This window comes from uncultured Pseudacidovorax sp., from assembly GCF_913773995.1.
Lineage (GTDB): Bacteria > Pseudomonadota > Gammaproteobacteria > Burkholderiales > Burkholderiaceae_C > Xenophilus.
On sequence record NZ_CAJYES010000153.1, the window covers coordinates 1 to 55,140 of the forward strand.

Sequence of the window (55,140 nt, forward strand, 5' to 3'; positions counted from 1 at the left end):
CGCCCTGTCGGCACGCGTCGCACCAATGAAAAAGGCCGGGGCGCTGGCAGCACCACGGCCTCGGGATTGTGCCCAGCCTGCACGGCCGGCGGGGTGGAACCCTCCACCCGCCGCACGCCGTGCGGGGGCTTGCGGCCGATCAGGCGCGCGCCGCCTGGGCCAGCGCCTCGCCGCGCAGGCGCATGTATTCGCCTTCGGGCACCGGGGCCGCTTCGGGCTTGCCCAGGTCGTTCATCGCCAGGCGATACGTCTCGCGGGCCGTGTAGCAGGCCACGGCCGAGATCACGGTGATGCCGAAGGCCAGCGCGCCCACCGTCACCCAGATGTTGGTGGAGCCGGGGGGCGCCACGGCCGCGAAGACGGCCGGCAGCATGGCGGTGATGGCGGTGCCCACGTTCTGCGAGATGGCCATGGCCGACACGCGGGTGCGGGTGGGGAACAGCTCCGGATAGAAGCTGGGGAACACGGCGTTGTAGCCCTGGTAAACGATGCCCCACATCAGCAGCGACATGCAGATGGCCAGCGGCACGCTGCCGATGCTGATGGCATACAGGTAGCCGAAGGCCAGCAGGCCGGCCAGCACCGAGCCCACGATCATGGGCGGGCGGCGGCCGATCTTGTCGGACAGGTTGCCGACCAGCGGGATCACCAGCACGGCCAGGATGTTGCCCAGCACGGGGATCCACAGGTACACGTCCTTGTGGAAGCCGATGCCGTAGGCCGGCTGCACCGCATAGGCGGCGCCGAAGATGGTGGCCACGACCGGGATCACGTTCATCAGCGACATCAGCACGACGCGCAGCATGTCGGGCGCGTGGTTCTTGAAGGCCTCGGTCACGGGCGAGCGCGGCTTGGCGGCGCCTTCCTGGGTGAAGGCGGGTGTCTCATCGACCTCGCGGCGGATGATCCAGCCGATGATGATGACGATGAAGCTCAGGATGAAGGGCACGCGCCAGCCCCAGCTGTTGAACTGGTCGGTGGGCATGTAGTGCGCCAGCGGCAGGAAGACGGCGGCGGCCAGGATCTGGCCGGCCTGCACGCCCTGCAGCGTGAAGCTGGCGAAGAAGCCGCGGCGGCCGAAGGGCGCATGCTCCAGGATCATGGAGCTGGCCCCCGAGATCTCACCGGCGACGGCGAAGCCCTGCACCAGGCGGCACAGCACCAGCAGCGCGGGCGCCCACAGGCCGATCTGGTCGTAGGTGGGCAGCAGGCCCACGGCGATGGTCGAGAAGCCCATCAGGAACATGCACAGCACCAGCACCTGCTTGCGCCCGCGGGTGTCGCCCATGTGGCCCAGCACGAAGGCGCCGATGGGGCGCGCGACGTATCCCACGCCGTAGGTGGCCAGCGAGGCGATGATGGCGATGGCCGGGTCGCCCTTGGGGAAGAAGATCTGGGGAAAGATCAGCGAGGCGGCCGTGGCGTAGATGAAGAAGTCGTAGTACTCCAGCGCCGAGCCGATCCAGCCGCTGGCGGCGGCCTTCTTGGACTGGCGCCGGCCTTCGGGCTCGTGCGCGTGGGAAGAGGTGGACATGGTGCGAGGTCTCCGCGTTGGTGTGTGTGACGTGTGGTTGTGGAACGGGGATGAGGGTAGGCGGATGCGGCTGACTCAGGCCTGCGCCTGGGCCGCCATGCGCGCCGGGCTGTTGGCGGCGCCGTAGCCGTCATAGAAGCCGATGCGCTGCACCACCTCGAAGAACAGGCCTTCGTCCGCGGCGCGGGTGTAGATGTGCAGGAAGTCGCCGTCGGCCGAGCGGTCGAACAGCACGCCGGCGTCGCGCATGCGGGCCAGCAGCGCCGGCTCGATGTCGAAGCGCGTGGGCAGGTCGTCGTAGTAGTTGGGCGAGATGGGCAGGAAGGCCACGCCCTGGGCACGCAGTGTGGCGACCGATTCGAAGATGTCGTCGCTGGCGAAGGCGATGTGGTGCACCCCGCCATCGCCGCGGCGGCCCACCGTACGGGCCGTGAGCGTGCGGCGGCTGAGCGACGCGTTGAGCACCAGGCGCACGCTGCGGGCCCGATCGGCCGCGGCGCGACTGCGCACCAGGCCGAAGGGGTCGGCCAGCTCCAGGCTTTCGGCCAGCGAAAGGCCCAGCACGGCACGGGTGAACAGCGTCCAGGTGTCGTACTGCTCCAGGCTCAGGCCCAGGGCCACGTGGTCCACGCAACGCAGGCCGGCATCGGCGGGCGCATCGTCGTCCACCTCGGGCAGGAAGTCGGCGGCGAACAGGCCATCGGGGCCCAGGCGCTCGTCGACGAAATGCATCAGGTTGCCGCCGGGCGAGACGATGGCCGGCACCTCCACCTCGCCCGGACCCAGCGGGCTGCGGTGGCGCTGCGAGCGCAGGGCGATGGCCCGGTCCTGCGCGGCCTGGGGCTGCGGCGTGCGCAGGCCCAGGGCGCAGACCGAGGGGCCATGCAGCTCGAAGCGGCTGCGCGCGAAGGAGGCCGGCTCGGCATTGACGATCACCGCGATCTCGCCCTGTCGGTACAGCGTGGCGGCCTTGGAGCGGTGGCGACCGGCGCGACGGAAGCCCAGCTGGTGCAACTGCGTGTCCAGCTGCGGCGCGCTGGCCTCGTCGGCCGCGAATTCGATGAAGGCGAAGCCGGCGAAGTCGGGCGCGGCCGGCGGCTCGGCCAACTCGCGCACTTGGAGCACCTCCATCGCACGCGAATCGGGCCGCGCCGCGGCCGCGCGCGCGGCCAGGCGCGGACGCACCTGGCTCTCGAGGTACTGCAGCGAGCGCATGGCGTCCACCGCCGTGCGGCGGTTGGGCGTCTCGCGGAACATGTCGTTGAAGATCTCGAGCGACAGCGGGCCGCTGTAGCCCGCCAGCAGCACCTGCTCGTAGAAACCCACCACGTCGAAGTCGCCCTGACCCGGAAAGACACGGTGGTGCCGCGCCCACTGCAGCACGTCCATCGACAGCAGCGGCGCGTCGGCCATCTGCAGAAAGAAGATCTTGTCGCCCGGGATGTCGGCGATGCCGGCCGGGTCGTCGCGCAGCGAGAGCGTGTGGAAGCTGTCCAGGATCAGGCCCAGCGCCGGATGGTTGGCGCGGCGCACGATGTCCCAGGCCTGGCGGTACAGCGAGGTGTGGCGGCCCCAGGCGAGCGCCTCGAAGCCCACGCGCAGGCCCCGGCGCGCGGCGCGCTCGGCCAGCACATGCAACTGCTCGGCGGCGAGCTCGGGCTCGTCGACCGACAGCGGCGAGGTGTTGGAGCAGCACAGCATCAGCGGCGCGCCCATGGCCTGCATGAGGTCGAACTTGCGCTCCGCGCGGTCCAGGCTGCGGGCGAACACGCCGGGCGGCATGGCCTCGAAATCGCGGAAGGGCTGGAACAGGTCGATGGTCAGGCCCAGGTCCGCGGCCATGCGCCCCAGGGCGGCGGCCATGCCGGGAAAGTGCGTGAAGTCGGGCTCGAACAGCTCCACGCCGTCGAAGCCCGCCGCGGCCACGGCCTCCAGCTTCTGGCGCAGCGTGCCGCTGAGGGAGACGGTGGCGATGGAACGGCGCATGGCGGCAGAGCTTGGGACGAAGAGGTCGAGGGTCGGCCGAAAGTGGCCGAAACGGCCGCGACTTTAAGAAGACGCGGCCTGCGCCTACAACGTTGCCCGTGCCCAGCCGTTCGCTGAACGCACCTGCGCGTTCGATGATCGCACGCGTCCGGGGTTAACCCTGAACCCGGGCGACCGGTGCAAGCTGCGCGCGATGCACTTGCACCGCCTCGCGCACCAGGGGATGCAGGGCGGGCGCGCCCGCATCCAGCGCCGCCAGGAAGTCAGCCCGCATGCGCGGCGCCCAGAACTTCTTCAGGTGCTCGGCGATGCCCGCCAGCGCCTCGTCGCGGTCGGGCTGGGCGGCGAAGAAGTCGCCGATGCGGTTGGCCATGCGCACCAGGTTGTCAGCGTCCATCGGTGGCGGCCTCCAGGTGGGCGATCTGCTCGGCGTTGAAGCGCGCGTAGTCGCGCTGCCAGGCCGAGCGCTGCTGCGGCTGCGTGACCGGCGCCACCTGCACCGCCGTCACCTTGTATTCGGGGCAGTTGGTGGCCCAGTCGGAACTGTCGGTGGTGATGACGTTGGCGCCCGACTCCGGGAAGTGGAAGGTGGTGTAGACCACACCGGGCTGGATGCGCTCGGTGACGGTGGCGCGCAGCACGGTCTCGCCGGCGCGGCTGGTGATGCCCACCCAGTCGCCGTCGTGGATGTCGCGCTCTTCGGCATCGTGCGGATGGATCTCCAGCCGGTCCTCGCTGTGCCACTGGTTGTTGGGCGTGCGCCGCGTCTGCGCGCCGACGTTGTACTGCGACAGGATGCGCCCGGTGGTCAAGAGCAGCGGGAAGCGCGGCGTGACCTTCTCGTCCGTGGCCACGTACTGCGTGACGATGAAGCGGCCCTTGCCGCGCACGAACTTGTCGATGTGCATGATCGGCGTGCCGATCTCGGGCGTGCTGTCGTTGCATGGCCACTGCAGGCTGCCGTGCTGGTCGAGCTTGTCGTAGCTGACGCCCGCGAAGGAGGGCGTCAGCGCCGCGATCTCGGCCATGATCTCGCGCGGATGCATGTAGTGCATCGGGTAGCCCAGCGCGTTGGCCAGCAGCTGCGTCACCTCCCAGTCGGCGTAGGTCGCCAGCGGCGGCATGACCTTGCGCACGCGCGAGATGCGGCGCTCGGCGTTCGTGAAGGTGCCGTCCTTCTCCAGGAAGGAGGAGCCGGGCAGGAACACATGGGCGTACTTGGCCGTCTCGTTGAGGAAGATGTCCTGCACAACGATGCATTCCATGGCCGAGAGCGCCGCGGCCACATGCTGCGTGTTGGGGTCGGACTGCACGATGTCCTCGCCCTCGCAGTACAGGCCCTTGAAGCTGCCGCCCAGCGCGGCGTCGAACATGTTGGGAATGCGCAGACCAGGCTCGGGGCTGAGCTCCACACCCCAGGCGGCCTCGAACTGGCTGCGGGTGGTGGTGTCGCTGATGTGGCGGTAGCCCGGCAGCTCGTGCGGAAAGCTGCCCATGTCGCAGCTGCCCTGCACGTTGTTCTGACCGCGCAGCGGATTCACGCCCACGCCCTCGCGGCCGACCATGCCGCAGGCCATGGCCAGGTTGGCGATGCCCATCACCATGGTCGAGCCCTGCGCGTGCTCGGTCACGCCCAGGCCGTAGTAGATAGCACTGTTGACGGTCTCGCCGGTCTTCACGCCCTCGGCATTGCCGGTGGCGTAGAGCCGCGCGGCGCCGCGCACCACGGCCGCGGGCACGCCGGTGACGGCCTCCATGGCCTCGGGCGAGTTGTCCGGGCGCGCGACGAAATCTTTCCACGCCCGGAAGGACTTCTCGTCGCAGCGCTCGGCGATGTAGTCGTCGGCCAGCAGGCCCTCGGTGACGATCACATGCGCCAGCGCGCTGATCACCGCCACATTGGTGCCGGGCTTGAGCGCCAGATGGAAGTCCGCCTGCAGGTGCGGGCCGCGGACCATCTCGGTCTCGCGCGGGTCGATGACGATCAGGCGCGCGCCCTGGCGGATGCGCTTCTTCATGCGCGAGGCGAACACCGGATGGGCCGCCGCCGGGTTGGCGCCGATCACCAGAATGACGTCGCTCTTCTCGACCGACTTGAAGGTCTGCGTGCCGGCCGAGGTGCCGAAGGTCTGGCCCAGGCCGTAGCCGGTGGGCGAATGGCACACGCGCGCACAGGTGTCGACGTTGTTGTTGCCGAAGGCCGCGCGGATGAGTTTCTGCACCAGGTAGGTCTCTTCGTTGGTGCAGCGGCTGGAGGTGATGCCGCCGATGGAGTCCTGCCCGTGCTGGGCCTGGATGCGGCGGAACTCCGAGGCCGCATGGGCGATGGCCTCTTCCCAGCTCACCTCGCGCCAAGGATCGGTGATCCTGGCGCGGATCATGGGCGTCGTGATGCGATCCTGGTGCGTGGCGTAGCCCCAGGCGAAGCGGCCCTTGACGCAGCTGTGACCCTCGTTGGCCTTGCCATCCTTCCACGGCACCATGCGCACGACCTGCGTGCCCTTCATTTCTGCTTTGAAGGCACAACCGACGCCGCAGTAGGCACAGGTGGTGATCACGCTGTGCTCGGGCTGGCCGAGCTCGATGACCGACTTCTCCTGCAGCGTGGCGGTGGGGCAGGCCTCGACGCAGGCGCCGCAGCTCACGCATTCGCTCTCCATGAAGGGCTGGTCCTGCCCCGGCGAGACGCGCGAGTCGAAGCCGCGGCCGCTGATGGTGAGAGCGAAGGTGCCCTGCGTCTCCTCGCAAGCCCGCACGCAGCGGTTGCAGACGATGCACTTGGACGGGTCGTAGCTGAAATAGGGGTTGGACTCGTCCTTGGCCGCCTTCAGATGGTTGGCGCCGTCGAAGCCATAGCGCACGTTGCGCAGGCCCGTGACGCCCGCCATGTCCTGCAGCTCGCAGTTGCCGTTGGCCGAGCAGGTCAGGCAGTCCAGGGGATGGTCGGAGATGTAGAGCTCCATCACGCCCTTGCGCAGCTTCTGCAGCCTGGGGCTTTGGGTGCGCACCTTCATGCCCGCCTCGGCCGGCGTGGTGCACGAGGCCGGGAAGCCCTTGCGCCCCTCGATCTCGACCAGGCACAGCCGGCAGGAGCCGAAGGGCTCCAGGCTGTCGGTGGCGCACAGCTTGGGCACGCGCACACCGGCATCGACGGCGGCGCGCATCAGCGAGGTGCCCTGCGGCACGGTGACGGACTGGCCGTCGATCTCCAGCGTGACTTCCTGCGTGGACTCGCGCAGCGGCGTACCGTAGTCGGTGGTCTTGAGGTGGTCGAGCATCGGGGCTCCTTGCGGGTCTCGTTCGTTCTTCAGTGCAGGGCGCGTCAGGCGACGGCGCCAGCAGTGGCCTGCGCGGCGTCGGCCGGTTGCAGCCCGAAGTCTTCGGGGTAATGGTCGAGCGCGGACAGCACCGGGTACGGCGTCATGCCGCCCATGGCGCAGAGCGAACCGGCGAGCATGGTGTCGCACAGGTCGCGCAGCAACTCGACCTGCTCGGCCTTGGCGGTGCCCGCGCGCGCCGTGATGCGGTCGATCACCTCGACGCCGCGCGTCGAGCCAATGCGGCAGGGCGTGCACTTGCCGCAGGATTCGATCGCACAGAATTCCATGGCATAGCGCGCCAGGCGCGAAAGGTCGGCCGTGTCGTCATGCACCACGATGCCGCCGTGGCCCACCACCGCGCCCATGGCGGCATAGGCCTCGTAGTCGAGCGGCACGTCCCAGCTGGATTCGGGCACATAGGCGCCCAGCGGGCCGCCCACCTGCACCGCCTTCACCGGTCGGCCCGAGGCGGTGCCGCCGGCCCAGTCGATGAGCAGCTCGCGCAGCGTGACGCCGAAGGCCAGCTCCACCAGCCCGCCGCGACGCACATTGCCCGCGACCTGGATCGGCAGCGTGCCGTGCGAGCGGCCCACGCCGTAGTCGCGGTAGAAGGCCGCGCCGCGCGCCAGGATGATGGGCACCGAGGCGAAGGTGATGACGTTGTTGATCACCGTCGGCTGGCCGAACAGGCCCGACAGCGCCGGGATCGGCGGCTTGGCGCGCACGATGCCGCGCTTGCCTTCCAGGCTTTCGAGCAGGGCCGTCTCCTCGCCGCAGACATAGGCGCCCGCGGCCATGCGCACCTCGATGTCGAAGGCGCGGCCGCTGCCCAGCACGTCGGGCCCGAGGATGCCGGCGGTGCGGGCGATGTCCACCGCCTCGCGCAGCGTGCGCACGGCGAAGGGGTATTCGGAGCGCACGTAGATGTAGCCGCGCGTGGCGCCCGTGCTGATGCCGGCGATGGCCATGCCCTCGACCAGCACGAAGGGGTCGCCCTCCATGATCATGCGGTCGGAGAAGGTGCCGGAGTCGCCCTCGTCGGCATTGCAGACCACATACTTGTGGCCGGCCGCGGCCGAGGCCACCGTCTTCCACTTGATGCCGGCCGGAAAGGCCGCGCCGCCGCGTCCGCGCAGGCCCGAATCGGTCACCTGCTGCACCACCTCGGTGGCCGGCATGGCGAGCGCGCGGCGTAGGCCCAGCAGGCCGCCGTGGGCCTCGTAGTCGGCCAGCGACAGCGGGTCGGTGATTCCGACGCGGGCGAAGGTCAGGCGCTGCTGGCGCTTGAGCCAGGGCAGCTCGTCGACCGCGCCCAGCGAGAGCGCATGCGTGTTTGCGCCGCCGTGCAACCAGCCGGCGTCGAACAGGGCCGGCACGTCTTCGGGCGCCACGGGCCCGTAGCCCATGCGGCCCTGCGGCGTCTGCACCTCGACCAGGGTTTCGAGCCAGAGCATGCCGCGCGAGCCGTTGCGCACGATACGCACCGGCTGGCCGCGGGCAGCCGCCTCGCGTTCGATGGCGGCGGCCACCTCGTCGGCGCCGACGGCCAGGGCGGCGCTGTCGCCCGGCACGTAGACGGTGGTGGGGTTCATGCCGTCACCTCCGTCGCCATGCAGGCACCGATCACGCGGTCCAGCCGCTCGGGCGAGAGCCGCGCATGCGGCCGGCCATCGAGCATGGCGGCCGGCGACTGGGCGCACAGGCCCAGGCAGTAGACGGGCTGCAGCGTCAGCGAACCGTCGGGCCGCGTGCCGCCGGCCTCTGGCAGGCCCAGGCCCTCGCAGGCGTGCCGCCAGAGTGCGTCGGCACCCATGGACTGGCAGGCCTCGGCGCGGCACACCTCCAGCACATGGCGACCGGCGGGTTCGCTGCGGAAGTGGTGGTAGTAGCTGACGACGCCGTGCACCTCGGCGCGCGACAGGTTGAAGCCGAGCGCGATCTCGCCCACGACCTCGGGCGGCACGCAGCCCAGGGCGTCCTGCACGTCGTGCAGCGCGGGCAGCAGGCCGCCGCGCTGCAGGGCATGGCGCGCGACGATCTCGCGGACGGTGGCCAGGCGCGGATCGGCGGCTTCGGCGGGGGCGCGGCCCAACTGGCGCAGGCGGTCGCGCAGTTCGTCGGGGGTGGCGAGCACGCGTTCGCTGCGAACGCGTGCGGGGCCGCTGGGCGGTGTCGGGGTCTGGGCCATCGTGGGGCGGTCACCGGTCGCTTGGGTGCCGCGCCAAGGGCGGGTGGGCGGCAGCCGGGCGGTGACAGTGGAGTTGTCTCGGGCCGAGTGTCCGTGCGGGGGGTGCCGGTCGCAAATTGCTTCGCGACATGGGGTGATTCAAGGAATGAATGGGCCGGGGGTGTGAGGTGAATGGCGTCGGTGACTGGTGGTTGGTGCCGTCGTGGTCGGACGCGCGAGAGGCAGGTGCTAACCCGGCAGAGGACGCCGGACGCGCGAAGGCAGGGGTGCTAACCCGGCAGAGGACGCCGGCATGCGCGCTCCCGGTGCACGCTCGCGCTGACCGGCTTGTTGCACAGGGCGGGTGCTCGCTCTCCACCGACGCGCCTGCCGCACTGCACGGCGCCGCGAATGGCACCTCCGCACGCACACCGTCATCCTCCGCCTCGACGCTGCGCGCGAGCCCTCCCCTGTTCAGGTCGTGGGGTCTTGAGGCCCATCAGAGCCGTGGAATCGTTAAGTTCAGGGGGCCGCGGGATCTCGGGGTGCTAGCCCTTGTCCTGGCCCTGGTACCGGGTTCCTCACATTCTGGGACGAGGCGGGTCAGTCAACCCAAGACCGTTCGGGCTGAGCCTGTCGAAGCCTCGCCCCTGAAGCTTGCGCTGAGGCGGAACAGGATGGCCGAGCCGTTGCGCCGCGCGCCGCTCTGCCCTTCGACGAGCTCAGGGCGAACGGGGTGAGGCCCCGGGCGGCCGAACCGGCAGTGCAGCCGCACAGTCCAGGCGGAGGGTGCCGGTGTGCGTGCGGAGGTGCCATTCGCGGCGCCGTGCAGTGCGGCAGGCACGTCGGTGGAGAGCGAGCACCCGTCTGATGAGGCAAGCCGGTCAGCGCGAGCGTGCACCGGGAGCGCGCATGCCGGCGCCCTCTGCCGGGTTAGCGTCCCTGCGTCTCGCCCGCCCCGTCGCCCCGTCGCCCCGTCGCCCCGTCGCCCTGTCGACCCGTCGACCCTTCAATCCGTCGGCCCTTCAATCCGTCACCCGTTGACCAGCCAACCAGCGACCAGCGCAATGGGCAATGGAAAAACCGAAAGCCACAGAACGCAGGCAAGGCGACCAAGGAGCGCCACGTTCCACCCCCTCAGCGCCCGATGTTGAACAGCCAAAGAAAGAAGCGCCCCACCATCACCAGCAGCTCCCACAGCGCCCGCAGCGCGTCCAGCAATCCGGCTTCAGGCGGCACCACGGCGACTCCCTTCGACAGGACGCATGGCCATCACGCCGCCAGCGCTCCGCCATGCGCCCGCAGTTCGCCCAGCCACTCGGGCGACTGCAGCAGCACCAGCGCCGCCTCCAGCGCCCGCGAAGGCCGCACCGCCGCCGGCGCCATGAAGCCCAGCGGCGTACGCACCGTCGGCCCCACGAGCGGCTGCGCCACCAGGCCAGGCTGGCCGCGCACGGTGTCGACCATCGCGCCCGGCAGCACCGCGCACACATCGCCGGTCTGCACCGCCAGCACCAGCGTGAGCACCGAATTGGTCTCGACTGCCGGCGCCACCCCCGCCGCACCCGCCTCGGTGAAGGCGGCGTCGATGATGGCGCGGTTGTGCATCTCGGGCGTGAGCAGGCACAGCGGCAGCGCCGCCGCCTCGGCCCAGCCGATGGGCTCACCCATCTGCAGCACCGCGGGCGTCGGGCTTTCGGGGGATGTGCGCAACAGGAAGTAGTGCTCCTCGATCTGCGGCCAGGTCTGCAGCGCCTTGGCCGCCGGGCCCTGCCGGCCGGTGTAGCCCAGGGCCAGGTCGATGGCCAGGTGGTCCAGCCCGGTCTCCAGTTCCAGCGAGCTCATCGACAGCACCGTCGGCACGATGCCCGGATGCCGCACGCGCAGTCGCGCTGCAAAGCGGCTGAGCAGCGGGATGGCCGTGGGCACGGCCGCCATGCGCAGACGCCCGCGTGGCTGGCCGGCCTCGCTGCGCAACTGCTGCTGCAGGCGCTCGTGCTCGTGCAGCATGCGGTGGGCGCTGGCCAGCACCTGCTCGCCCTCGGGCGTCAGGCCCGCATAGGCCCGGCCCCGACGCACGATGGCCACACCGAATTCGGCCTCCAGCGCCCGCATGGCGTTGGACAGCGCCGGCTGCGTGATGTGGCAGGCCGCCGCGGCCCGGCCGAAATGCCGGTGCTCGGCCAGGGCGGCAAGGTAGCGCAGGGAGGCGAGGAGGTTCATGCGTCGTCGGGGCGGCAAGGCAGATGAGGCCGTCCCGATGATCGCCCGGCTTCCTTGCAAATGGATCGGCCGGCGATCAATTTGCAAGGACGGGGGGCGGCGCGAAGCCGGTCGCCCCGCAGACGATCAGGTGTTCTTGCTCACCGTGATCGTCGGGAACTTGGACGAGAAGTCCTTGGCCTTGCCCGCGATGCCCATCGCCACCTGGCGGGCGACGGCCTTGTACAGACCGGCGATCTCGCCGTCGGGATCGGCCACCACGGTGGGCTTGCCGCCGTCGGCCTGCTCGCGGATGGTCATCGCCAGCGGCAGCGCGCCAAGGTAGGCCATGTTGCGCTCGGCCGCCATCTTCTTGCCGCCCTCGTGGCCGAAGATGTGCTCCACATGGCCGCAGTTCGTGCACACGTGCACCGCCATGTTCTCCACGATGCCCAGGATGGGCACGCCCACCTTCTCGAACATGGTGATGCCCTTGCGGGCGTCGAGCAGGGCGATGTCCTGCGGCGTGGTCACGATCACCGCGCCGGTGATGGGCACGCGCTGGCTCAGGCTGAGCTGGATGTCGCCGGTGCCGGGGGGCATGTCGACCACGAGGTAGTCGATGTCCTTCCAGTTGGTCTGGCGCAGCAGCTGGTCCAGCGCCTGGGTGGCCATGGGGCCGCGCCAGATCATGGCCTGGTCGGGGTCGACCAGGAAGCCGATGGACATCAGCTGCACGCCGTGGCCTTCCAGCGGGTCCATGGTCTTGTCGTCGGGGCTGGTGGGCCGGCCGCTCACGCCCATCATCATGGGCTGGCTGGGGCCGTAGATGTCGGCGTCGAGCAGGCCGACGCGCGCGCCCTCGGCCGCCAGCGCCAGGGCCAGGTTGGCCGCGGTGGTGCTCTTGCCCACGCCGCCCTTGCCCGAGGCCACGGCCACGATGTTCTTCACGCCCGGCAGCAACTGCACGCCGCGCTGCACGGCATGGGCGGTGATCTCGGTCAGCACGTTGACCGACACGTTCTCGACGCCGGGCACGGTGCGGGCCGCAGCGACCAGCGCCTTGCGCAGCGCCGGATGCTGGCTTCGGGCCGGATAGCCCAGCACCAGGTCGAAGGCGACGTCGCCGCCGTCGATCTGCAGGTTGCGCACGGCCTTGGCCGCCACGAAGGACTGGCCGGTGTTCGGGTCCTGGACGCTCTTGAGCGCGTCGAGCAGGCCCTCGGGGGTCACGGTCATTGGATTTGGCTCCTCAATTGGGCGGCGAGTCTACGGGGCGGGGCCGGCCGCTGCCGCGGAAGGGGCAAGCCGCGTCAGCCGGCCGGCGCGGCGGGCCCCGCCGAGGCAAAGGCCTCCGGCTCGGCCCTGCGGCGCCGGCGCCGGTCGCCCTGCGCCGCCCAGTGCACGGCCAGGCCCAGCGCCAGGGCCATGTAGCCCAGGCCGCCCGGCACCCACATCACCAGGCCGGCGATCTGCTGGTCCGTCAGCGGATCCAGGCCCCAGGCCCGCGCGCCGGGCGCCTGCAGGGCGTAGAGCGGCTCGCCGGCGAAGGTGAGCAGCGCGCCCAGCAGCCCGGTGTGCGCCAGCGTGGCCAGCACGGCCAGCAGCACGGCGCCACGACGGTCGGCCGGCGCATGCACGGCGCGGTGGAAGAAGGCGAAAGACGCGACCGCCAGCGCCGCCGTCGCAACCCAGTGCACCGCGGCGCCGGTCAGCGTGGCGGCATAGACGACCGGCAGATGCCACAGCCACAGCAGCCCGCCGTGCAGGCACGCGGTCAACGGCAATGCGATGCGCGAACCGCGACGAGGGGGCGCCCAACCGACGGCCAGCAGCGCACAGCCCGCCACCAGCACCATCAGCTGCACCATGTGTGCGCCGGCCAGGGTGGCGGCGAGTCGGCACAGGGGCGAGACCAGCGCCAGTGCCAGTAGAGCCAGCCCCGCGAGCCGCCAGCCGCGGGCGGGGCCCTCCGGCAGGCCCGACTTCACCGACGGCCGGCAGGCATGGAAGGCCAGCGCCAGGAGCGGCAGCAGCATGGCAGGCGCCAGGCTCCAGGCGGACCACCAGCCCTGCGGCAGCGCGGGCATGGCGCCGAGGGTGCACAGGCGGATCAGGTCGAGCGACATGGCGGGGACTCCTCGGGGTTGGTCAGAGACACGGCGGCAGCCGCAGGAGTGGCAAGGCCACGAAGACGGTGGATGCGGCCGCCAGACCATGCAGCAGCGCCGCCATGAAGGCGATGAAGCGCCGCCGCTCCCGGCGCTGGGCGAAGGCGCTCTCGGGAACCTCGCCGAGGGGCGGATCGTCGGCATCGGCCTGGCCCACCGCGTCTGCCGGACGCGCCGGGTGACGCGGGCCGGCCGGGTCCAGTCCACGCAGGGTGCGGGCATGGCGCAGGCAGCGGCGCGCGGCCAGCAGCAGCAGGACGAGGGTGGCCAGCGTGCCGCCAATCAGGGCGCCGTTGACCCCGTTCCCGGGCCCGGCCGCATCGGCCGCCCAACCCGCCGCGCAAGCCACCGACACGCCGCCGTACACGCCCACGAACCAGAGCGACCACAACATGAAGCCCAGCGCCAGCTGCCAGGGGCTGTCGGGCGACAGCCAGCGCCACGTCCGCGTTGCCCCCGTAGGGCCGCCCTCCTCCTCGCTTCCCCCGCGGGAGAAGGGCCAGGGAAGCGGGGGCGACGACGCTCGTGCAGCGCGACTGTCCGCAGGCGGCCGGGCCTTCGCCGCATGCCCGTCCCGCACCGGCGCATCGTTTCGCCCGCCCTTCATGCCCACCCCCGCGGCACCAGCGCAAAGGCCAGCCAGGCGACCGCACAGGCTCCTGCCGTGTAGTGGCAGAAGGTCGCCACCACGCCAGGCTCGTAGGGCCGTCGCAGGCCGACATGGCCCGCCCGCACCCGCGCCGCCTGCATCAGCGCCAGCACCCCCGCGAGCAGCGTGTGGAAGCCCAGGTAGAGCAGCGTGACGGCGACGATGGCGTCGTGCGCCTGCAGACGCGGGCGCAGGTCGAGCGTGGCGCCCAGCAGCGCCAGGCCGGCCGCCGCGCCCAGCGCCAGCCCGCCCGCCAACGCCAGGCGCAGAGCCAGCCCGCCGCCCTCGCCCCGCCGCAGCCGACCGACCGCATTGCGCATCGACACGCTCGCTGCCACCGCCAGCCCGGTCACGACCAGCAGCGGCCACAGGCCCATCACCGGCCGCGCCGGGGCCTGCCAGCCCGGCGCCACCGTCCACAGGTAGAACCAGCCGAAGAGCAGCGAACTGAAGAACGCCCCATCGGCCAGCAGCGTGAACTTCATGCCCCACAGCCCCGGCCCGTCGAAGCCATGGGTGTGCGGGCGCAGCACCACGCCGTGGACGTCGGTGACGGCGTCTTGCTCTTCATGCGGCGCGCCATAGCCGCGGTGGTCGCCATTGACCCAGGACCAGCGCAGCAGCACCAGCGCTGCCCCCGTCGCTGCGATGGCCGCGGGCCAGTACAGCTTGAGCAGCAGCATCACGCACAGCAGTGCGATCAGCAGCGCCGCCTGGAAGGGCAGCCAGCTGTTGCCCGGCAGCACGATCAGCTCGGTGGGCCGTGCGGCCACGGGGCTGCTGCCCAGCGTCTCGCGGGCCGCCACGCCGCGGGCCAGCGCATGGCGGCCGGCGGCGATCTCGGCGGGCAGGCCCAGCCGCGTCCACAGCGGATGCCGCGTGTGCACGGCCGGCTGGCTGGCGAAGTTGTAGGCCTCGGCGGGCATCGCCGTGGCCCATTCCAGCGTGTCGGCCTTCCAGGGGTTGACCTCGGCGCGGCGGCCCAGGCGCCAGTGCAGCACCAGGTCCAGCAGCACCGTGACCACGCCGAAGGCCATGACGAAGCCGAACACCGAGGAGACGAGGTTGGGCCATTCCCAGCCCAGCCCCGGCTCGTAGGTGTACACGCGCCGCGGCATGCCGAGCAGGCCCGTCCAGTGCATCACCAGGAAGGTACCGTTGAAGCCGATGACGGTGAGCCAGAAGCCCGCCCGCGACAGCCGCTTCGACGGCATGCGCCCGCTCATGTGCGGCAGCCAGTAGTAGAGCCCCGCCAGCAGCGGGAACAGCATGCCGCCCACCAGCACATAGTGGAAGTGCGCCACCACGAAATGCGTGTCGTGCACCTGCCAGTTGAAGGGCACAAGCGCCAGCATCACGCCCGTCAGCCCCCCGGCCACGAACACCACCAGGAAGGCCGCGATCCACAGCATGGGCACCTCCCAGCGCGGCCGGCCGGTCCACAGCGTGGCGAGCCAGGCGAAGATCTGCACCGCCGTCGGAATGCCCACCAGCATGCTGGCCGCAGAGAAGAAGGCCTGCGCAAGGGCCGGAATGCCCAGCGTGAACATGTGGTGCACCCACAGGCCGAAGCTCAGGAAGCCGATGCCGATCAGCGAAGCCACCACCCAGCGGTAGCCCACCAGCGGCCGGCCCGCGAACACCGGCACCATGGTGGAGATGAGCCCTGTGGCGGGCAGGAAGATGATGTAGACCTCCGGGTGGCCGAAGAGCCAGAAGAGGTGCGCCCACAGGAGCGGATCGCCTCCGCGCGTCGGGTCGAAGAAGGCCCAACCGGCGACGCGCTCCAGCTCCAGCAGCAGAGAGCCAAGGATCAGCGGCGGAAAGCCGATCACGATCATCAGGGAGGTGACCAGCATCGCCCACGCGAACACCGGCATGCGCTGCAGCGCCATGCCGGCCGAACGGGTGCGCAGCACCGACACCGCCAGCTCGATGGCCGCCGCCATGGTGGAGATCTCCACGAAGGTGATGCCGATGAGCCAGAAGTCCGAGTTGATGCCCGGCGAATAGGTGTTGCTGGACAACGGCGTGTACATGAACCAGCCCGCGTCGGGCGCCAGCTCGAAGGCCAGGCTGCTGGTGAAGATCACGCCACCGAACAGGTAGCACCAGTAGCCGAAGGACGACAGGCGCGGGAAGACCAGGTCGCGTGCGCCGATCATCTTGGGCAGCAGGTAGGCCGCGATGCCCTGCAGCATGGGCACGGCGAACAGGAACATCATCAGCGTGCCGTGCATGGTGAAGGCCTGGGCATAGGCCTCGGCGCCCATGAAGTCGTGCTGCGGCAGCGCCAGTTGCGCCCGGATGAGCATGGCCAGCACGCCGGCGATCAGAAAGAAGGCGCCGCCGGTGAGCATGAAGCGCTGCGCGATGGTGCTGTGGTTGACCGCCGCCAGCACGCGCCAGCCGGTCGGGTTGCGCCAGGTCTCGTGCAGGGCGCGGTGCAGGGCGTCGTCGGCCTGCTGGTTGGTGGCCTCGCTGGTGGGCTGTTCGCGCTCGGTCACGGGCGGGCCTCCGGCGGGGACGCGGATGCTGCTGCGGCGGCGGCCGGCAGCGTGCCGGCGGCGGCCTGGGCCGGCGCATTCAGCCAGACTTCGAACTCTTCGGCCGGCATCGCCTGCACCACCATCGGCATGTGGGCATGGCCGGCGCCGCAGAACTCGGCGCAGACGCCGCGGTAGGTGCCGGGCCGGTCCGCCTGCAGCCGCACGACCAGCGTGCGGCCCGGCACGGCGTCGAGCTTGCCGCCCAGGCGCGGCACCCAGAAGCCGTGGATCACGTCGGCGCTGCGGGTGTGCACGTCCACCGCGCGGCCGGCGGGCAGGCGCAGCTCGTTGCGCAGGCGCTGGCCGGTGTCGGGGTAATGCACCTCCCACCACCACTGGTGGCCGGTGACCTCCACCCGCAGCGGGGCGGCGGCGGCGCCCGGCCAGGGCAGCTGGTGGAAGCCGGCCGGCGAGCCGAAGACCAGCAGCGCCGTGATGGCGACGCCCGGCAGCAGCAGCCCGCCGCCGACGAGGCAGCGGCGCGCGATGCGGCGCTGGCGCGCGCTGTCCTCGGCCCGGCGCGCCTCCTGGCCGGAGCGGTGTTCGCCCCCTTTTTCGACACCCGCCCATTCGCCCTTGCCACCGCAGCGGTCACGACCGGCGCGCATGGCCAGCGCACCCAGCACCACCATCAGCAGCCAGACCGCCACCGCCATGCCGAACATCCACCACCACACCTGCGCGATGGCGCCGGCCGAGGGCCCGGCTGGGTCAAGGACCGACAGCGGCCCCCGGCATCCGCCGAGGAGCGGCAGCAGGCCCAGCCCCACAATGGCCGGATGAGCGCCGCACCTCCGAGCCCGGGCCAAGTGATGCCCGAACCCATCCGCAGCCGCGCGGCCATTGCGGGCCATCCGCTGCATCCCATGCTGATCCACTTTCCGGTGGCGGCGCTGATCGGCCTGGTGGGCACCGACGGCGCCTGGTGGTGGACGCAGGACCCCTTCTGGGCGCGCGCCGGCCTGTGGCTGGCGGGCGTGGGCGCGGCCGGCGGCTGGATCGCCAGCGTGGCCGGGCTGATCGACCTGCTGACGGTCAGGCGCATCCGCCGGCTGGTCACGGCCTGGGGCCACGCCATCGTCGCCGTGATGATGCTGTCGCTGGCCACGCTCAACTGGGCGGTGCGCTGGCGCGCGGAAGACCCGGCCCAGTGGCTGTGGCCCTGGGGCGCGGGCATCACGCTGTTCACGGCGTGCTTCATCGCGCTGGCCGCCTACCTGGGCGGGCGGCTGGTGTACGAGAAGGGCGTGGCGGTCGACATGACCTGAGCCAGCACCGCCTGCCCCGGAGTGGGTCGGATGAGGACGCGCCTTCGCCAGTACGTGGCAGGCACCACTCATGGCAGTGCCCCGTCCAGCCCGGGCTTGCGCAACACCAGCCAGGCGATGGCCAGCAGCAGCGGCAGCAGCAGCGCACCGATGAGCAGCGCGGCGCGCCGCGCAGACTGCCCGCGCTCCACGCGCAGGATGAGCAGGCCGAAGCTGGCATGTCCCAGGGCCAGCAGTCCGACCAGCACCAGCTTGGCCAGCAACCACAGCCCGAGCGTGCCCTGCACGACAAAGATGAGCGTGCCCGATCCGATGGCCAGCAGCGCGGCCGGCGTGGCCACCCAGATGAACAGGGCGCGCAGGATCTCGTCCTGCGGATCGCCCAGGGCTGCCGGTCGGCGCCGGGCGTCGCCGGAAGCGGCTGCGGTCGCCAGCGGCAGATAGAGCAACGAGCCGCACCACAGGATGACGGCGCCGATGTGCAGCACCTTCAGCCAGGGCATGCCGCCCCCGCGTCAGAAGGCAGGCGCGACGCGCGTGGCAGGCGGAACCAGTGACGCAGGCACGGCATGCCCAGCGGAGCCGGCGGGCGGATTCGATACCGCGCGCTCAACGCACATCCACCGGGGCGTCGCGCCCCTTGGCGGCGGGATGAGGTGCGCCACTGGCGTCGCCCTTCTCGCATACCTTCTCGCCGTCGTGGCTGCCAGGCTCGTGCGGCGGCGGCAGGTCCGCGTCCTGGGACTGCGCGGGCCGGCGGCGCCGGCTGCCCGGCTTCAGGCGGCCTTCTTCCTCCATCTTGCGCGCCTGTTCCCGGCTGCCGGTGGTGGCCGCGCGCGTGCGCGGCGTGTTCGTGGACATCGCCAGACCCCTTGCTCGAAACGGGCCGGCACCGCGGATGGCGCCAGCGGGTTCGGGTCAGGTCGCGTGTCCTGTAGTTGTGTGTTGCGGCGACGGCACCCCGGGCTCTCCCCCTGCGTGCCATCGTAGGAAGCCCGGCGCGCGCCCGCTGTCGGACAACAGAGCTATGAGGTCGAGCGCGCCAGGTACTGCTGCGCAAAGTCCACGAACCAGTCGATAGCCGCGGGCTGCGCGAGCGCATCCCGCTTGACCACCTTCTCCACCGGCTGGCCCAGCAGCAGCTTCTTGACGGGCAGCTCCAGCTTCTTGCCGGTGATGGTGCGCGGCACCAGCGCCACCGGCACGATCTCGTCCGGCACATGGCGGGCCGAGAGCCCGGTGCGCAGCGCCTGCCGGATGCGCTGGCGCAGCGGCTCGTCCAGCTCGATGCCGGGCCGCAGTTGGACGAACAAGGCCATCCACGAGGGGCGGCCCAGGTATTCGAGGTCCACCACCAGGCTGTCGGCCACCTCATCCAGCTGCTCCACCACGCGGTAGAACTCGGCCGTGCCCATGCGCACGCCCTGGCGGTTGATGGTGGCGTCAGAGCGGCCGTAGATGACGCCGCCCACCGCCCCCGGCCGGGGCACCAGCCGCAGCCAGTCGCCATGCCGCCAGACGGGGCGCCCGGCCGCGTCCTGGAAGGTGTCGAAGTAGCTCTCGCGGTAGCGGCTGCCGTCTTCGTCGCCCCAGAAGAACAGCGGCATCGAGGGCAGCGGGTTGACGCAGACCAGCTCGCCGACCTCGTCCATCACCGGGCGGCCGTCGTCGCTCCAGGCCTCGACGCGGGCGCCGAGGACGCGGCACTGCATCTCGCCCAGGTACACCGGCAGCGTGGGCAGGCCCACCAGGAAGCCGCCGGCCAGGTCGGTGCCGCCGGAGACCACGTTGAGCCACAGGTCAGGCCGGATCGACGCGTAGATCCAGGCGCATGCCTCGGGCGACAGCGGCGAGCCGGTGGAACCGATGGTGTGAAGCGCGCCTAGGTCGGCGATGTCGCGCGGCACGATGCCGGCCTTCATACAGCTCTGGTGGATGGCGGCACCGGCGCCGAAGAAGTTGACGCGCGTGCGACCGGCGAGCTTCCACAGGTGGCCCCAGTCGTGTTCGGGCCCGGCGCCCGTCACGCTGCCGTCGTAGAGCACGACGGTGGCGCCGCCCAGCAGGCTCATGATGTGGGCGTTCCACACCATCCACGAGGTGTTGACGGCCCACAGCACCCGGTCGCCGGGATGCAGGTCGTTGTGCAGCACCATGTTGACCATGCCGTTGGCCAGCACGCCGCCATGGCCATGCACGATGGGCTTGGGCAGGCCGGTGGTGCCGGAGGAATAGAGGATCCACAGCGGATGGTCGGCCGGCAGCGGCTGAGGCGCCACGACGGACGGTGCGGCCAGGGCCTCGGCCCAGGGCACCCAGCGCCGGGCCCGTACCTGGGGCGGCGGCTCGGCGTCGGCCGCGAGGTGGGGCACCCACAGCACGGCCTGCACGCTGGGCAGGCCGGCCAGGATCTCGTCCAGCGGCGCGCGGCGGTCGAAGGGCTTGCCGGCGAAGCGGTAGCCGTCGACCGCGATCAGCACCTTGGGCGCGACCTGGCGGAAGCGGTCGCCGACGCTCACCGGGCCCATGTCGGGCGCGCACAGCGTCCAGATGGCGCCCAGGCTGGCGGCGGCCAGGAAGGCCACGACGGTCTGCGGGATGTTGGGCAGGTAGCCCGCCACGCGGTCGCCGGGTTCCACGCCCAGGGCGCGCAGCGTGGCGGCCACGGCGCCGACCTGGCGCCGCAGCTCGGCCCAGTCCATCTCGCCGGTACCCCCGGCCTCGCTCTCGTAGACGATGGCCGGTGTCGCCAGCCCCTCGTGGCGCAGCACCTGCTGCACGAAGTTCACCCGCGCGCCCGGAAACCAGCGCGCGCCGGGCATGGGCGCGTCCTCCCGCATGCGCGCGGGCGGCGGGTCGAAGGGCAGCGCGAAGAAGTCGAGCACCGCACGCCAGAAGCCCTCGGTGTCCTGAACCGACCACTGCCACATCGCCTCGTAGCCGTCGAAGTGAAGGCTGCGCTCGCGCTGTAGCCATTGCGCGAAGGCCGTGATCAGGGCACGGTCGCGGCGAGCGTCATCGGGCGTCCAGAGGGGGGTGGGCGGATGTTCGGAGGGGGTCATGGGCGGTCGGTTGAAGGGGGCGGCGTATCGCTCGCCGGCAGAGTTTCAGGAGTCGGCCGTGAAGCCGATGCGCGGCACCTGCACGCGCCAGAAGTCGGTGTCGGCCTTGAGTTTCGCCGCCAGTTCCTTGGGACCGACGAACTGCGCGCTCATGCCGAATTCGGCCAGGCCCTGCGCATAGTCCGGCTGCGCGACGGCGGCGCGGGCGGCCGTCGCCAGCCGGTCGATGACGGCCTGCGGCGTGCGGGCCGGCACGAAGAGCCCGAACCATTCGGTGTTGTCGAGCGCATAGCCCTGCTCCGCATAGGTGGGCAGCTCCGGCGCGAAGGGGCTGCGTGCGCTGCCGCTGACGGCCAGCAGGCGCAGCCGGCCCGAGCGCAGTTGGGGCAGGTAGCTGCCCAGCACGGTGGAATAGCCCGCCACCTGCCCGCCCATCAGGTCCTGCAGGCCGGGGCCGTCGCCGCGGTAGGGCACATGGGTCAGCTCCACCCCGGCAATCTTGCCCAGCAGGCTGCCCAGCAGGTGCGGCGTGGAGCCCGCGGCGGGCGAGCCGAAGGCCGCCTGTGCCGGATGCGCCTTGGCCCAGGCGATGAAGTCGGGCAGCGTCCGGACGCTGGCCGGCACCGCGGGCCCGACGGCGAAGGCGAAAGGGAAAGTGCACACCATCGCCACCGGCACCACGTCCTGCGGTGCATAGGGCAGCTTGCGGTAGGTGAAGGGATAGATGCTGAAGGGCGCTGGCGGCGACAGCAGCACCGTGCCGCCGTCGGCCGCGGCCTCCTTGACGGCGCCGACCGCGATCTGCGTGCCGGCGCCCGGTCGGTTGTCCACCAGCATCGTCGGCGCGTAGGCGCCGCGCAGCTTCTCGGCCAGGCGGCGGGCCACGTTGTCGGTGCTGCCGCCGGGCGGAAAGCCGACGACGATGCGCACCACCTCGGGCGTCTGCGCCGAGGCCGGGCGCGGCCACAGGGGCAGGGCGGCGGTGGCACCCAGGGTGCCCAGCAAGCGGGCGGTGAACTGGCGGCGGTCGGTCATGGCAAGGTCTCCTTCAGGCCCGGTCTGGTCGCTGCCGGGCTCGGTGCGCACTGTGCCGCGGGCGGCGATGGAGGCCTGTCGGTTTGCTGCGCCGGCTGTCGGCGCCTTGCGCCACCGCGGGAAAGCCCTGAGAAAGACCGCGGGCCGTTCAGCCGCCGCGCCGCAGGGCCGTCGGCGATTGGCCCCAGTGGCGCCGGAAGGCCTGCGAGAAATGCGGCGCCGAGCGGTGGCCGGTGCGGGCCGCGATCTCGGCGATGTCGAGCGAGGTCTCGCGCACCAGCTCGCCGGCCCGCGACATGCGCTGCGCGTTGAGCCAGGCATGGGGCGTCATGCCGTACGAGGCCTTGAAGGCGCGCGCGAAGTGGAAGCTGCTGAGGCCCACCAGGCGCGCCATGCGCTCGACCGTCCAGTGGGCATCGAGCGCTTCGCGCACCGCCTCCTCCAGCTGCTGCATCTGCCGTCGCAGCAGCCAGGCGCCGCCGCGCAGCGCCCGGTGCGGGCCGGCATAGTGGCTGAGCAGGTGCAGCGCCAGGGCCTGCGCCACATGCTCGCCGAAGCCCCTGTGAAGCGCCGCCTGGCTGTCCAGCGCACCGAGCAGCATGCGGGCGAAGCCGTCGAGCACCGGGTCGTCGCGGCCGAAGCAGCTGTGCAGGCTGACCTCGGCCTGCGCGCTGCGGTGCAGCCAGCTCGGGGCGACGTCGATGTGCAGGTTGTCGCGCGGCCGGGCGCTGCGCCAGAAGCTGGGCAGGCCCGCGGGCACTACCACGGCCTGCCCCGGCTGCCAACGGGTGCGGCCCACGCTTGCGCCGTGGCGCTGCAGAAGGTCGGTGGGAATGGCGCAACGCACGAGGATGGTGTGCTCGGCCGTGGGCGGCACGTAGAGGTCGCCCTCGGGGCCGACCTGGTGCCACAGCATCAGACCCGGCCAGGGCAGGCCCTGGCTGGAGCGGCGCACGGAATGGCCAGGCAGGGCCTGCCAGGGCTCGCGGGCGGGCGAGGCGCCTTCCAGCGCGCGCCAGCGGCGCAGGTCGAAGCCGCCCGGGGTGTTCGCGGTCGGATCGGATTCGAGGTTCATGGCGGCGGTCCGGGCATGGCGGTGCGCGCGATGCTACTGCCGCGGCCCGCCCCGTCCCGCGCCGTCGTCAGCCGCCCTTGCGGGCCGCCAGCATCTCGCCCATGCGCTGGTGGATCAGGTTCACCGCCTTGAGCGGCCGCAGCATGACCTTGAACTGTGTGATGCGGCCATCGGCGTTCCAGCTGATGATGTCCACGCCGTTGACCTCGATGCCATCGAGCGTGACGGCGAACTCGAGCACGGCATGGTCGGCCGCGATGGTTTCGCGCACGTAGCGGAAGCTGTCGTTGAAGAAGACCTGGAAGGCCGCCGTGAGGTAGGCGCTGACGATGGGCCGGCCCACCTGCGGCGTGTGCACCACGGGCGAATGGAAGACGGCGTCCTCGGCCAGCAGCGCCCACAGGCCGGCGCTGTCGTGGGTCTGCACCAGGCGGTGCCATTGGGCCAGGGCGGCGGGGTGCGTCATGGGGTGTCTCCGGTGGGCGCGGGTGGCCTGTTTCTTGGGGAGACGGAAGGTAGCGCAGCCGGCCCCGCGAGGGCCGTCCGCTGGGTGACAGCGAGCCCATGGCCCGACGGGCCCGGGGGATCGCGCGGCCGTCGCGGGCCCTTCTCCCTACCCCTCGAGGGCAGAGGGACTCATCCGGACATGGCCGGACGGCGCGGGATTTCAGGCGACGTCGATGCCAAGGTCTGCGCAGACCTTGGCCAGCGTGGCCTTGAGGGTGGCGACTTCGGCCTCCAGCCGGTCCACCCGCAGGCGCAGGGCGGCCGTCTCACCGGCGTCGGCCCCGGTCGCCGTCGCAGCGGCACCCGCCACCGGCACCGCCATCAGCTCCGCCGCCACCGGCCCGGACAGCAGGTGCGCCCAGCGGCTCTCGCGCGCGCCGGGCAGGCGCGGCAGCTTGACCACCAGCGCGCCGGCCGGCCGCTCGGCCATCTCGTCCAGGAAGCCTTCGACCGAGGAGATGTCGGCGAAGTTGTGCATGCGGTCGCTGGCGATGCGCAGCTCGCCCGCCGTCTGCGGGCCGCGCAGCATCAGCACGGCCAGCAGGATCACCGACTGCGAGGGCAACCGCAGCACGCGGTCGGTGTTGTGGCCGTAGCGCATGGCACGGCCGCCGCTGCTCTCGTCCACCAGACTGCGGCGGCGCAGGCTTTCCAGCGCGTCCTGCACCTCGGCCTCGGCCAGTTCCATCACCGGATGACGGCTGGTCTTCTGGTTGCAGCCGGCCAGCAGGCTGTTGACGGTGAGCGGGTAGCTGTCGGGCACGGTGCGCTGCTTCTCGATCAGCACGCCGAGCACCCGGGCCTCGGAAGGCGAGAGGATGGGCAGGTTCTGCTCGGTCGTCATGCACCCCCCTTGATCCGCGCGACCAGCGCCTTGGTGAAGGCGATGGTGTTGGCGCCGCCGCCCAGGTCGCCGGTGCGCACGTTGTCGACATTGAGCGTCTGGTCGATGGCGGTGCGCAGACGGTCGGCCAGGTCGACGCGCTTGACGTGGTCCAGCATCTGGGCCGCGGCCAGCATCAGCGCGATGGGGTTGGCGATGCCCTTGCCCGCGATGTCGGGCGCCGAGCCGTGCACCGCCTCGAAGATGGCCGCATCGGCGCCGATGTTGGCGCCGGGCGCCATGCCCAGGCCGCCCACCAGCCCGGCCACCAGGTCGGACAGGATGTCGCCGAACAGGTTGGTGGTGACGATCATGTCGAACTGCCAGGGGTTGAGCACCAGCTTCATGGCGCAGGCGTCCACGATCATGGTCTCGAACTGGAATTGGCCCTGGTATTCGGCGGCGTAAAGCTGTTCGGCCGTCTCCAGGAAGATGCCCGTCAGCGCCTTCATGATGTTGGCCTTGTGCACCACCGTCACCTTCTTGCGGCCCTGGGCCACCGCAGCCTCGAAGGCATAGCGAAGGATGTGCTTGCAACCCTGGCGGGTGTTGATGCCGGTGGCCATGGCCACGGCGTGCGGGTCGTCCTCGATGCGGATGTAGTGCTCGTGGCCGATGTACAGGCCTTCGAGGTTCTCGCGCACCACCAGCAGGTCGATGTTGTCGAAGCGCCCGCCCGGAATGATGGTGCGCGCCGGCCGCACGTTGGCGAAGAGCTGGAAGGCCTCGCGCAGCCGCACGTTGGAACTGCGGTAGCCACCGCCCGACGGTGTCTCCAGCGGGCCCTTGAGTGCCAGGCGCGTGCGGCGGATGCTCTCGAGCGTCGCCTCGGGCAGCGGGTCGCCCGAGGTCTTGACGCCGCCCAGGCCGGCGATCTGCGGGTCCCACTCGAAGGGCGAGCCCAGGGCGTCGAGCGCGGCCAGGGTGGCTTCCATGATCTCGGGGCCGATGCCGTCGCCGGAGATCAGGGTGGCGGGGATGCGGGGGGTGGTCACGGGGCTTCCTCCTTCGGGGTCTGCGGGCAAAGCCGCAAGCATACGGCTGCGACGCGGGCCCAAACCTAAAATGCCCGACCCTGCCAGAGCGCGGCGCCCTGCCGCGACACGACCGGCCCATCCGCGAGACCGACATCCATGCCCGCAGCGCGCAAGCTCTTCGTCACCACCGCCCTTCCCTACGCCAACGGCAAGTTCCACATCGGCCACATCATGGAATACATCCAGGCCGACATCTGGGTGCGCTTCCAGCGGATGAACGGTGCCGAGGTCAACTTCGTCTGCGCGGACGACGCCCACGGCGCCGCCATCACCATCGCGGCCGACAAGGCGGGCATCACGCCCCAGGCCTTCGTGGCCGAGATCGCGGCCGGCCGCAAGCCCTACCTCGACGGCTTCCACATCGCCTTCGACAACTGGCATTCCACCGACGCGCCCGAGAACCACGAACTCGCGCAGCAGATCTACCGCGACCTGAAGGCCGCCGGCCTGATCGAGACGCGCCCGGTCGAGCAGTTCTACGACCCCGAGAAGGGCATGTTCCTGGCCGACCGCTTCATCAAGGGCGAGTGCCCGAACTGCCACGCCAAGGACCAGTACGGCGACAACTGCGAGGTGTGCGGCGCCGTCTATGCGCCCACCGAGCTGATCAATCCCTACTCGGCGCTGTCGGGCGCCAAGCCGGAGCTGCGCAGCTCCGACCATTTCTTCTTCAAGCTGTCCGACCCGCGCTGCGAGGCCTTCCTGAAGGAATGGACCACAGCCCCCGGCCACGTGCAGCCCGAGGTGCAGAACAAGATCCGCGAATGGCTGGTCAAGAAGGAAGACGGCACCGGCGGCCTGGGCGACTGGGACATCAGCCGCGACGCGCCCTACTTCGGCATCGAGATCCCCGACGCGCCGGGCAAGTACTTCTACGTCTGGCTGGACGCACCGGTGGGCTATCTGGCCTCGCTCAAGAACTGGCTGGGCAAGAAGGGCGAGGACTACGCCGCCTACATGGCCCAGCCCGATCTGGAGCAGGTGCACTTCATCGGCAAGGACATCATCACCTTCCACACCCTGTTCTGGCCGGCCATGCTGCATTTCAGCGGCCGCAAGGCGCCGGACGGCATCTTCGTGCACGGCCACCTGACGGTGAACAACGAGAAGATGAGCAAGAGCCGCGGCACCGGCATCGATCCGCTCAAGTACCTCAGCCTGGGCCTGAACCCCGAATGGCTGCGCTACTACATTGCCGCCAAGCTCAACGGCCGCAACGAGGACATCGACTTCAACCCCGAGGACTTCGTCGCCCGCGTCAACAGCGACCTGGTGGGCAAGTTCATCAACATCGCCAGCCGCTCGGCCGGCTTCATCGCCAAGCGCTTCGGCGGCCAGCTGGGCACGGTTTCCGTTGATGGCGAAGAGCTGCTGGTGATGCTGCGCGCCGGCGCAGAGGACCTGCGCCAGCTCTACGACAGCCGCGACTACGCCCGCGCCCTGCGCGAGGTGATGGCCCTGGCCGACCAGGTGAATGCCTATGTCGACGCCAACAAGCCCTGGGAGCTGGCCAAGCAGGCGGGCCAGGAAGAGCGGCTGCACGACGTCTGCACCACCTGCATCGAGGCCTTCCGCCTGCTCACGCTCTACCTCAAGCCGGTGCTGCCGGCGCTGGCGGCGCAGGTCGAGGCCTTCCTGAAGATCACCCCGCTGCAGTGGGCCGACGCGGCCCGCTCGCTGAGCGCCGGCCATGCCATCGGCGATTACAAGCACCTGATGACGCGCGCGGACCCGAAAGTGCTGGAACAGCTGTTCACGCCGCCCGCCACTGCCGCCGCGCCAGCGGCCGAAGCGGCGCCGGCACTGCCCGGCGGCGAGGCCCTGGCCCCCACCATCACCATCGACGACTTCGTCAAGATCGACCTGCGCATCGCCAAGATCGTGGCCTGCGAGAAGGTCGAAGGCTCCACCAAGCTGCTGCGCCTGACGCTGGACGTGGGCGAAGGCAAGACCCGCAACGTGTTCAGCGGCATCGCCTCGGCCTACCAGCCGGAGCAGTTGGTGGGCAAGCTCACCGTGATGGTCGCCAACCTGGCGCCGCGCAAGATGAAGTTCGGCGTCAGCGAGGGCATGGTGCTGGCCGCCAGCCATGCCGACGAGAAGGCCCAGCCGGGCATCCACGTGCTTGAGCCCTGGCCGGGTGCCCAGCCGGGCATGCGGGTGCGCTGAGGGCGCACAACGCCCGCTTGACACCAGCACCGCACACAGGCCCTCCATGCCCACCCCGGTCCTGCCTCAACGGATGCGTTGGCTGCTGGGTCGGGCCGCTGCGGCCGGCCTGATGCTCATCGCCGCCTTGGGTGCAACCGCACCTGCCCTTGCGGCCGGCCAGTCATCGGACTTACAGGCCTGCAGTCAGGCGGCTTCCGACGCGTGCCTTCAGGCCATCGACCTGCCCGACGGGGCGGGCCGGCTGTCCTATTACGCCTCCCGCGGCGTGAGTGACGGCGGGCCGCCGCCCACGCGGCTGCTGCTGGTCATGCACGGCCATCCGCGCGATGCGAACCGCAGCTTCGACGCGGCGCTGCAAGCCCTGCAGGGAAGCGGCCACGAGATGGACACGCTGGTGGTGGCGCCCCTCTTCCAGGTGCCGGCCGACAAGGCCGGCCGCTGCAGGGCGCCGGGCGCCCCCGCCGCCCGGCCCGGCGACGCGCTGTGGACCTGCAGCAGCTGGCTGGCCGGCGGCGATTCGGCCGGCACCCGGCCGATCTCTTCCTTCGCGGCGCTCGACGCCCTGCTCGACGCCCTGGCCCAGCGCTGGCCCAGCCTGCGCGAGGCCACACTGGCCGGCTTTTCCGCGGGCGCCCAGATGCTGCAGCACCGCATCGGCTTCGCGGCCGACGCGCCGGCCGGCTGGCGCGTGCGCTACGTGATCGCCGACCCGGGCACCTGGCTGTATTTCGACCCGGCGCGACTGGCGCCCGTTGCCAGCGGCGGGGCCACGTCCGACTGGGACGGCTGCCTGGCACCAGACGGCACCGGCTTGAACGCCGACTGCCGCTGGCAAGCCCTCCCCGATGCCGAGCTGGCCGCCTGCCCCGGCTACGACGACTGGAAGTACGGCACCCGGAAGCTGCCCGCCGCACTCGGCCGCAGCGCCGCCGACGCGCGGGCGCGCTATGCCGCGGCCGACATCCATCGCCTCGAAGGCGCCCTCGACAGCGGCACCGGCCGCGGCACGGCCGCGCGGGTGCTCGACCAGTCCTGCGCCGCCCGGCTGCAGGGCCCCTACCGCCTGCAGCGCGGGCTGGCCTACGCGGCCTACGAACAGCAGGTGCTGCGGCCGACCGGCGCGCGCAGCTTCGCCGTCGTACCCGGCTGCGCCCACGACGTGGCCTGCGTGCTGCCCTCGGCCGCCGGCCGTGCGGCGCTGTTCGGCAGCGCTCGCTGATCCATCCTTCATCCCCTACCGGAGCCGCCCATGGACCGCGTCCTCTTTTCCCGCCTGCTGCTGGCCGCCGTCACCCTCGGCGGCCTCGGCGGCTGCGCCGTCGTCAGCGTGGCCGGCGCTGCCGTGTCGGTGGGCGCCACGGCCGTGAGCGTCGGGGCTGGCGCCGTCGGCCTGGCCGCCGATGCGGCCATCGGCACCGCGCGGCTGGGCGGCAGGGCCGTGGGCGCGGCCGCGGGCGCGGTTCTGCCGGGCGGCAACGACTGACAGCGTCCGCGACGGCGGTTTTGGGGTGCGGCGTGGCGCCTCACAGGGCGCCGCCGATCCATCAGCGGGAACTCAGTTGTCCACGGCGCCGAAGCGCCAGCCGCACGGCATGAAGCCGGCGCCCCGACCCTGATCGAAAGGCCGCGGAGCAGGCCACGCCAGTGCACCAGCGGAACGGGCTCGGCCCGGCCGCCGGGTGCGCCCCTTGAGGGGGATTGGACTTCCACACGCAGTGAGGAAGTCCAAACGGGGTGGTCTCATGTCACGGTGCCTCGACGCCGCGATCCTGCGACGAGCCGCTGCGCAGCACGTACTGCTGGTCGTTCAGCACCGCGGTGAACACCATCGGCGTATTGGGCGGCTGCGTCCAGTGCCAGTCCCATTCCGTCTCCTGCTTGAGGGCATAGCGCGTCACCTTGGCGGGCTTGCCCAGCAGCTTGCGCAACTCTTCCATCGGCATGCCCGGCTGCACGCGGGCGAAGTTCTCGGGCGTGAGCACCTGGCGCAGGGCGCTCATGCGACCGTCGGGGCCGATGGTGATCATGTAGTTCTTGCGGCCAGCCGGCTGGCGGTTGTATTCGAGCACCCGGCCGGCGGGCGAATCCCAGATGTTCTCGGGCTCGCCGAACTGGGCACGCACATCGGCCTCGGTGGCCACGCCCTCTTCCAGCTTGTCGATGCGCTGCGGGTCGCAGCCTGCCAGGGCGGCCAGCGCGGTCAATGCGGCGGCGATGCGCGCCGCGGTCCTGCCTGTGGTCATCGATTCCCCATCGCCCCGTCGTTAAAATCGCGCCCCTCGTCCAGTCACAAGAAGCAGCACCAGTCTATGTCGATCTTCGGCCGCCCCCACTACACCTCCGATGCCACCCAGTTCATCGAGAAGCTGCGCGAGCAGAAGCCGACGCTCGAAGCCGAACAGCGCGCCGGCCGCGCTCTGCTGTGGGACAAGCAGATAGACCGCCAGACGCAGGCCGAGTTCGAGGCCGCTGCCGTCGCGCAGCAGCCTTACGTTTACCAGACGAAGTCGCATTGAGCACCACCCCCGCGCTGCCTGCCGCCACCGCGGACGACGACGACCGCCCCGCGGTCGCCGCCATGCCCGAGGTGGTGGACCAGGTGGCGCTGGCCCGCCTCTACGGCGAGCCGCTGTTCGCGCTGCCGAACGACCTCTACATCCCGCCGGATGCGCTGGAGGTCTTCCTGGAGGCCTTCGAGGGGCCGTTGGATCTGCTGCTCTACCTGATCCGCAAGCAGAACTTCAACATCCTCGACATCCCCATGGCGGGCGTCACCCGCCAGTACCTTGCCTACGTGGACGAGATCCGCAGCCGCAACCTGGAGCTGGCGGCCGAGTACCTGCTGATGGCGGCGATGCTCATCGAGATCAAGTCGCGCATGCTGCTGCCGCCCAAGAAGACGGCGGACGGCGAAGAGGCCGAAGACCCGCGCGCCGAGCTGGTGCGCCGCCTGCTGGAATACGAGCAGGCCAAGATGCAGGCCGCCGCCATCAATGCGCTGCCCACCTACGGCAGGGATTTCTGGAAGGCGCAGGTCTACATCGAGCAGTCGCTCAAGCCGCGCTTCCCGGACGTGAGCCTGGACGATCTGCGCCAGGCCTGGGCCGACATCCTCAAGCGGGCCAAGCTGGTGCAGCACCACAAGATCTCCCGCGAGGAACTGTCGGTGCGCGAGCACATGAGCATCGTGCTGCGTCAGCTGCAGGGGCGGCGTTTCGTCGAATTCGAGTCGCTGTTCGACGCCACGCGCGGCGTGCCGGTGCTGGTCGTCACCTTCATCGCGCTGCTGGAGCTGGGCAAGGAGACGCTGGTGGAGATCACGCAGGCCGAGGCCTTCGCGCCCATCTACGTGCGGCTGGCCTACGCGCCGAGCTGAGCCTGGCGGCCTTGGCGACGGGCGGGGCGCCCCTTGGTGCCGTCAACGCCTTGGTGCCGTCAGATTTCCTGAGCCGGCTCGCGCGCCATCAAGGCGGCGACGGCGTCCGCCGGCCTGAGCCGGCCGTCCAGCAAGCCCACAACCGCCTCGGCGATGGGCATTTCCACCTCTAGCTGCCGTGCCCGCTGCACCACCGCCCGGGCACAGTTGACGCCCTCGGCCACATGGCCGAGCGAGCGGACCGCCTCGTCCAGCGTCTGCCCCTCGGCCAGCAGCAGGCCCACGCGTCGGTTGCGCGACAGGTGGCCGGTGGCCGTCAGCACCAGATCGCCCAGGCCCGACAGGCCCATGAAGGTCTCGGCACGACCGCCCAGCGCGATGCCCAGCCGGGTCATCTCGGCCAGGCCGCGGGTGATCAGGGCAGCGCGCGCATTCAGGCCGAGCGCCAGCCCGTCGGCCAGGCCAGTGGCGATGGCCAGCACGTTCTTGACCGCGCCGCCGACTTCCACGCCCGTGACGTCGTCATTGCCATAGACCCGCAATGCCGGCCCATGGAAGGCCGCGACCAGGCGCTCGCGCACTTCGGCATCGGAACTCGCCGCCACCAGGGCGGTGGGCTGCGCCTGGCCGACTTCCAGCGCGAAGCTGGGGCCGCTCAGCAGGCCGGCGCGCAGCTGCGGCGCCACCTCGGCCTGCACCTCATGGGGAAAGAGTCCGCTGGCGGGCTCCACGCCCTTGCACAGCCAGGCGACGGGCGCGGTGCAGCCGGCCTTGGCCAACGCCGCCAGCTGCGCGCGCAAGGCAGCCATGGGCGTGCCGAGCACCACAAGGTCGGCATCGCGCCAGGCCTCGCGGGCATCGCCGGACTGGAGAAGAAGGGAAGTCGGGAAGGTCACGCCCGCCAGGTAGCGGGGATTGGCGCGGCTGCGCGCCATCGCGTCCATCTGGGCGGGGTCCCGGCCCCAGAGCACCACGCGGTGCCCGGCCGGATGGGCTGCGGCGCTGATCGCCAGCGCCGTGCCCCAGGCGCCGGCGCCGAGCACGCAGATGCGCATGGGGGCGCCAGGCCGGTTTGCCGTTGCCGGCAATTACTGGGCGTTGGCCGGCAGGCCTTGGCCGGCGGCCTGGGCCTGCTGCTGCTCGTACATGGCCTGGAAATTGATCTCGGCCAGGTGCACGGGCGGGAAGCCGCCGCGCTGGATGGTGTCGGCCACGTTGCCGCGCAGGTAGGGATAGACGATCTGCGGGCAGGCGATGCCCAGGATCGGGCCCATCTGGTCTTCGGGCAGGTTGCGGATCTCGAAGATGCCGGCCTGCTTGGCTTCGACCAGGAACACGGTGCGGTCGTCAATCTTGGTCTGCACGGTGGCCGAAACGCTCACCTCGAAGATGCCTTCGGCCACGTTCTGTGCCTCGACGCCCAGCTGGATGTCGACGGTGGGCTGGGTCTGCTCCAGCAGGATGGCCGGCGAATTGGGCTGCTCCAGCGACAGGTCCTTGAGGTAGACGCGCTGGATCTGGAAGACGGGTTCTGCGGCTTGTTGGTCGGCCATGGTGCTTGGAGGTGTGTCGGGACAAAAAGGCCCGCGGTCAGCGGGCGCGAAAGCGTTCGATTATGGCCTGTGCCGACGACAGGCCCGGCCGGCCCCGGCCCTCTCAGGCGCCTTGCAGCAGCGGCACCAGACCGCCCCGGCCGTCGAGCGCGATCAGGTCGTCGCAGCCACCGACATGGGTGTCGCCGATGAAGATCTGCGGAACGGTGCGCCGCTGGGTCAGGCGCATCATTTCGTCGCGGGCCGCGGGGTCGGCGTCGACCCGGATCTCCTGGATGCTGTCCACGCCCTTGGCCTTGAGCACCTGCTTGGCGCGGATGCAGTAGGGGCAGACGGCAGTGGTGTACATCTTCACGGCTTGCATGGATTTCCTCGTGGGCGGGTGAATGCGGGATGGGTCGGAAGGCGTTCAGGCCTTGACGGCCACCTTCTCGACGGGCAGGTTAGCCTCGTTCCAGGATTTCATCCCGCCACCCACGGCTTGGGCCTGTTCGTAGCCCAGTTTCTTGGCGGCGGCGACGGCACGCTGGGCACGGGCGCCGGTGGCGCACATCAGCAGCACCGGCAGGGCCTTGTTCTTGACCACGCCCGGCAGCTTCTGCTCCAGCTCGGCCAGGGGCACGTTGCGCGCGCCGACGGCGTGGCCGGCGGCGAACTCCTCGGGCTCGCGCACGTCGATCAGCACGCCCTTCTGACGGTTGATGATCTGCACCGCGCCCTGGGCGCTGAGCGAGCCCTGGCCCGCGCCGCGCAGCACCGGCCAGGCCAGCATGCCGCCCGAGCCGAGTGCGAGGAGGATCAGGGCCCAGTTGTCGAGGATGAATTTCACGGGAAGCTTCCGAGATGGCAAACCGTCAATTTTAGAATGGCGGTTTTACTCCGGCGACACGTAAGGGACCCCATGCATAAACTGGTGCTGATCCGCCATGGCGAATCGACCTGGAACCTCGAAAACCGCTTCACCGGCTGGACCGACGTCGACCTGACCGACACCGGCATCGAGCAGGCCAAGCAGGCCGGTCGCCTGCTCAAGGAGCAGGGCTACGACTTCGACGTCGCCTACACCAGCGTGCTCAAGCGGGCCAACCGGACCCTGTGGCATGTGCTGGACGAGCTGGACCGCACCTGGCTGCCGGTCGTCCATTCGTGGCGCCTGAACGAGCGCCACTACGGCGCGCTGCAGGGCCTGAACAAGGCCGACATGGCCAAGCAGTACGGCGACGAGCAGGTGCTGGTCTGGCGCCGCAGCTACGACACGCCGCCGCCGGCGCTGGAGCCGACCGACCCGCGCAGCGAGCGCGGCGACGTGCGGTACGCGAAGCTCGACCCGGAGCAGGTGCCGCTGACCGAATGCCTCAAGGACACCGTCGCGCGCGTCCTGCCCTTCTGGAACGAGTCGATGGCCCCGGCCATCCGTGCCGGCCGCCGCCTGGTGGTGGCCGCGCACGGCAATTCGATCCGCGCCCTGGTGAAGTACCTGGACGGCATCTCCGACAGCGACATCGTGGGCCTGAACATCCCCAACGGCATTCCGCTGGTCTACGAGCTGGACGACGACCTCAAGCCGCTTCGCCATTACTACCTGGGCGACGCGGCAGCGGCCGAAAAGGCGGCAGCCGCCGTCGCCTCGCAGGGCAAAGCCTGATTCGGGGATACGGACGGAACCCGCGGGGCCATTTCCGCTTCCAAAGTCCGCGTATATTGATTGGCGATTTTGTGAACGACGGATCGGGTCTCCCGAAAGGACGCTGCCCATGGGCCAGAAATTGAAGATCACCGGCTGGGTCGCCGCAGGCGCGGTCGCTGGCGCGCTCACCACCGTCTCGCTGCAGACGATGGCGCGTGGGGCCCTCGCACCCCTGCCGCTCGAAGAGCTGCAACAGCTCGCCGCCGTGTTCGGCATGGTCAAGAGCGACTATGTCGAGCCGGTGGACGAGAAGAAGCTCATCTCCGACGCCATTTCCGGCATGGTGGCCGGGCTCGATCCGCACTCCCAGTATTTCGACAAGAAGTCCTTCAAGGAATTCCGCGAGGGCACTTCGGGCCGCTTCGTGGGGGTAGGCATCGAGATCTCGCAGGAAGACGGTCTGGTCAAGGTGGTGTCCCCCATCGAGGGCTCCCCGGCCTTCCGCGCCGGTCTCAAGCCCGGCGACCTGATCACCAAGATCGACGACACCGCCGTCAAGGGCCTGACCCTGAGCGATGCCGTCAAGCGCATGCGAGGCGAGGCGGGCACCAAGGTGCTGCTGACCATCTTCCGCAAGGACGAGAGCCGCACCTTCCCGGTGACGATCACCCGCGAAGAAATCCGCACGCAGTCGGTGCGCGGCAAGGTGATGGAGCCTGGCTACGCCTGGATCCGCCTGTCGCAGTTCCAGGAACGTACGGTCGACGACTTCGCCAAGAAGATCGAAGAGATCTACAAGCAGGACCCGAACCTCAAGGGCCTGGTGCTCGATCTGCGCAACGATCCGGGCGGCCTGCTGGACGCGGCGGTGGCCGTATCCGCCGCCTTCCTGCCGCAGGGCTCGACGGTGGTGACCACCGATGGCCAGCTGGCCGAGAGCAAGCAGGTCTACAAGGCGATTCCGGCCGACTACCAGCGCCGCTCGGGAAGCGACCCGCTGCGCAACCTGCCGGCCGCCCTCAAGACGGTGCCGTTGGTGGTGCTGGTCAACGAGGGCTCGGCCTCGGCCAGCGAGATCGTGGCCGGCGCGCTGCAGGACCACAAGCGCGCCACGGTGATGGGCAGCCAGACCTTCGGCAAGGGCTCGGTGCAGACGGTGCGCCCGCTGGGCCCCGATACCGGCCTGAAGATCACCACCGCCCGCTACTACACGCCCAGCGGCACCTCGATCCAGGCCCGCGGCATCGTGCCCAACGTGCTGGTGGACGACACGGCCGAGGGCAGTCCCTTCGCCGTGCTGCGCATGCGCGAGGCCGACCTCGAGAAGCACCTGTCCAGCGGCCAGGGCCCCGAGAAGAAGGACCCCGAGCTCGAGAAGCAGCGCGACGAGGCTCGCAAGCGCCTCGAAGAGGAAACCAAGAAGTCCCCCCAGGCCCGGATCACGCCCGAGTTCGGCACGGACAAGGACTTCCCGCTGATGCAGGCGCTCAATCAGCTCAAGGGCCAGCCCGTGGTCGCCAGCAAGACGCAGGTGATCGTGGAGAACAAGGAAGAGAAGAAGGAAAACTGAGGCCCGGCGCCCCGGCTTCCGCAATGCATCGGCCTCCCGCGTGGAGGCCGATGTCTTTGGCGGGCGACGCGGGCGCTTTCGCCCCGGCCAGACCATGGACGACCAAGCCCTGCTGCGCTATTCGCGCCACATCCTGCTCGAAGAGTTCGGCATCGACGGCCAGGAGCGCGTGAGCGCCGCACATGCGCTCGTCATTGGCGCAGGGGGGCTCGGCTCGCCCGTGGCGCTGTATCTGGCGGGCGCCGGAGTGGGCCGGATCACGCTCGTGGACGACGACGTGGTCGATGTCACCAACCTCCAGCGCCAGATTGCCCACAACACGGCGCGGGTGGGGATGCCGAAGGTGGAGTCAGCCGCCGTGGCCATGCGCGCGCTCAATCCCGACATCGAGGTTCGAGCGATCCGTGCGCGTGCCGATGGGCCGCTGCTCGAAGCTCTCCTGCCGGACGTGGATGTGGTGCTGGACTGCAGCGACAACTTCGACACGCGGCATCGCGTCAACGCGGCCTGTGTGGCGCACCGCAAGCCCCTAGTTGCAGGGGCGGCGATCCGCTTCGATGGTCAGCTCTCGGTTTACGACGTGCGCCAGCCGGACAGCCCCTGCTATGCCTGCCTCTTTCCGCCTGATGTGGCCTTCGAGGAAACGCGCTGTGCGGTGATGGGCGTTTTTTCTCCTGTCGTGGGCACGCTGGGGACCTTGCAGGCCCATGAAGCCCTCAAGCTCGTCGCCGACATCGGGGGAACGTTGACAGGGCGTCTGTTGATGTTCGACGGCCGCAACAGCCGCTTCGACACGCTGCAGGTCCGTCGCGACCCCCAGTGTCCCGTCTGCGGCGGACGGGGCCACTAACAGGTCAGCGCCGCACGGACTTGGCCTGATCGGCCGCCTTGGCGGCTTCCGTGGATTGCGGCTTGCGCGCCTCGGCAAGGGCGCCCGCGCAGTCCGCGTCTTCGCCCGGCCCTGTCTCGACGGTGGCGGCAAGGGCCAGCAATGGATTGATGGCCCCCAGCGCCAGGGCTGCCGCGCCACGGGCGACCAGCGGCATGGCTTCGACGCCCGGGCGGGGATCACCGAAATGGCCCCGAATCGTGAGCGGCGTTCGCAAGCTCAGAATGCTCTTGTCCTTTGGCTGCGGCCGGATCACGAAGTCCAGCGTCTCGTCCTTGAGGCTTGCCTGGCCGGTGGCCGTGAACAAGGTGTCGTCGGTGTCAAAGATGAGCGTGCGGCCACTCATGACACCCTTGTTCACGTCGAAGGCCAGTGCGGCACAACGCATGCGGACGTTCTTGTCGCCCCGCAGCAGGAATTCCAGGACCTCGCCACCATCCAGTCCAGCAATTTCCAGCAACAGGTTGCTGAACTGCCCGCGCCCCGTCATGGCCGCCACGTCGCCGGATGCTTGACCCAGCCAGTTCGCCACTGAGGTCCCCTGCCCTGCCAGGTTGATGCGGCCGTCGAGCCGGCCCAGACTGCTCTTGGTCGACTCCACCTTCGGGATCAACTGGTTGAGCTGCAGCGCCTTGACATCCAGTGCCATGCGGATATCGGCCGGGTTGCGCGAACCGTCGATGCGCACCGCACCCTGGATGCTGCCACCGGCGACGCCCAGGTCGAGTGGCTTGAGTTCAAGAATGCCGGCATTGAGGGCGACCTGGACGCTCCCGCGTTGCAGGGGCACCTCGCGTACGTTGCGGATACGCTCAGCGGTGTATCGAACGTCGGCGTCCATTGCACGCAGACGTTCGAAGTCCAGTGGGGCGGTGGGCAGCACCCGCACATCACTACGGCGTCGGCGCGTCTGCTCAAGGGTGGCAGGCGCCTCCACACCCTCGACGGCCTTGGCCGAGCGTTCGGTGGGTGGCAAACCGATCAGGGGACCGAGGTCATCCATGTCCATGACCTTCGACGCCAACGTGCCGCTGAGCTTCGGGCGGGTGGCGCCCTTCTCGAAGCGCAACTCGCCGCCGATGTCCGAAAGGCCGAGCCGGCCCGCCAGTTGCTGCGCCTGCCAGGTGTTGCCCGTCTTGAGCAGCCGGCCTTCCACTTGGTAGGGCGAGGTGTCCGGCAGCGCCACACCGATCAAGCGGTACAGATCGCCCAGATTGCGTCCCTTCAACTTCACTTTGGCGTCCACGCCGTCGAGCTCGGTCAGCGCGGCCATGCTGCCGGTCGCGTCGAGACGGGTCCCACCGGCCGTCGCGTGGATCTCGAACGGGAAAGGCGGTAGGCCGGTCTGTGTCAGCAGCAGCACATTGCCGGTTCGGCCCTGTGCACTGAGCGGCTGGGACTGGTATCTGCCTTTCATCTGGTACGACAGCGGCATTTCGCCCTTCTGCGTGTCGAAGGAGAAGTCGACGCGCATGTCCACGCCCAGGTGCTTGGCCAGGAAATCGAGATGGCCACCATCGACCTGCACGAGGCCGATCTTGGGTGTCGCACCGCGACCGGCTTCCCCGTCATCGCCCTTTTCAAGCGCCCAGGTCTTGCGTCCGTCCTCTTCCATCTGGAGACCGACCCGGGGCGCACTCAGCATCAGCCGCGGAATGTCCACCTGTTTTCGCAGCAAAGGCCAGATCCGGATGTCGATTTCGGCCTTGTCCGCGCCGACGAGCAGGGGGTCCCTGGCCCACTTGGGGTTGTCGAACTCGATGCCATCGAGGGTGATGCGCGCGGTGCGAAAACCGGGCTTCACATCAAGATGCCGCGTGATCTCGAAGCGGCGCCCGGTCTTCTCGCTGATATAGCGATTGATGGGCTGCCGCAGCACATCCCAGGGAAAAAACATCACCAGCAGCACGAGCGCCACGACGATGACCACCAGGGCGATGAGCAATCGACGCAGCCAATGTCGACCGCCTTGCGCCGGCGAGGATGAATGGGCAGGGGCGACCGGAGCACGCATGGGAGAGCTCACGCGCGGTCAAGGACCGACAAAGAATGAGAGCCAGTACTTGCCCATGTCGCTTTTCGCATCGGCGGTCACGGCCTTGACCAGATGCAGTTCGGCCGAGCCCGGCTCGCCCTGCACCACCACCCATGCCGCCAGCAAGGCCAAACCGCCTGCCACCAGGAAACCCAGAATGCCTTTCATGGTCCACCTCTTGGAAGCCGTCATGATGTTGATTGCAGGACGTAAGACCTACGCGGCGCCCCGCTGAAGATCCTGTGCCGGTAGCCTCACGGCCGGATTGAACAATGAGAGAAATCTAGGCCACGCCCCGGTGGCGAAGGGTCGGCCGCCCGCCGCAGCCCCTGTGCGCTGCGACCTACGGACGGACCGTCGGCTCGCTCCTACAGCAACAGGCCTTCCGGGATTGCAGGTTCCGCAGGCCGGGCTTCTACGATCTCGCCAATACCAGCATCGGGCCGTGTCTGCCACCTTGCTCCCCGCCGCTATCCCTGCGGAAGCATTGCCCAGCGTCCCCACCCATCATGAGCGGAAGACTTCCCACCTACATCGTCGAAGACAACGTCACCATCCGCGAGAACCTGGTGGGCACCCTCGAAGAACTCACCCCGGTCAGTGCCGTGGGATACGCAGAGACGGAGACAGACGCGCGCCAGTGGCTGCGCGACCATCGTGGCGACTGGCAGCTGGCCATCGTGGATCTGTTTCTCAAAGAAGGGAGCGGTCTTGGCGTACTCCATGCCTGTCGCGAACGCCGTCCCCAGCAGAAGGTCGTCGTGCTCAGCAATTACGCCACCCCCGACATCCGCCGCCGCTGCGCCCAGCTCGGCGTCGACGCCGTTTTCGACAAGTCCAATGAGATCGACGCCTTGGTGGACTATTGCTTGGCCCATTCCCAACGCTCGGCGCCTCACTGAGCGCCTCAAAAAACAGAACCGCGCCAAGCGGGGCCTGGCGCGGTTCGATTCGGAGGATGCGCCTCTCCGGCGCATCACTCGTGGCTCAATCGATCAGCTTGTTCTTGAGCGCGTAGTAGGTCAGATCGCTGTTCGACGAGAGATTCATCTTCTCCATCAGGCGGGTGCGATAGGTGCTCACCGTCTTCACGGACAGGGACAGGGTCTTGGCAATCTCGCCAGCGGTCTCGCCCTTGGCCAGTTTGAGGAAGACTTGGAACTCCCGCTCGGACAGCTGTTCGTGCGGGGCCGCGTCGTCCTTGCGATCCAGCTGACGGGCCAGCAGTTCGGCAACCGCCGGCGTGATGTAGCGACGGCCCAGCGAGATGGTGCGGATCGCATTGACGATCTCCATCGGATCGCAATCCTTGTTGAGATAGCCGCTGGCGCCCTGCCGGATGAGGTTCATCGCGTAGTGCTCTTCGGGGTAGCCGCTCAGGATCAGGATGCCCACGTCGGGCGCCTTGGCGCGGATCATGGCCAGGGCATCGATGCCGCTTTGGCCGGGCATCGACAAGTCCATCACCAGCACATCGAGCTCGGTGGTGCGGACCAGCTCGATGGCCTCGCGGCCGGTGGCGGCTTCTCCCACCACGCGAAGGTCCACGTGCTCGGAGAAAAACTGCTTCAGTCCGGACCGGACGATCGCATGGTCGTCCACAATGCCAATCTTGATCATTTGTTGCCTTTGTTGAGTCGCACGGGCCTTTTGCCGCTGCCCAAGTAGCTTTCGTTGACAAACATTATTCAATAAATAGGCCGCCCGATTCCCTCTCACGCATGCTGAAACACAAGCTGTCGATGTTGGCTTACAAGAAGAAAGCCTTGAGTCTGAGCCTGGCCGTCCTGGCCGCGTTCGCACTCGTCGCCTTCAACGAGTCGGGCTATCACCGATCGAACCAGGCGCTGGAAGAAATCGGTCGGGCGCAGGATGCACGGCTGTCCATCCATCTGCTGTTGCGCTATACCCTAGACGCCGAAACCGGCACGCGCGGCTTCATGCTGACCGGCGATCCGCGCTATCGCGAGCCCTACGACCTGGCGGTCGCCGAGCTGCCCAAGCAGTTGGACCGCCTGCGCACGCTCTACGCAAACCAGCCGGTGGAGCGAGCCCATCTCGCTGCGCTCGGCAACCACCTGTCCCGCAAGCTGGCTGAAATGGAGTTGACGGTCCGCATGCTGAGCACCGGCAATTCGGATGCCTCCCGCTTCGTGCTCAGCACGGATGTGGGACGGGAGGAAATGCAGGGCATCCGGCAGGAAGCGGATGCGCTCATGGCGCTCAGCACACGCTCCGTGGAAGACGGCAGGCTGCAGATCGCCCAGGCGCTGGGTCTCGCCCGCGTGGGCATCGGCCTGATCGTGCTGGCGGCCCTGCTGGCCTTCGTGCTGTACCTGCGCCAGACATCGGCCCTGCAGCAGGCCAACGAGCGCCAGCAGCAGGCGCTGCAACGCGAACGCAATTCCCTGGAGCTGGAGGTGCGCGACCGCACCGCGTCGCTGGCCGAACTGGCCACCCATCTGCAGGAAGTGCGCGAGTCCGAGCGTGGCTATCTTGCGCGCGAACTGCATGACGAACTCGGCGCTCTGCTCACGGCGGCCAAGCTCGACGTCGCCCGGCTCAAGTCGAGATTGGGCGATTCGCCCGACGCTGCCCAACGTCTGGCCCACCTGACCGAGCTGCTGAATTCGGGCATTGCGCTCAAGCGGCGCATCATCGAAGACCTGCGGCCCTCGTCGCTGTCCAATCTGGGGCTGGTGGCTTCGCTGGAGATCCTCGGGCGTGAATTCGCCGAGCGCTCGGGCATCCAGGTGGACATGGCGCTGGAGCCGGTCGATCTGGACGAGGCGCGACAACTCACCATCTACCGCATGGTGCAGGAAGGCCTGACCAACATCGGCAAATACGCGCACGCGCAGGAAGCCACCATCGTCCTCAAGGACTACGACAACCACGTCGAAGTCGAAGTCAGTGACAACGGCCGAGGCTTCGACCTGCAGCAACAGGCCACCCGTCCCAGCCATGGGCTTGCAGGCATGCGCCACCGCGTTCAGGCGGCTGGTGGAAAGCTCATGGTGGACAGCACGCCCGGGCATGGCACGCGCCTGCATGCGGTGATGCCCAAGCACTAGCAGGCGCCCCATCGAGCGGCGCGCGAAGGGGCCGGAAGGCGCCGCCATTCGCCGCTTTCCTACGCCCCCCGGACCCCGCTGCTGACAGGTCCCGCAAGGGCGCGCTCCTAAGATTTCGCCATCGGCAAAGACAAGGTGCAGCCGCCTCAAGCGCCCCGTCAGGGCTCAGGGCTGCACCAGCATGAAAGGAGCCTGCCATGCTTCATTACACCGTTGTTTTTCTCGTCATCGCACTGGTGGCCGCATTGTTCGGCTTCGGTGGCATCGCGGCCGGCGCCGTGGGCATCGCCAAGCTCCTGTTCGTGATCTTCGCCATCCTGACGATCGCCAGCTTCATCGCGGGCCTGTTGCGCCGGCGCTGAGGCGATAGCATCTTTGCGCGTCGGAGTGCCTCCGACGAACTGATCTCTTTCTCTCCCCCATCCAAAGGACTTCCTCATGAACTCGACCGCCAAGACCCCCTCCCAACTTGCCGACGAGCTGCGCGGTGCCGCCCAGGACGCGGCAGACAGCACGCGCAACTACGCCAAGAACGCCGTCGATGCGACGGGCCAGAAGGTGCGCCAACTGCGCGGGGAAGTGGAGCCGACGGTGGAGCAGATCGCGTCGCGTGTCCAGCAGGCCGTGCAGCGTGGTCTGGAGGCCGCGTCGAAGACCACGAGTCGCGCACAGGAACGCTTCGGCGAAGCCGCGACCGTCACCACCCGCTACATCGCCGATCAGCCGGTGCGCTCTGTACTGATTGCCGCGGCAGCGGGCGCTGCCATCACGGCCTTGATCGTGCTGGCCAGCCGCCGCAGCAGCGACGACTACTGATCGATACCGCGGCGCCCAGATCGGTCATGCTCCATCCCGTCATTTCTGCGGCGCTGCGGCACCCTGCGCTCGTCGGGCGCCACCTCCTCAACTACCTGGCCCTCGCCAAGGTTGAGATGGCGGAGGCCGGCCGGTCGGTGGTCACGCGCGCCATTGGCGGCGTGATCGCCTTGCTCGGTGCCCTGTTCACGCTGGGTTGGGGCGGCGTAGCCGTCATGCTGGGTATGCTTCACGGACGATTCGAGTGGGTGCTGTTGGTTGTGCCCGGGATTGCATTGCTGTTGATGCTTCTCGGTGTCGTGCTTGCGTTGAGACCACCCCAACTCCCCCTGTTTGCTGGATTGAAAAATCAGGCAGCCGAAGACATGCAGGTGCTCCATGCCCTCTCCGAAAGCGGCCATGCCGAACGTTGACGCTGTCGATTCGCCTGGCGTCCCGCTGACGCCTCAGGAACGGCTGGCACAGTCCCGTCTCGCGTTGCTCGACGCCCTTCTTCCTCCGCCTCCCCCGCCTCGTCCGACCCGCTCCAGCAGTGCACGGCCGGTTCAGAAGGCGGCCTTTCGCGGCGCATCGGTGTTGAAAAGCCTGCCGTGGCTGGACATGGGCCGAAACATGGCACGGCGGTGGTGGCAGCGTCACCCGCTTCATGCAGCGGGCCAGTTGGCACACCCCCTGTTGCAGAGCTACGCGAGTCGGCATCCCGCCAAGTTGTTGGCCGGGGCCGCAGCGGCGGGATCGTTGCTCGCACTGACGCGTCCCTGGCGCCTTCTGTCGGGGACTGCCCTGCTCGCCTTGCTGCTGCGCACTTCCGACGTGGCCGACCTCATCACCACCTTGGCCATGTCCCGCCCAGAAACAGAACCTCCCCCACGAAAGGAAATGCCATGAACGACACCCTTGCAGCGCGCCAGCGCCTCGAACTCGATCAAAAGGCCATCGACGCCGCGGCGAAAAGCCTGGACGATGGCGCAGTGACGCCCAGCTACGGCCCGTGGCGCGACGACATCGTCAAGCTGCTCAACGATGCGCTCGCCACCGAACTGGTGTGCGTGCTGCGCTACAAGCGCCACTACTTCACCGCCAAGGGCGTCGAGTCGCCCGCCATCGCCGACGAGTTCCTGGTGCATGCGAACGAAGAATCGGCCCATGCGGACCGGATCGCCGAACGCATCGTGCAGCTGGGTGGCGAGCCCAACTTCCAGCCTGACAGCCTGTCGAAGCGCAGTCATGCCGATTACGACGAGTCCAAGGATCTGCAGGCCATGGTCCGTGCCAACCTCAAGGCCGAACGCATCGCCGTCGAGAGCTACCGTCAGATGGTGGCCCTGATCGGCGACAAGGACCCGACGACCCGCCGCATGCTCGAAGAGATCCTTGCCGACGAGGAAGAGCATGCCGACGAGCTGAGCGACTGGATGGGCAAGTAAGCCCGCCGTCGTCACCAGAGGCGCTGGTCAGGCGCCCACGATCCAGCCTTCGAGCGGGTCCATCAGGGCCGGGAGTCCATACCCCGGCCCTTCGCTTCTGGCCCGCTTCGCTCCCCAAGCGGCCAGCATCAGGCACAGGGCAGCGTCCAGCGAATCGCCGCTTGCATCGGCCACCAGGGCATCGCGGAGCGTGGGCGTCAATGCAAGGCGCAGACCCAGCCGCCCTTCTCCCGCCTCCAGCCGGCTGACCAGTCGATCGCGCGCCTCGCGACGTGCGACGGTCTGCTTGGCCCGGTCGTCGCTCTTGTAGCTCTGCACACCCAAGAGGTCGCGCGCCACGAGGCCGGGATAGGCCTCCAGGGCGACCTTCCGCGACCCCGGCAGGCCGCCCTGTCCCGGAAGCCATGCGCCAGCCGCCAGGAGGCGCGGCACGCCCGCATGCATCATCCAGGCGACGGGCGGGTTGACCCACTTCATCGACGGGCTCGACCCCGCCGGCCGGTCCGTGGCGCGGTGGGCGAACTTGCCACCCACCGGTCGTGCGGCACAGAAGGCGACGAAGCGATCGCGCAGCGCCGCACGGCTCAATCCGGCAAAGACCGCCATGCATGCGGCCCAGTCCAGTGGCCAGCCCTGGGCCACCACGAACTCCCGAGGCAGGCCGAAGGGGAAGTCGAATCCGCCAGCCCACGCCGGCTCGGCCATCAGCCGGTCGGTCCAGGCCTCCAGTGTTGGAAAGGCTTCGAGCGATTCCACGAACACCTCGTCGCCCTCGCACCGCCCCCACGCCATGACGATGGGCTTGCGACGCGTGGGCGTGCTGGAGAAATCGCAGCCGACCAGGCGCACGGTGCGCTGGACTGCCGGCGTGGCAGCGAGGTCCTTCAGGGACGGCCGACGATGGCCGCGGTGGCCATCAGCTCTTCGAGCAACGCGAGCGAAACCCGGCCGGAAACGGCGTAGGGATCTAGTTCGGGACGTTCCGAGTACTTGAGCACCGTCGTCGCATTGAGCTTGTTCAGGTTGACCTGGCCCATGGTCCAGCCGCCGAATCGGCGCTCCTGGATCTCTTCGTAGTGCAGCAGCACCACATCCTTGTGGCGAGGGTCCTGCAGGATGTGGGCGTAAAGGGCGTTGACCGCCATGCGCCCCCCCTCCAGCGCCTGCAGGAACACGCCACCCCCGTAGCAGAGGATGCCCGTGATGCCGGAGGCCGTGTTGTGGGCCCGCCCGGTGGACAGGATGCTGTCGAGCGCGCCCGGCGACACGTCGACGGCGCGGCTGGCGTAGAGAAGGCGCACGAGCATGGCATTCACCCCTTGCGTGGAAGCAGCGCGAGGAATTCGCGGCGCAGGTTCGGGTCCTTGAGGAAGACGCCGCGCATGACGGAGTTGATCATCTTGCTGTCCGTTTCCTTCACGCCGCGCCACTGCATGCAGAAATGCTCGGCCTCCATCACCAGGGCCAGGCCGTCGGGCTGGGTCTTCTCCTGGATCAGGTCAGCCAACTGCACCACGGCCTCTTCCTGGATCTGCGGCCGGCCCATCACCCATTCAGCCAGGCGCGCGTACTTGGACAGGCCGATCACGTTGGTGTGCTCGTTCGGCATCACGCCGATCCACAGCTTGCCCATGATGGGGCAGAAGTGGTGGGAGCAGGCACTGCGCACCGTGATCGGGCCGACGATCATCAGTTCGTTCAGCCGCTCGGCATTGGGGAATTCGGTGAGGCTGGGCCCCTGCACATAGCGGCCGCGGAACACCTCGTTGAGGTACATCTTGGCCACGCGGCGGGCCGTGTTGCCCGTATTGTGGTCGCTGTCGATGTCGATCACCAGGCTGTTCAGCACATCGCGCATCTTGACCTCGACCTCGTCGAGCAGCGCCTCCAGCTCGCCCGGCTCGATGAACTCGGCGATGTTGTCGTTGGCGTGGAAGCGATGGCGCGCGGCCTTCAGGCGCTCGCGGATCTTGACGGAAACGGGCGTGCCCTCGTCGCTCGCCGCTGCGGCGGGACGGTCCTCGGGCTGGGCTGGGGTCAACATGCAGGAATCGTAACAGCAGGGTTTTTTGACCACGGGCGCGCAGCGCGCAATCCCACGTGCGGGCACAGGCCGCTGTGATCCACGGGCGGGGCGCGTCGCGTAGCGACCTGTGCCGTGCAAAACCTCAGTCGAGCGCGAACTCGGCCACCAGCGGCAAGTGGTCCGACATGCGCGCCCAGATGCGGCCACGCGGCACCGACAGCGAGACGGGCCGCAGTCCACGGCCGTAGATGAAGTCCAGCTGCGCCAGCGGTAGCCGCGAGGGATAGGTCGCGCACCGCGGCATCACGAGATCGACCAGGCCCACGTCGTTCATGGCCGGTCGCATGCGCGCACCCCAGTCGTTGAAGTCGCCCGCGACCACCAGCGGCTCGCCGGGCGGCACTTCGCGTTCGATGTAGCGCTGCAGCTGCGCCACCTGCCGCACCCGGCTGCCGCGGATCAGGCCCAGGTGCACGACGATGGCATGCACCGGCTGGCTGCCGACGGTCACTTCCACATGCAGCAGGCCGCGCTGTTCGAAGCGGTGGTCCGACATGTCCTCATGGCCATGGCGCACCACCGGCCAGCGCGTGAGCAGCGCATTGCCGTGCTCGCCGTGGCGGGTGTAGGCATTGGTCTCGTAGACCGCGCGGTAGCCCTCGGGGCAGAGGAAGTCGGCCTGCGGCTGCTCCGGCCAGCGGGCGAAGCGGCGTTCGCCCTGGCGATTGAGCTTGCGCACCTCCTGCAGGCAGACGAGGTCGGCGTCGAGCTGCTCGACGGCATGGCCCAAGTTGTGGATCTCCAGCCGCCGCGCCGGGCCCACGCCCTGCACGCCCTTGTGGATGTTGTAGGTGGCCACCCGCAGCGTCGACAGGGCGCCGAACTCGCTTTCGGCCCGGCCGGAGTCGCTCGTGGGATGCGCAGCAGTCATGCCCGAAATTGTGGCAGCAGCAGGATGGCTTCCGCGTTGGAAGGGGAAAAGCAGGCATCGGCCGCGTCGCGCCAGGGCAGCCATTGCCAGGCGTCATGCTCGCGCGGCGCGAGGACTGGCGTGACGGCCTCGGGCACGCACAGGCCGAAGAGATGCTCGGTGTTGCGCGTCACGCCCGGCGCATAGCGATGCAGCCAGCGCGGGTAGATGTCGTAGACGTTCTCCAGGCCCCAGTCCTGCAGGGCCAGCGATGTGCCCGGACCGCAGCGGATGCCGGTCTCCTCGGCCACCTCGCGCACGGCGGTGGCAGACCAGCTTTCTTCAGGCCAATCCTTGCTGCCAGTCACCGACTGCCAGAACGGCGGCGTGACGCCGACGCGGCGGATAAGCAGCACCTCCAGCGCCGGCGTGTGGATGACCACCAGCACCGACTGCGGGATCTTGTAGGCCGTCGGCGGCATGTCCGTGGCCATGATCGGGAGACGGGGCGCCCGCCCACCGTGGCCCCGCACGTGGGACCGCGGCGGCCGGGCCAGTCCTCAGACCGGATGCGGGTTGCGCAGGCGGATGTGCAGCTCGCGCAGCTGCTTCTCGTCCACTGCGCTGGGGGCCTGCGTGAGCAGGTCCTGCGCGCGTTGCGTCTTGGGGAAGGCGATCACGTCGCGGATCGAATCGGCGCCGGTCATCAGCATGACCAGGCGGTCCAGGCCGATGGCGATGCCGCCGTGCGGGGGCGCGCCGTACTGCAGCGCGTCGAGCAGGTAGCCAAACTTGAGCTGCGCATCCTCGGCCGAGATCTTTAGAGCGCGGAACACCTTGCTCTGCACTTCCTCGCGATGGATACGCACCGAACCGCCGCCCATCTCGATGCCGTTGAGCACCATGTCGTAGGCCTTGGCCAGGCACTTCTCGGGCGCCGTGTCCATCAGGTCCTCGTGGCCATCCTTGGGGCTGGTGAACGGATGGTGCACCGCGCTCCAGCGCTGGTTGTCCTCGTCGAACTCGAACATCGGGAAGTCCACCACCCACAGCGGTGCCCAGCGATCCTCGAACAGGCCGTTCTTGCGGCCGAAGGCGCTCTGGCCGATCTTCACGCGCAGCGCGCCAATGGCGTCGTTGACCACCTTGGCCTTGTCGGCGCCAAAGAAGATCAGGTCGCCGTTGCGCGCGCCGGTACGGGCGATGATCTCGCCCAGGGCGTTGTCGTCCAGGTTCTTCACGATCGGGCTCTGCAGGCCCTCGCGGCCCAGCGACCAGTCGTTGACCTTGATGTAGGCCAAGCCCTTGGCGCCGTAAATCTTGACAAACTCGGTGTAGCCGTCGATGTCGCCGCGCGACAGGCCACCCTCAGCCGCGCCGCCGCCGGGCACCCGCAGGGCCACCACGCGGCCACCGTCCATGTTGGCCGCGCCGGCGAAGACCTTGAACTCCACCCGCTTCATCACCTCGGTCAGCTCGGTGAACTCGAGCTTGACGCGCAGGTCGGGCTTGTCGGAGCCGTACTTGAACATCGCGTCGCCGTAGCTCATGACCGGAAACACGCCCAGGTCGATGTCGGCCACGTTGCGGAAGACGTTGCGGATCATGCCCTCGAACATGTCGCGGATCTCGTCCTCGGTGAGGAAGGATGTCTCGATGTCGATCTGCGTGAACTCGGGCTGGCGGTCGGCGCGCAGGTCTTCGTCGCGGAAGCACTTGACGATCTGGTAGTAGCGGTCGTAACCCGACACCATCAGCATCTGCTTGTAGAGCTGGGGCGACTGCGGCAGCGCGTAGAAGGCACCGTCGTGCACGCGGCTGGGCACCAGGTAGTCGCGCGCACCCTCGGGCGTGGACTTGCCCAGCATGGGCGTCTCGATGTCGATGAAGCCGTTGGCGTCGAGGAACTTGCGTGCCTCCATCGTCACCTTGTAGCGCGTCATCATGTTCTTCTGCATCGCGGGGCGGCGCAGGTCGAGCACGCGGTGGGTGAGGCGGGTGGTCTCCGACAGGTTGTCGTCGTCCAGCAGGAAGGGCGGCGTGACGGACGGGTTGAGTACCTTCAGTTCGTGCGCCAGCACCTCGATCTTGCCGCTTTTGAGAGCGTCGTTGGTGGTGCCCTCGGGCCGGGCACGCACGATGCCCTTGACCTGCACGCAGAACTCGTTGCGCAGGCCTTCTGCCGCGGCGAAGGTGGTGGCGCGGTCGGGGTCGCACACCACCTGCACATAGCCTTCGCGGTCGCGCAGGTCGACGAAGATCACGCCGCCATGGTCACGCCGGCGATTGACCCAGCCGCACAGGGTGACGGTTTCGCCCATCAGAGCCTCGGTCACGAGACCGCAGTAGTGATACCGCAGGGCCATGCTTGGATTCCTGCGCCCCGCGCGGGGCGCCTTCTTGTTTGTGATGTCAGGATTGCTTGGTGGGCAGCGCGGCAGGGCCGCCCGGCACCACCACGCCCATCGAGACGATGTACTTCAGCGCCTCGTCGACGCTCATCTTCAGCTCGATGCAGTCGCTGCGCCGGAGCATGACGAAGTAGCCGCCCGTAGGGTTGGGCGTGGTGGGCACGTACACGCCCAGGTAGTCGCCGTGCAGGTGGTTGACCACGTCGCCGCCGGGTGCGCCGGTGACGAAGGCGATGGTCCACATGCCCTCGCGAGGCCATTGCACCAGCACCGCGGTGCGGAAGGCATTGCCGCTTTCGGAGAACAGCGTGTCCGAGACCTGCTTGACGCTGGAGTAGATGGAGCGCACCACCGGGATGCGGCGCACGAGCGCATCACCCCAGCCCAGCAGCCGCTTGCCGATGAAGTTGCTGGCCACGGCGCCGACCGCCAGCAGGATGGCCAGGGTCAGCAGCACGCCCAGGCCACGGATCCGGTGGTCGGACAGCCAGACCTGCCACTGCTCGGGCAGCAACCAGAGCGTCTGGTCCAGCGTGCCGACGATCCAGTTGAGCACGCCCAGGGTCACGGCCAGGGGCACGATGACCAGGAGGCCGGACAGGAGCCATTTGCGCAGGGCGAGCATGGTGCGACGACGTGCGAGGCGAGGGTCAGTCGGCCTTGGCGGCGGGCGCCGGGGCGGGTGCGGGGGCAGCAGGCGCCGGCGATGCCGCAGGCGCGGGCGACGACGCTGCCGGGGCGGCCGCATCGCTGCCGGCAGGCGCGGCCGCAGGTGCTGGCGCACTTCCACCGGACTTGCCGGTATTGGAGCCGCCCTCGCGGAAATCGGTGACGTACCAGCCCGAGCCCTTGAGCTGGAAGCCGGCGGCGGTCAATTGCTTGCTGAAAGAGGCCGCACCACAGGAAGGGCAGACGGTGAGCGGCGCATCCGACATCTTCTGCAGCACATCCTTGGCAAAGCCGCAGGCGCTGCATTTGTAGGCGTAGATGGGCATGGAAAAAGCTGCTGGGGAAGACGTGAAACGGGCGGCCGGCGGCCGCCGCGCAAAGCCCGCGATTATAGGCGCCGGCCCGAGGCTTTCCCCAGCCCGGGGTGGCGAGGGCCGGCGCCTGCAGCGCCTTATTCGCCAGCCAGCATCCGGTGCGGCATGCGCCGGTTGGCCATCCACTGGGGCAGCAAAGAACCGACGACCATCCCCGCTGCCGAAGCCAGCACGCCGGCCAGCTGGGCCGGGAACACCTCACCCCACGGAAGCGCCAGCCCTGCGAGCCAGACGCCGACACCCAGCAGCACCGCCGCCACCGCGCCCTGCGTGGTGGCCCGGTTCCAGTACAGGCCGAAGACCAGCGGCACGAAGGCACCCACCAGCGGCACCTGGTAGGCGCCGGACACCAGCTCATAGATCGAGGTGCCCTGCATCCGTATGGCATAGGCCAGCACGGCCGCGCTGAACACCAGCACCGTGATGCGCATGGTGCGCAGGTTCTCCCGATCAGTGCCCTGGGGGCGGAACTGGCGCCAGATGTTTTCGGTGAAGGTCATGCTGGGGGCCAGCAGCGTCGCCGAGGCGGTGGACTTGATGGCCGACAGCAGCGCGCCGAAGAAGAACACCTGCATGATGAACGGCATCTTCTCCATCACCAGCGTGGGCAGCACCTTCTGCGGATCTTCCTTGAGCAGCGCCGTGGTCTGCTCGGGCATGATGATCAGCGCGCTGGCCACCAGGAACATGGGCACGGCCGCGAACAGGATGTAGGCGACGCCGCCGATGACCGGGCCGCGCGTGGCGGCCTTGGCGCTGTTGGCCGACATCACGCGCTGGAACACGTCCTGCTGCGGGATGGAGCCCAGCATCATCGTGATGGCCGCCGCGAAGAAGAAGACGATGTCGTGCCAAGTGGGCTCGGGCCAGAACTTGAAGAGTTCCTTGCTGGCGGCGAGGTCGATCACCTTGTCGGCGCCGCCGGCCATGTTGCCCGCGAAGACCGCGATGATCGACAGGCCCGCCACCAGGATGATCATCTGCACGAAGTCGGTGACCGCCACCGACCACATGCCACCGAACAGCGTGTACGCCAGGATGGAGATCACGCCGATCACCATGCCCCACGGCACGCTCACCGCGCCGCCCGACAGCAGGTTGAACACCAGCCCCAGCGCCGTGACCTGCGCCGACACCCAGCCCAGGTAGCTCAGCATGATGATCAGTGAGCACACCACCTCGATGAAGCGGCCATAGCGCTCACGGTAGTAGTCGCTGATGGTCAGCAGCGTCATGCGGTAGAGCTTGCCGGCGAAGAACAGGCCCACCAGGATCAGGCAGGTGCCGGCGCCGAAAGGGTCTTCCACCACGCCACCCAGGCCGCCCTCGATGAACTTGGCCGGGATGCCCAGCACCGTCTCCGACCCGAACCAGGTGGCGAAGGTGGTGGTCACGATCATGAACAGCGGCAGATGCCGGCCGGCGATCGCGAAGTCGGTCGTGTTCTTCACCCGCCGGGCCGCGTACAGGCCGATGCCGATGGTGACCAGCAGGTAGACGATGACCAGTGACAGCAGCACGACGGGTTCTCCTCGATGAAGGCTTGTTGTTGGAACCGGAAGACGAAAGGGAAATCGCTCAGAGCCAGTGCAGCCGCGGCAGCACCTGCATGACCAGCACGCCCAATACAAAACCCGTGCCACCCCAGATTACGGCCTGGAGCAGCCGGTGGGTGCGCTTGTGCGCGGCCAGCAGCTCCTGCAGCTCGCGACGGTCGTCCGCTGGGCGTCGCTCCAGGTAGTCGTGCAGCAGGCGCGGCAACTGCGGCAGCAGCTTGGCGTAGCGCGGACCCTCGGCGCGCAGCTGCTCCCATAGCTTGCGCGGACCGATCTGGTCGGCCATCCACTTTTCCAGGAAGGGCTTGGCGGTAGCCCACAGGTCGAGTTCGGGGTCGAGCTGGCGGCCCAGGCCTTCGATGTTGAGCAGCGTCTTCTGCAGCAGCACCAGCTGCGGCTGGATCTCGACGTGGAAGCGGCGCGAGGTCTGGAACAGGCGCATCAGCACCATGCCCAGTGAGATCTGGCGCAGCGGCCGGTCGAAGTAGGGCTCGCACACCGTGCGGATCGCGGCCTCCAGCTCGTCGATGCGCGTGCCGGGTGGCACCCAGCCGCTTTCCAGGTGGAGTTCGGCCACACGCTTGTAGTCGCGGCGGAAGAAGGCGGCGAAGTTCTGCGCCAGGTATTCCTTGTCGGACTCGGTGAGCGTGCCGACGATGCCGAAGTCCAGCGCGATGTAGCGGCCAAAGGTCTCAGGCGCCAGGCTCACCTGGATGTTGCCCGGGTGCATGTCGCCGTGGAAGAAGCCGTCGCGGAAGACCTGGGTGAAGAAGATGGTCACGCCATCGCGCGCCAGCTTCTTGATGTCCACGCCCGCCGCGCGGATGCGGTCGAGCTGGGCGATGGGCACGCCCTTCATGCGCTCCATCACCATCACTTCAGGATGGCACCAGTCCCAGAACATCTCGGGGATCAGCAGCATGTCGAGCTTGGCCATGTTGCGGCGCAGCTGGGCAGCATTGGCCGCCTCGCGCACCAGATCCAGTTCGTCGTGCAGGTACTTGTCGAACTCGGCCACCACCTGCCGCGGCTTCAGCCGCTTGCCGTCGGCCGACAGGCCCTCGACCCAGCCGGCCATCATGGCCATCAGTTCCAGGTCCTTGTCGATGACCTTGCGCATGCCCGGGCGCAGCACCTTGACGGCGACTTCGCGCAGGCTGCCGTCGGGCAGGCGCAGGGTGGCGAAATGCACCTGCGCGATGGAGGCGCTCGCCACCGGCGTGGTGTCGAACTGCTCGAAGATCTCGGAGATCGGCCGGCGGAAGGCGCGCTCGATCGTGGCGACCGCGATGGCCGAATCGAAAGGCGGCACGCGGTCCTGCAACCAAGCCAGTTCGTCGGCGATGTCGGGCGGCAGCAGGTCGCGCCGCGTGGACAGCACCTGGCCGAACTTGACGAAGATCGGGCCCAGGCTCTCCAGCGCCTCGCGCAGGCGCTGGCCGCGCGGCGCCTCCAGGCGCCGGCCCAGGGTCAGGATGCGCGCCAGACGGCGCAGCAGCGGGTTGTGAAAGCTGGTGAGGACGAGCTCGTCCAGGCCGTAGCGCAGTGCGACCCAGACGATGAAGAAGCCGCGGGCGATGCGCCTCATTCGGCGCTGCCGCCGGGAGACCGCGGCCGTGCGGCGCGGTCCACGAACTGGCGCAGCGCGCCCGCCACCTTGCGGGCCGCATTGCCGACGGCATGGGCCGGCGCGTCGCCGATCAGGCGCGCGAGATCGTCCTCAACGTCCCAGCGCACATGGTCGACCAGCCAGTTGACCTCAGCGGCCAGCTGCACATCCCCTTCGATCTCGACCTTGGGCTTGTCGCCGCGCAGTTGGGCGCCGGCCAGGGCGAAGGGCGAGGTTTCGGCGACGGTCAGCGTCAGATCAGGCAGGGCCGAATCGGGCGCCAGGTCGAGCAGGCCGGCCGGCGTGGCGACGAGACGCATGTGCAGGTTGCGCCAACGGAAGAGCACCACCCGCCCCTTCTGCCTTGCCAGACGATCCTGCGCTTCGGGCTCCTGCTGCAGCACATGGTTCAGGAAGAGCACGGCGCGGTGCTGGACTTCGTGGATGGCCCAGGCCGGCGGCTGAAGGCGCTCGCCGATGCGCTCGAACAGCGATTCCACAAAAGCAAATGGGGACGATGGTGTGACCATGTCCCCATTATCTGGTGACGGGCCCCTGCCGATGCAGAAACCCGGGCCCGTCCGACGGGCCAATGCGCCTTATTGGAGCGCCTGCACACCGGCCACGAGCCAGCCGCCACCGTGGGCAGGCTTGCTCATGTTCCAGACCTCGCGGAAGGGGCTGGGGCCGGCCGAGTCGTCCTCGCGGATCATGCCCGAGAACTCCACGCTGGCGAGGTACACGTCGGGCATCTCCTCGATGCCCAGCAGCTTGGCGTCGAGCATCACCACTTCCGTCCTGTTGGGACGGCCGCCGGAGCTGCGCTCGCGCTCCTCCAGTTGGGTGCGGATCTCTTCGACCATGCTGTCTGTCATCATGGAACGCAGAGCCGGAATGTCCGCACGGTCCCAGGCATGCTGCAGCGTCACGAAGTTGCGCTTGGCCGCTGCAAGGAAACCGTCGACGTCGAAGCCGTCCGGCACCCCCCAGCCCTGAGCCCCTTGGAGCGCAGAGCCGATGCTCACACCGGTCGCGCCGGCCAGGGTCGAAGCCGACCCTGCGTTGCCACCCGCGGCAGAGCCATCGAAAGCCGTCTGCTGACGCTCCCACGGACGGGCCGACGCGTCATTGCCGACGTTGTTGGGGCTGTAGCTGCGCGACATGCTCGGCGAACCGGCTGCACCGGCGCCCTGCATAGCCAGTTGGCCAGCGGCGCCGCGCGAGCGGTTGCTCAGCACGCGCCAGATCACCACGGCGCCAAGGACCAGCAGCGCGATCAGCAGGAAGTTGCCGAAGGCAGCACCCAGGCCCAGCGAATTGGCCAACCAGGCCAAGCCCAGGCCGGCTGCGATGCCACCCAGGATGCCGGCCCAGGGCCGCTTGGGCGCTGCCTGCGCCGCGCCGGCCGGCGTCCCCGGCCTGGCGGCGGGCGCCGCGTTGGTCGCGTTCTGGGTGGGGGCGCCCGGTGCGGCCGTCGGCGCGGCCTCACGCTGCGTCACGTTGTTGGACTGCCGCCCCATCGACTTGCCCCCGCCCATGCGCTTGGCATCGGCGTCCAGGCTCACGACGGCCATCGACGCACACACCAGCAGCACGGCCCA

55 protein-coding genes (1 of these 55 only partly in view) are annotated in these 55,140 nt (G+C 69.2%); 15 read left to right on the forward strand and 40 right to left on the reverse strand.

Annotated elements, in window-relative coordinates; translation table 11 throughout:
• Positions 1-139: 139 nt before the first annotated feature.
• From QZ772_RS14160 to coxB, 12 genes are all read right to left on the reverse strand, one after another.
• Positions 140-1,534 carry an MFS transporter gene (locus tag QZ772_RS14160; protein ID WP_295527374.1) on the reverse strand — a complete coding sequence of 465 codons (1,395 nt, stop codon included), beginning with the start codon at positions 1,532-1,534 and terminating at the stop codon, positions 140-142.
• A 75-nt stretch (positions 1,535-1,609) separates the two neighbouring features.
• On the reverse strand, positions 1,610-3,520 hold the full coding sequence (locus QZ772_RS14165; RefSeq protein WP_295527376.1) for a sugar phosphate isomerase/epimerase and 4-hydroxyphenylpyruvate domain-containing protein: 1,911 nt from the start codon (positions 3,518-3,520) through the stop codon (positions 1,610-1,612).
• A 154-nt stretch (positions 3,521-3,674) separates the two neighbouring features.
• Positions 3,675-3,917: a formate dehydrogenase subunit delta gene (locus QZ772_RS14170; protein ID WP_295527378.1), complete on the reverse strand. Its 243-nt coding sequence runs from the start codon at positions 3,915-3,917 to the stop codon at positions 3,675-3,677.
• Positions 3,907-6,798 (reverse strand): formate dehydrogenase subunit alpha, encoded by a 2,892-nt coding sequence (fdhF, locus tag QZ772_RS14175; protein WP_295527380.1) that lies wholly within the window; start codon positions 6,796-6,798, stop codon positions 3,907-3,909. The genes QZ772_RS14170 and fdhF overlap by 11 nt, the downstream gene beginning before the upstream one ends.
• A gap of 44 nt (positions 6,799-6,842) precedes the next feature.
• Complete coding sequence (locus tag QZ772_RS14180; protein WP_295527384.1) at positions 6,843-8,432, reverse strand: NADH-quinone oxidoreductase subunit NuoF; 1,590 nt, start codon at positions 8,430-8,432, stop codon at positions 6,843-6,845.
• Positions 8,429-9,028, reverse strand: a complete 600-nt coding sequence (locus QZ772_RS14185) for a formate dehydrogenase subunit gamma (RefSeq protein WP_295527386.1) — start codon at positions 9,026-9,028, stop codon at positions 8,429-8,431. Before QZ772_RS14185 ends, QZ772_RS14180 begins: the two co-directional genes overlap by 4 nt.
• Before the next feature lie 1,251 nt (positions 9,029-10,279).
• A complete protein-coding gene (locus QZ772_RS14190) occupies positions 10,280-11,230 on the reverse strand; it encodes a LysR substrate-binding domain-containing protein (RefSeq protein WP_295527389.1) in 951 nt (316 codons plus the stop codon).
• Between the two features lie 126 nt (positions 11,231-11,356).
• A complete protein-coding gene (gene apbC, locus QZ772_RS14195) occupies positions 11,357-12,448 on the reverse strand; it encodes an iron-sulfur cluster carrier protein ApbC (protein WP_076511462.1) in 1,092 nt (363 codons plus the stop codon).
• 74 nt (positions 12,449-12,522) lie between these two features.
• On the reverse strand, positions 12,523-13,338 hold the full coding sequence (locus QZ772_RS14200) for a cytochrome c oxidase assembly protein (protein ID WP_295527392.1): 816 nt from the start codon (positions 13,336-13,338) through the stop codon (positions 12,523-12,525).
• A 22-nt stretch (positions 13,339-13,360) separates the two neighbouring features.
• Positions 13,361-13,774 (reverse strand): hypothetical protein, encoded by a 414-nt coding sequence (locus QZ772_RS14205; protein WP_295527393.1) that lies wholly within the window; start codon positions 13,772-13,774, stop codon positions 13,361-13,363.
• A 209-nt stretch (positions 13,775-13,983) separates the two neighbouring features.
• Positions 13,984-16,536, reverse strand: a complete 2,553-nt coding sequence (ctaD, locus tag QZ772_RS14210; RefSeq protein WP_295527396.1) for a cytochrome c oxidase subunit I — start codon at positions 16,534-16,536, stop codon at positions 13,984-13,986.
• Positions 16,533-17,441: a cytochrome c oxidase subunit II gene (coxB, locus tag QZ772_RS14215; protein ID WP_366510597.1), complete on the reverse strand. Its 909-nt coding sequence runs from the start codon at positions 17,439-17,441 to the stop codon at positions 16,533-16,535. The genes ctaD and coxB overlap by 4 nt, the downstream gene beginning before the upstream one ends.
• Here coxB and QZ772_RS14220 point away from each other — a divergent pair.
• Positions 17,358-17,846: a DUF2231 domain-containing protein gene (locus QZ772_RS14220; RefSeq protein ID WP_295527400.1), complete on the forward strand. Its 489-nt coding sequence runs from the start codon at positions 17,358-17,360 to the stop codon at positions 17,844-17,846. The two genes, coxB and QZ772_RS14220, sit on opposite strands and share 84 nt — an antisense overlap.
• Before the next feature lie 68 nt (positions 17,847-17,914).
• Here QZ772_RS14220 and QZ772_RS14225 read toward each other — a convergent pair whose 3' ends face one another.
• The 8 genes from QZ772_RS14225 to QZ772_RS14260 form a co-directional block, all read right to left on the reverse strand.
• The gene (locus QZ772_RS14225; RefSeq protein WP_295527403.1) at positions 17,915-18,349 is read right to left on the reverse strand and encodes a CopD family protein; all 435 of its coding nucleotides are present in this window, start codon (positions 18,347-18,349) and stop codon (positions 17,915-17,917) included.
• A 106-nt stretch (positions 18,350-18,455) separates the two neighbouring features.
• Complete coding sequence (locus QZ772_RS14230; RefSeq protein WP_295527405.1) at positions 18,456-18,707, reverse strand: hypothetical protein; 252 nt, start codon at positions 18,705-18,707, stop codon at positions 18,456-18,458.
• A 164-nt stretch (positions 18,708-18,871) separates the two neighbouring features.
• Positions 18,872-20,908, reverse strand: a complete 2,037-nt coding sequence (locus QZ772_RS14235) for an acetoacetate--CoA ligase (protein ID WP_295527408.1) — start codon at positions 20,906-20,908, stop codon at positions 18,872-18,874.
• Between the two features lie 45 nt (positions 20,909-20,953).
• Entirely contained in the window at positions 20,954-21,943 is a 990-nt protein-coding gene (locus QZ772_RS14240; protein WP_295527409.1) for a Bug family tripartite tricarboxylate transporter substrate binding protein, read from the reverse strand.
• A gap of 148 nt (positions 21,944-22,091) precedes the next feature.
• Positions 22,092-23,018: an AraC family transcriptional regulator gene (locus tag QZ772_RS14245; RefSeq protein ID WP_295527411.1), complete on the reverse strand. Its 927-nt coding sequence runs from the start codon at positions 23,016-23,018 to the stop codon at positions 22,092-22,094.
• Between the two features lie 67 nt (positions 23,019-23,085).
• Positions 23,086-23,484, reverse strand: coding sequence for a nuclear transport factor 2 family protein (locus tag QZ772_RS14250; protein ID WP_295527413.1), 399 nt, complete (start codon positions 23,482-23,484; stop codon positions 23,086-23,088).
• A gap of 201 nt (positions 23,485-23,685) precedes the next feature.
• Positions 23,686-24,369, reverse strand: coding sequence for a YceH family protein (locus QZ772_RS14255; protein WP_295527415.1), 684 nt, complete (start codon positions 24,367-24,369; stop codon positions 23,686-23,688).
• Positions 24,366-25,445: an isocitrate/isopropylmalate family dehydrogenase gene (locus QZ772_RS14260; protein ID WP_295527417.1), complete on the reverse strand. Its 1,080-nt coding sequence runs from the start codon at positions 25,443-25,445 to the stop codon at positions 24,366-24,368. The genes QZ772_RS14255 and QZ772_RS14260 overlap by 4 nt, the downstream gene beginning before the upstream one ends.
• 96 nt (positions 25,446-25,541) lie before the next feature.
• Here QZ772_RS14260 and metG point away from each other — a divergent pair, with 96 nt between their 5' ends.
• The 3 genes from metG to QZ772_RS14275 are packed head-to-tail and all read left to right on the forward strand — an operon-like array spanning position 25,542 to position 29,100.
• Positions 25,542-27,614, forward strand: coding sequence for a methionine--tRNA ligase (gene metG, locus QZ772_RS14265; protein WP_295527421.1), 2,073 nt, complete (start codon positions 25,542-25,544; stop codon positions 27,612-27,614).
• Positions 27,615-27,660: 46 nt separating this feature from the next.
• Entirely contained in the window at positions 27,661-28,836 is a 1,176-nt protein-coding gene (locus QZ772_RS14270) for a hypothetical protein (RefSeq protein ID WP_295527423.1), read from the forward strand.
• Positions 28,837-28,866: 30 nt separating this feature from the next.
• A complete protein-coding gene (locus QZ772_RS14275) occupies positions 28,867-29,100 on the forward strand; it encodes a hypothetical protein (RefSeq protein WP_295527426.1) in 234 nt (77 codons plus the stop codon).
• Positions 29,101-29,362: 262 nt separating this feature from the next.
• Here the strand turns inward: QZ772_RS14275 and QZ772_RS14280 are convergent, their stop codons facing one another.
• Positions 29,363-29,860 carry an outer membrane protein assembly factor BamE gene (locus QZ772_RS14280; RefSeq protein ID WP_295527429.1) on the reverse strand — a complete coding sequence of 166 codons (498 nt, stop codon included), beginning with the start codon at positions 29,858-29,860 and terminating at the stop codon, positions 29,363-29,365.
• A gap of 66 nt (positions 29,861-29,926) precedes the next feature.
• On the opposite strand from QZ772_RS14280, the gene QZ772_RS14285 reads away from it, so the two are divergent.
• Both QZ772_RS14285 and QZ772_RS14290 read left to right on the forward strand, forming a co-directional pair.
• Positions 29,927-30,133, forward strand: coding sequence for a DUF3460 family protein (locus tag QZ772_RS14285; RefSeq protein ID WP_017762266.1), 207 nt, complete (start codon positions 29,927-29,929; stop codon positions 30,131-30,133).
• 62 nt (positions 30,134-30,195) lie between these two features.
• Positions 30,196-30,993: a ScpA family protein gene (locus QZ772_RS14290; protein ID WP_052383546.1), complete on the forward strand. Its 798-nt coding sequence runs from the start codon at positions 30,196-30,198 to the stop codon at positions 30,991-30,993.
• A gap of 59 nt (positions 30,994-31,052) precedes the next feature.
• Here QZ772_RS14290 and QZ772_RS14295 read toward each other — a convergent pair whose 3' ends face one another.
• From QZ772_RS14295 to QZ772_RS14310, 4 genes are all read right to left on the reverse strand, one after another.
• Positions 31,053-32,048, reverse strand: a complete 996-nt coding sequence (locus QZ772_RS14295) for an NAD(P)H-dependent glycerol-3-phosphate dehydrogenase (protein ID WP_295527432.1) — start codon at positions 32,046-32,048, stop codon at positions 31,053-31,055.
• Positions 32,049-32,081: 33 nt separating this feature from the next.
• On the reverse strand, positions 32,082-32,546 hold the full coding sequence (gene secB / locus QZ772_RS14300; protein ID WP_017761773.1) for a protein-export chaperone SecB: 465 nt from the start codon (positions 32,544-32,546) through the stop codon (positions 32,082-32,084).
• A 103-nt stretch (positions 32,547-32,649) separates the two neighbouring features.
• Positions 32,650-32,910 carry a glutaredoxin 3 gene (gene grxC / locus QZ772_RS14305; RefSeq protein WP_017761772.1) on the reverse strand — a complete coding sequence of 87 codons (261 nt, stop codon included), beginning with the start codon at positions 32,908-32,910 and terminating at the stop codon, positions 32,650-32,652.
• A 45-nt stretch (positions 32,911-32,955) separates the two neighbouring features.
• Positions 32,956-33,375, reverse strand: a complete 420-nt coding sequence (locus tag QZ772_RS14310) for a rhodanese-like domain-containing protein (RefSeq protein ID WP_295527435.1) — start codon at positions 33,373-33,375, stop codon at positions 32,956-32,958.
• A 72-nt stretch (positions 33,376-33,447) separates the two neighbouring features.
• Between QZ772_RS14310 and gpmA the strand changes: the two genes are divergently transcribed.
• The 3 genes from gpmA to moeB all read left to right on the forward strand — a co-directional run bounded on the left by gpmA (position 33,448) and on the right by moeB (position 36,593).
• Positions 33,448-34,191 carry a 2,3-diphosphoglycerate-dependent phosphoglycerate mutase gene (gpmA, locus tag QZ772_RS14315; RefSeq protein ID WP_295527438.1) on the forward strand — a complete coding sequence of 248 codons (744 nt, stop codon included), beginning with the start codon at positions 33,448-33,450 and terminating at the stop codon, positions 34,189-34,191.
• A gap of 109 nt (positions 34,192-34,300) precedes the next feature.
• Positions 34,301-35,743, forward strand: coding sequence for a S41 family peptidase (locus QZ772_RS14320; protein WP_295527440.1), 1,443 nt, complete (start codon positions 34,301-34,303; stop codon positions 35,741-35,743).
• Between the two features lie 94 nt (positions 35,744-35,837).
• Entirely contained in the window at positions 35,838-36,593 is a 756-nt protein-coding gene (gene moeB, locus QZ772_RS14325) for a molybdopterin-synthase adenylyltransferase MoeB (protein WP_295527553.1), read from the forward strand.
• A gap of 4 nt (positions 36,594-36,597) precedes the next feature.
• Here the strand turns inward: moeB and QZ772_RS14330 are convergent, their stop codons facing one another.
• On the reverse strand, positions 36,598-38,577 hold the full coding sequence (locus QZ772_RS14330) for an AsmA family protein (protein WP_366510599.1): 1,980 nt from the start codon (positions 38,575-38,577) through the stop codon (positions 36,598-36,600).
• Positions 38,578-38,664: 87 nt separating this feature from the next.
• Positions 38,665-38,835, reverse strand: a complete 171-nt coding sequence (locus QZ772_RS14335; protein WP_295527444.1) for a hypothetical protein — start codon at positions 38,833-38,835, stop codon at positions 38,665-38,667.
• Between the two features lie 341 nt (positions 38,836-39,176).
• Here QZ772_RS14335 and QZ772_RS14340 point away from each other — a divergent pair, with 341 nt between their 5' ends.
• A complete protein-coding gene (locus tag QZ772_RS14340) occupies positions 39,177-39,569 on the forward strand; it encodes a response regulator (protein WP_295527446.1) in 393 nt (130 codons plus the stop codon).
• A gap of 85 nt (positions 39,570-39,654) precedes the next feature.
• Here QZ772_RS14340 and QZ772_RS14345 read toward each other — a convergent pair whose 3' ends face one another.
• Complete coding sequence (locus QZ772_RS14345) at positions 39,655-40,287, reverse strand: response regulator transcription factor (protein WP_017761764.1); 633 nt, start codon at positions 40,285-40,287, stop codon at positions 39,655-39,657.
• A 101-nt stretch (positions 40,288-40,388) separates the two neighbouring features.
• Here QZ772_RS14345 and QZ772_RS14350 point away from each other — a divergent pair, with 101 nt between their 5' ends.
• The 5 genes from QZ772_RS14350 to QZ772_RS14370 all read left to right on the forward strand — a co-directional run bounded on the left by QZ772_RS14350 (position 40,389) and on the right by QZ772_RS14370 (position 43,984).
• Positions 40,389-41,741: a CHASE3 domain-containing protein gene (locus tag QZ772_RS14350; RefSeq protein ID WP_295527449.1), complete on the forward strand. Its 1,353-nt coding sequence runs from the start codon at positions 40,389-40,391 to the stop codon at positions 41,739-41,741.
• 197 nt (positions 41,742-41,938) lie between these two features.
• Positions 41,939-42,103, forward strand: coding sequence for a DUF1328 domain-containing protein (locus tag QZ772_RS14355; protein ID WP_017761762.1), 165 nt, complete (start codon positions 41,939-41,941; stop codon positions 42,101-42,103).
• 76 nt (positions 42,104-42,179) lie between these two features.
• Positions 42,180-42,557 carry a hypothetical protein gene (locus QZ772_RS14360; protein WP_295527452.1) on the forward strand — a complete coding sequence of 126 codons (378 nt, stop codon included), beginning with the start codon at positions 42,180-42,182 and terminating at the stop codon, positions 42,555-42,557.
• A gap of 26 nt (positions 42,558-42,583) precedes the next feature.
• Positions 42,584-42,970 carry a hypothetical protein gene (locus QZ772_RS14365; protein ID WP_295527455.1) on the forward strand — a complete coding sequence of 129 codons (387 nt, stop codon included), beginning with the start codon at positions 42,584-42,586 and terminating at the stop codon, positions 42,968-42,970.
• A gap of 471 nt (positions 42,971-43,441) precedes the next feature.
• Positions 43,442-43,984, forward strand: a complete 543-nt coding sequence (locus QZ772_RS14370; RefSeq protein WP_295527459.1) for a ferritin-like domain-containing protein — start codon at positions 43,442-43,444, stop codon at positions 43,982-43,984.
• Between the two features lie 27 nt (positions 43,985-44,011).
• Here QZ772_RS14370 and QZ772_RS14375 read toward each other — a convergent pair whose 3' ends face one another.
• The 12 genes from QZ772_RS14375 to QZ772_RS14430 all read right to left on the reverse strand — a co-directional run.
• Positions 44,012-44,833 (reverse strand): DUF429 domain-containing protein, encoded by an 822-nt coding sequence (locus QZ772_RS14375; protein ID WP_295527462.1) that lies wholly within the window; start codon positions 44,831-44,833, stop codon positions 44,012-44,014.
• Positions 44,834-44,868: 35 nt separating this feature from the next.
• On the reverse strand, positions 44,869-45,291 hold the full coding sequence (locus QZ772_RS14380) for a BLUF domain-containing protein (RefSeq protein WP_295527467.1): 423 nt from the start codon (positions 45,289-45,291) through the stop codon (positions 44,869-44,871).
• A gap of 5 nt (positions 45,292-45,296) precedes the next feature.
• Positions 45,297-46,028 carry a GTP cyclohydrolase I gene (gene folE, locus QZ772_RS14385; protein WP_295527469.1) on the reverse strand — a complete coding sequence of 244 codons (732 nt, stop codon included), beginning with the start codon at positions 46,026-46,028 and terminating at the stop codon, positions 45,297-45,299.
• Positions 46,029-46,152: 124 nt separating this feature from the next.
• Complete coding sequence (locus tag QZ772_RS14390) at positions 46,153-46,941, reverse strand: endonuclease/exonuclease/phosphatase family protein (protein WP_295527472.1); 789 nt, start codon at positions 46,939-46,941, stop codon at positions 46,153-46,155.
• Positions 46,938-47,414, reverse strand: coding sequence for a dihydroneopterin triphosphate diphosphatase (gene nudB / locus QZ772_RS14395; RefSeq protein ID WP_295527475.1), 477 nt, complete (start codon positions 47,412-47,414; stop codon positions 46,938-46,940). Before nudB ends, QZ772_RS14390 begins: the two co-directional genes overlap by 4 nt.
• Before the next feature lie 66 nt (positions 47,415-47,480).
• Complete coding sequence (gene aspS / locus QZ772_RS14400; protein ID WP_295527478.1) at positions 47,481-49,286, reverse strand: aspartate--tRNA ligase; 1,806 nt, start codon at positions 49,284-49,286, stop codon at positions 47,481-47,483.
• Between the two features lie 46 nt (positions 49,287-49,332).
• Positions 49,333-49,956, reverse strand: coding sequence for a DUF502 domain-containing protein (locus QZ772_RS14405; RefSeq protein WP_295527481.1), 624 nt, complete (start codon positions 49,954-49,956; stop codon positions 49,333-49,335).
• Between the two features lie 25 nt (positions 49,957-49,981).
• Positions 49,982-50,326, reverse strand: coding sequence for an FmdB family zinc ribbon protein (locus QZ772_RS14410; RefSeq protein ID WP_295527483.1), 345 nt, complete (start codon positions 50,324-50,326; stop codon positions 49,982-49,984).
• Positions 50,327-50,451: 125 nt separating this feature from the next.
• Positions 50,452-51,894, reverse strand: coding sequence for a sodium:solute symporter family protein (locus tag QZ772_RS14415; protein ID WP_295527485.1), 1,443 nt, complete (start codon positions 51,892-51,894; stop codon positions 50,452-50,454).
• 58 nt (positions 51,895-51,952) lie between these two features.
• Positions 51,953-53,518 carry a ubiquinone biosynthesis regulatory protein kinase UbiB gene (gene ubiB, locus QZ772_RS14420; RefSeq protein ID WP_295527487.1) on the reverse strand — a complete coding sequence of 522 codons (1,566 nt, stop codon included), beginning with the start codon at positions 53,516-53,518 and terminating at the stop codon, positions 51,953-51,955.
• Positions 53,515-54,069 carry an SCP2 sterol-binding domain-containing protein gene (locus QZ772_RS14425; protein WP_295527490.1) on the reverse strand — a complete coding sequence of 185 codons (555 nt, stop codon included), beginning with the start codon at positions 54,067-54,069 and terminating at the stop codon, positions 53,515-53,517. The genes ubiB and QZ772_RS14425 overlap by 4 nt, the downstream gene beginning before the upstream one ends.
• 69 nt (positions 54,070-54,138) lie before the next feature.
• On the reverse strand, positions 54,139-55,140 hold the 3' portion of the coding sequence (locus QZ772_RS14430; RefSeq protein WP_295527492.1) for a TIM44-like domain-containing protein. The gene runs 15 nt beyond the window's last position; the window shows 1,002 of its 1,017 coding nt (coding positions 16-1,017); the start codon falls outside the window, past its right edge; it ends in the stop codon at positions 54,139-54,141.

What these genes read in the sequence shown, in the direction of transcription:
- QZ772_RS14160 (WP_295527374.1), bottom strand. Translation starts at nt 1,534, where the DNA reads ATGTCCACCTCTTCCCACGCGCACGAGCCCGAAGGCCGGCGCCAGTCC.
- QZ772_RS14165 (WP_295527376.1), bottom strand. Translation starts at nt 3,520, where the DNA reads ATGCGCCGTTCCATCGCCACCGTCTCCCTCAGCGGCACGCTGCGCCAG.
- QZ772_RS14170 (WP_295527378.1), bottom strand. Translation starts at nt 3,917, where the DNA reads ATGGACGCTGACAACCTGGTGCGCATGGCCAACCGCATCGGCGACTTC.
- fdhF (WP_295527380.1), bottom strand. Translation starts at nt 6,798, where the DNA reads ATGCTCGACCACCTCAAGACCACCGACTACGGTACGCCGCTGCGCGAG.
- QZ772_RS14180 (WP_295527384.1), bottom strand. Translation starts at nt 8,432, where the DNA reads ATGAACCCCACCACCGTCTACGTGCCGGGCGACAGCGCCGCCCTGGCC.
- QZ772_RS14185 (WP_295527386.1), bottom strand. Translation starts at nt 9,028, where the DNA reads ATGGCCCAGACCCCGACACCGCCCAGCGGCCCCGCACGCGTTCGCAGC.
- QZ772_RS14190 (WP_295527389.1), bottom strand. Translation starts at nt 11,230, where the DNA reads ATGAACCTCCTCGCCTCCCTGCGCTACCTTGCCGCCCTGGCCGAGCAC.
- apbC (WP_076511462.1), bottom strand. Translation starts at nt 12,448, where the DNA reads ATGACCGTGACCCCCGAGGGCCTGCTCGACGCGCTCAAGAGCGTCCAG.
- QZ772_RS14200 (WP_295527392.1), bottom strand. Translation starts at nt 13,338, where the DNA reads ATGTCGCTCGACCTGATCCGCCTGTGCACCCTCGGCGCCATGCCCGCG.
- QZ772_RS14205 (WP_295527393.1), bottom strand. Translation starts at nt 13,774, where the DNA reads ATGTTGTGGTCGCTCTGGTTCGTGGGCGTGTACGGCGGCGTGTCGGTG.
- QZ772_RS14220 (WP_295527400.1), top strand. Translation starts at nt 17,358, where the DNA reads ATGAGCGCCGCACCTCCGAGCCCGGGCCAAGTGATGCCCGAACCCATC.
- coxB (WP_366510597.1), bottom strand. Translation starts at nt 17,441, where the DNA reads ATGCAGCGGATGGCCCGCAATGGCCGCGCGGCTGCGGATGGGTTCGGG.
- QZ772_RS14225 (WP_295527403.1), bottom strand. Translation starts at nt 18,349, where the DNA reads ATGCCCTGGCTGAAGGTGCTGCACATCGGCGCCGTCATCCTGTGGTGC.
- QZ772_RS14230 (WP_295527405.1), bottom strand. Translation starts at nt 18,707, where the DNA reads ATGTCCACGAACACGCCGCGCACGCGCGCGGCCACCACCGGCAGCCGG.
- QZ772_RS14235 (WP_295527408.1), bottom strand. Translation starts at nt 20,908, where the DNA reads ATGACCCCCTCCGAACATCCGCCCACCCCCCTCTGGACGCCCGATGAC.
- QZ772_RS14240 (WP_295527409.1), bottom strand. Translation starts at nt 21,943, where the DNA reads ATGACCGACCGCCGCCAGTTCACCGCCCGCTTGCTGGGCACCCTGGGT.
- QZ772_RS14245 (WP_295527411.1), bottom strand. Translation starts at nt 23,018, where the DNA reads ATGAACCTCGAATCCGATCCGACCGCGAACACCCCGGGCGGCTTCGAC.
- QZ772_RS14250 (WP_295527413.1), bottom strand. Translation starts at nt 23,484, where the DNA reads ATGACGCACCCCGCCGCCCTGGCCCAATGGCACCGCCTGGTGCAGACC.
- QZ772_RS14255 (WP_295527415.1), bottom strand. Translation starts at nt 24,369, where the DNA reads ATGACGACCGAGCAGAACCTGCCCATCCTCTCGCCTTCCGAGGCCCGG.
- QZ772_RS14260 (WP_295527417.1), bottom strand. Translation starts at nt 25,445, where the DNA reads ATGCTTGCGGCTTTGCCCGCAGACCCCGAAGGAGGAAGCCCCGTGACC.
- metG (WP_295527421.1), top strand. Translation starts at nt 25,542, where the DNA reads ATGCCCGCAGCGCGCAAGCTCTTCGTCACCACCGCCCTTCCCTACGCC.
- QZ772_RS14270 (WP_295527423.1), top strand. Translation starts at nt 27,661, where the DNA reads ATGCCCACCCCGGTCCTGCCTCAACGGATGCGTTGGCTGCTGGGTCGG.
- QZ772_RS14275 (WP_295527426.1), top strand. Translation starts at nt 28,867, where the DNA reads ATGGACCGCGTCCTCTTTTCCCGCCTGCTGCTGGCCGCCGTCACCCTC.
- QZ772_RS14280 (WP_295527429.1), bottom strand. Translation starts at nt 29,860, where the DNA reads ATGACCACAGGCAGGACCGCGGCGCGCATCGCCGCCGCATTGACCGCG.
- QZ772_RS14285 (WP_017762266.1), top strand. Translation starts at nt 29,927, where the DNA reads ATGTCGATCTTCGGCCGCCCCCACTACACCTCCGATGCCACCCAGTTC.
- QZ772_RS14290 (WP_052383546.1), top strand. Translation starts at nt 30,196, where the DNA reads ATGCCCGAGGTGGTGGACCAGGTGGCGCTGGCCCGCCTCTACGGCGAG.
- QZ772_RS14295 (WP_295527432.1), bottom strand. Translation starts at nt 32,048, where the DNA reads ATGCGCATCTGCGTGCTCGGCGCCGGCGCCTGGGGCACGGCGCTGGCG.
- secB (WP_017761773.1), bottom strand. Translation starts at nt 32,546, where the DNA reads ATGGCCGACCAACAAGCCGCAGAACCCGTCTTCCAGATCCAGCGCGTC.
- grxC (WP_017761772.1), bottom strand. Translation starts at nt 32,910, where the DNA reads ATGCAAGCCGTGAAGATGTACACCACTGCCGTCTGCCCCTACTGCATC.
- gpmA (WP_295527438.1), top strand. Translation starts at nt 33,448, where the DNA reads ATGCATAAACTGGTGCTGATCCGCCATGGCGAATCGACCTGGAACCTC.
- QZ772_RS14320 (WP_295527440.1), top strand. Translation starts at nt 34,301, where the DNA reads ATGGGCCAGAAATTGAAGATCACCGGCTGGGTCGCCGCAGGCGCGGTC.
- moeB (WP_295527553.1), top strand. Translation starts at nt 35,838, where the DNA reads ATGGACGACCAAGCCCTGCTGCGCTATTCGCGCCACATCCTGCTCGAA.
- QZ772_RS14335 (WP_295527444.1), bottom strand. Translation starts at nt 38,835, where the DNA reads ATGAAAGGCATTCTGGGTTTCCTGGTGGCAGGCGGTTTGGCCTTGCTG.
- QZ772_RS14340 (WP_295527446.1), top strand. Translation starts at nt 39,177, where the DNA reads ATGAGCGGAAGACTTCCCACCTACATCGTCGAAGACAACGTCACCATC.
- QZ772_RS14345 (WP_017761764.1), bottom strand. Translation starts at nt 40,287, where the DNA reads ATGATCAAGATTGGCATTGTGGACGACCATGCGATCGTCCGGTCCGGA.
- QZ772_RS14350 (WP_295527449.1), top strand. Translation starts at nt 40,389, where the DNA reads ATGCTGAAACACAAGCTGTCGATGTTGGCTTACAAGAAGAAAGCCTTG.
- QZ772_RS14355 (WP_017761762.1), top strand. Translation starts at nt 41,939, where the DNA reads ATGCTTCATTACACCGTTGTTTTTCTCGTCATCGCACTGGTGGCCGCA.
- QZ772_RS14360 (WP_295527452.1), top strand. Translation starts at nt 42,180, where the DNA reads ATGAACTCGACCGCCAAGACCCCCTCCCAACTTGCCGACGAGCTGCGC.
- QZ772_RS14365 (WP_295527455.1), top strand. Translation starts at nt 42,584, where the DNA reads ATGCTCCATCCCGTCATTTCTGCGGCGCTGCGGCACCCTGCGCTCGTC.
- QZ772_RS14370 (WP_295527459.1), top strand. Translation starts at nt 43,442, where the DNA reads ATGAACGACACCCTTGCAGCGCGCCAGCGCCTCGAACTCGATCAAAAG.
- QZ772_RS14380 (WP_295527467.1), bottom strand. Translation starts at nt 45,291, where the DNA reads ATGCTCGTGCGCCTTCTCTACGCCAGCCGCGCCGTCGACGTGTCGCCG.
- folE (WP_295527469.1), bottom strand. Translation starts at nt 46,028, where the DNA reads ATGTTGACCCCAGCCCAGCCCGAGGACCGTCCCGCCGCAGCGGCGAGC.
- QZ772_RS14390 (WP_295527472.1), bottom strand. Translation starts at nt 46,941, where the DNA reads ATGACTGCTGCGCATCCCACGAGCGACTCCGGCCGGGCCGAAAGCGAG.
- nudB (WP_295527475.1), bottom strand. Translation starts at nt 47,414, where the DNA reads ATGGCCACGGACATGCCGCCGACGGCCTACAAGATCCCGCAGTCGGTG.
- aspS (WP_295527478.1), bottom strand. Translation starts at nt 49,286, where the DNA reads ATGGCCCTGCGGTATCACTACTGCGGTCTCGTGACCGAGGCTCTGATG.
- QZ772_RS14405 (WP_295527481.1), bottom strand. Translation starts at nt 49,956, where the DNA reads ATGCTCGCCCTGCGCAAATGGCTCCTGTCCGGCCTCCTGGTCATCGTG.
- QZ772_RS14410 (WP_295527483.1), bottom strand. Translation starts at nt 50,326, where the DNA reads ATGCCCATCTACGCCTACAAATGCAGCGCCTGCGGCTTTGCCAAGGAT.
- ubiB (WP_295527487.1), bottom strand. Translation starts at nt 53,518, where the DNA reads ATGAGGCGCATCGCCCGCGGCTTCTTCATCGTCTGGGTCGCACTGCGC.
- QZ772_RS14425 (WP_295527490.1), bottom strand. Translation starts at nt 54,069, where the DNA reads ATGGTCACACCATCGTCCCCATTTGCTTTTGTGGAATCGCTGTTCGAG.